57 protein-coding genes, 1 tRNA gene and 1 pseudogene (2 of these 59 only partly in view) are annotated in these 55279 nt (G+C 62.7%); 26 read left to right on the top strand and 33 right to left on the bottom strand.

What is annotated here, in order from left to right; genetic code table 11:
* The 3 genes from IAE34_RS00785 to IAE34_RS00775 form a co-directional block, all read left to right on the top strand.
* Positions 1-175, top strand: partial view of a YebC/PmpR family DNA-binding transcriptional regulator gene (locus tag IAE34_RS00785; RefSeq protein ID WP_200136957.1) — the final stretch only. It extends 536 nt beyond the left edge of the window; the window shows 175 of its 711 coding nt (coding positions 537-711); the start codon falls outside the window, past its left edge; the stop codon is at positions 173-175.
* A gap of 71 nt (positions 176-246) precedes the next feature.
* Positions 247-1191 (top strand): LysR family transcriptional regulator, encoded by a 945-nt coding sequence (locus IAE34_RS00780; protein ID WP_200136956.1) that lies wholly within the window; start codon positions 247-249, stop codon positions 1189-1191.
* Positions 1192-1300: 109 nt separating this feature from the next.
* On the top strand, positions 1301-2713 hold the full coding sequence (locus IAE34_RS00775; protein WP_200136955.1) for a DOPA decarboxylase: 1413 nt from the start codon (positions 1301-1303) through the stop codon (positions 2711-2713).
* Between the two features lie 45 nt (positions 2714-2758).
* Here the strand turns inward: IAE34_RS00775 and IAE34_RS00770 are convergent, their stop codons facing one another.
* Positions 2759-4129, bottom strand: coding sequence for an MFS transporter (locus tag IAE34_RS00770; RefSeq protein WP_200136954.1), 1371 nt, complete (start codon positions 4127-4129; stop codon positions 2759-2761).
* A gap of 277 nt (positions 4130-4406) precedes the next feature.
* On the opposite strand from IAE34_RS00770, the gene quiC reads away from it, so the two are divergent.
* Positions 4407-6302 carry a 3-dehydroshikimate dehydratase QuiC gene (gene quiC / locus IAE34_RS00765; protein WP_200136953.1) on the top strand — a complete coding sequence of 632 codons (1896 nt, stop codon included), beginning with the start codon at positions 4407-4409 and terminating at the stop codon, positions 6300-6302.
* A gap of 53 nt (positions 6303-6355) precedes the next feature.
* Here the strand turns inward: quiC and IAE34_RS00760 are convergent, their stop codons facing one another.
* The 6 genes from IAE34_RS00760 to IAE34_RS00735 all read right to left on the bottom strand — a co-directional run bounded on the left by IAE34_RS00760 (position 6356) and on the right by IAE34_RS00735 (position 11986).
* The gene (locus IAE34_RS00760; protein ID WP_200136952.1) at positions 6356-6994 is read right to left on the bottom strand and encodes a TIGR04211 family SH3 domain-containing protein; all 639 of its coding nucleotides are present in this window, start codon (positions 6992-6994) and stop codon (positions 6356-6358) included.
* 227 nt (positions 6995-7221) lie between these two features.
* The gene (gene ppnN / locus IAE34_RS00755; RefSeq protein WP_200136951.1) at positions 7222-8595 is read right to left on the bottom strand and encodes a nucleotide 5'-monophosphate nucleosidase PpnN; all 1374 of its coding nucleotides are present in this window, start codon (positions 8593-8595) and stop codon (positions 7222-7224) included.
* 113 nt (positions 8596-8708) lie between these two features.
* Positions 8709-9278, bottom strand: a complete 570-nt coding sequence (locus IAE34_RS00750) for a 6-pyruvoyl trahydropterin synthase family protein (RefSeq protein WP_200136950.1) — start codon at positions 9276-9278, stop codon at positions 8709-8711.
* Between the two features lie 12 nt (positions 9279-9290).
* The gene (locus IAE34_RS00745) at positions 9291-9728 is read right to left on the bottom strand and encodes a DUF4440 domain-containing protein (RefSeq protein WP_200136949.1); all 438 of its coding nucleotides are present in this window, start codon (positions 9726-9728) and stop codon (positions 9291-9293) included.
* A 411-nt stretch (positions 9729-10139) separates the two neighbouring features.
* Positions 10140-11339: a nicotinate phosphoribosyltransferase gene (pncB, locus tag IAE34_RS00740; protein WP_200136948.1), complete on the bottom strand. Its 1200-nt coding sequence runs from the start codon at positions 11337-11339 to the stop codon at positions 10140-10142.
* Complete coding sequence (locus tag IAE34_RS00735; protein WP_200136947.1) at positions 11336-11986, bottom strand: nicotinamidase; 651 nt, start codon at positions 11984-11986, stop codon at positions 11336-11338. Before IAE34_RS00735 ends, pncB begins: the two co-directional genes overlap by 4 nt.
* 134 nt (positions 11987-12120) lie before the next feature.
* On the opposite strand from IAE34_RS00735, the gene IAE34_RS00730 reads away from it, so the two are divergent.
* Entirely contained in the window at positions 12121-12822 is a 702-nt protein-coding gene (locus IAE34_RS00730) for an NUDIX hydrolase (protein ID WP_200136946.1), read from the top strand.
* 82 nt (positions 12823-12904) lie between these two features.
* Here IAE34_RS00730 and pbpG read toward each other — a convergent pair whose 3' ends face one another.
* Positions 12905-13825 (bottom strand): D-alanyl-D-alanine endopeptidase, encoded by a 921-nt coding sequence (pbpG, locus tag IAE34_RS00725; RefSeq protein WP_200136945.1) that lies wholly within the window; start codon positions 13823-13825, stop codon positions 12905-12907.
* 385 nt (positions 13826-14210) lie between these two features.
* Between pbpG and IAE34_RS00720 the strand changes: the two genes are divergently transcribed.
* Complete coding sequence (locus IAE34_RS00720; RefSeq protein ID WP_200136944.1) at positions 14211-14837, top strand: glycoside hydrolase family 19 protein; 627 nt, start codon at positions 14211-14213, stop codon at positions 14835-14837.
* Between the two features lie 86 nt (positions 14838-14923).
* Here IAE34_RS00720 and IAE34_RS00715 read toward each other — a convergent pair whose 3' ends face one another.
* Together IAE34_RS00715 and IAE34_RS00710 are read right to left on the bottom strand one after the other, a co-directional pair.
* Positions 14924-15106, bottom strand: a complete 183-nt coding sequence (locus IAE34_RS00715) for a hypothetical protein (RefSeq protein ID WP_200136943.1) — start codon at positions 15104-15106, stop codon at positions 14924-14926.
* A gap of 102 nt (positions 15107-15208) precedes the next feature.
* Positions 15209-15547, bottom strand: coding sequence for a hypothetical protein (locus tag IAE34_RS00710; RefSeq protein WP_200136942.1), 339 nt, complete (start codon positions 15545-15547; stop codon positions 15209-15211).
* Positions 15548-15706: 159 nt separating this feature from the next.
* Between IAE34_RS00710 and IAE34_RS00705 the strand changes: the two genes are divergently transcribed.
* Positions 15707-16528: a shikimate 5-dehydrogenase gene (locus IAE34_RS00705; RefSeq protein WP_200137323.1), complete on the top strand. Its 822-nt coding sequence runs from the start codon at positions 15707-15709 to the stop codon at positions 16526-16528.
* Positions 16529-16569: 41 nt separating this feature from the next.
* Here the strand turns inward: IAE34_RS00705 and IAE34_RS00700 are convergent, their stop codons facing one another.
* The 3 genes from IAE34_RS00700 to IAE34_RS00690 form a co-directional block, all read right to left on the bottom strand.
* A complete protein-coding gene (locus IAE34_RS00700; protein ID WP_200136941.1) occupies positions 16570-16812 on the bottom strand; it encodes a hypothetical protein in 243 nt (80 codons plus the stop codon).
* A gap of 97 nt (positions 16813-16909) precedes the next feature.
* Entirely contained in the window at positions 16910-17437 is a 528-nt protein-coding gene (gloA, locus tag IAE34_RS00695) for a lactoylglutathione lyase (protein WP_200136940.1), read from the bottom strand.
* Positions 17438-17663: 226 nt separating this feature from the next.
* Positions 17664-18032 (bottom strand): histone-like nucleoid-structuring protein, MvaT/MvaU family, encoded by a 369-nt coding sequence (locus tag IAE34_RS00690; RefSeq protein ID WP_200136939.1) that lies wholly within the window; start codon positions 18030-18032, stop codon positions 17664-17666.
* A 475-nt stretch (positions 18033-18507) separates the two neighbouring features.
* Here IAE34_RS00690 and IAE34_RS00685 point away from each other — a divergent pair, with 475 nt between their 5' ends.
* From IAE34_RS00685 to ureG, 8 genes are read left to right on the top strand one after another with little or no spacing between them, the layout of a single operon-like run.
* Positions 18508-19341 (top strand): urease accessory protein UreD, encoded by an 834-nt coding sequence (locus tag IAE34_RS00685; RefSeq protein ID WP_200136938.1) that lies wholly within the window; start codon positions 18508-18510, stop codon positions 19339-19341.
* A gap of 11 nt (positions 19342-19352) precedes the next feature.
* Positions 19353-19655, top strand: coding sequence for an urease subunit gamma (locus tag IAE34_RS00680; RefSeq protein WP_200136937.1), 303 nt, complete (start codon positions 19353-19355; stop codon positions 19653-19655).
* A 19-nt stretch (positions 19656-19674) separates the two neighbouring features.
* The gene (locus IAE34_RS00675) at positions 19675-19992 is read left to right on the top strand and encodes an urease subunit beta (RefSeq protein ID WP_200137322.1); all 318 of its coding nucleotides are present in this window, start codon (positions 19675-19677) and stop codon (positions 19990-19992) included.
* On the top strand, positions 19989-21692 hold the full coding sequence (ureC, locus tag IAE34_RS00670) for an urease subunit alpha (RefSeq protein ID WP_200136936.1): 1704 nt from the start codon (positions 19989-19991) through the stop codon (positions 21690-21692). The genes IAE34_RS00675 and ureC overlap by 4 nt, the downstream gene beginning before the upstream one ends.
* 10 nt (positions 21693-21702) lie before the next feature.
* Entirely contained in the window at positions 21703-22170 is a 468-nt protein-coding gene (gene ureE / locus IAE34_RS00665; protein ID WP_200136935.1) for an urease accessory protein UreE, read from the top strand.
* A gap of 32 nt (positions 22171-22202) precedes the next feature.
* Positions 22203-22748, top strand: a complete 546-nt coding sequence (locus IAE34_RS00660) for a HupE/UreJ family protein (RefSeq protein ID WP_200136934.1) — start codon at positions 22203-22205, stop codon at positions 22746-22748.
* Positions 22748-23422, top strand: a complete 675-nt coding sequence (locus IAE34_RS00655) for an urease accessory protein UreF (protein ID WP_200136933.1) — start codon at positions 22748-22750, stop codon at positions 23420-23422. Before IAE34_RS00660 ends, IAE34_RS00655 begins: the two co-directional genes overlap by 1 nt.
* An 11-nt stretch (positions 23423-23433) precedes the next feature.
* Positions 23434-24057: an urease accessory protein UreG gene (ureG, locus tag IAE34_RS00650; protein WP_200136932.1), complete on the top strand. Its 624-nt coding sequence runs from the start codon at positions 23434-23436 to the stop codon at positions 24055-24057.
* A 25-nt stretch (positions 24058-24082) separates the two neighbouring features.
* On the opposite strand, the gene IAE34_RS00645 is transcribed toward ureG, so the two are convergent.
* From IAE34_RS00645 to IAE34_RS00635, 3 genes are all read right to left on the bottom strand, one after another.
* The gene (locus tag IAE34_RS00645; RefSeq protein ID WP_200136931.1) at positions 24083-25651 is read right to left on the bottom strand and encodes a hypothetical protein; all 1569 of its coding nucleotides are present in this window, start codon (positions 25649-25651) and stop codon (positions 24083-24085) included.
* Positions 25652-25847: 196 nt separating this feature from the next.
* A complete protein-coding gene (locus IAE34_RS00640; RefSeq protein ID WP_200136930.1) occupies positions 25848-26342 on the bottom strand; it encodes a DUF934 domain-containing protein in 495 nt (164 codons plus the stop codon).
* Positions 26326-27978: a nitrite/sulfite reductase gene (locus IAE34_RS00635; protein ID WP_200136929.1), complete on the bottom strand. Its 1653-nt coding sequence runs from the start codon at positions 27976-27978 to the stop codon at positions 26326-26328. The genes IAE34_RS00640 and IAE34_RS00635 overlap by 17 nt, the downstream gene beginning before the upstream one ends.
* 216 nt (positions 27979-28194) lie before the next feature.
* Between IAE34_RS00635 and IAE34_RS00630 the strand changes: the two genes are divergently transcribed.
* Positions 28195-29274, top strand: coding sequence for an ABC transporter substrate-binding protein (locus IAE34_RS00630; protein ID WP_200136928.1), 1080 nt, complete (start codon positions 28195-28197; stop codon positions 29272-29274).
* 358 nt (positions 29275-29632) lie between these two features.
* On the opposite strand, the gene IAE34_RS00625 is transcribed toward IAE34_RS00630, so the two are convergent.
* The 4 genes from IAE34_RS00625 to IAE34_RS00610 form a co-directional block, all read right to left on the bottom strand.
* A complete protein-coding gene (locus IAE34_RS00625) occupies positions 29633-30469 on the bottom strand; it encodes a TIGR03915 family putative DNA repair protein (protein ID WP_200136927.1) in 837 nt (278 codons plus the stop codon).
* Positions 30466-31686, bottom strand: coding sequence for a putative DNA modification/repair radical SAM protein (locus tag IAE34_RS00620; protein WP_200136926.1), 1221 nt, complete (start codon positions 31684-31686; stop codon positions 30466-30468). The genes IAE34_RS00625 and IAE34_RS00620 overlap by 4 nt, the downstream gene beginning before the upstream one ends.
* A 173-nt stretch (positions 31687-31859) precedes the next feature.
* Positions 31860-33104: a saccharopine dehydrogenase family protein gene (locus IAE34_RS00615; RefSeq protein ID WP_200136925.1), complete on the bottom strand. Its 1245-nt coding sequence runs from the start codon at positions 33102-33104 to the stop codon at positions 31860-31862.
* A 34-nt stretch (positions 33105-33138) separates the two neighbouring features.
* Positions 33139-34236, bottom strand: a complete 1098-nt coding sequence (locus IAE34_RS00610) for a carboxynorspermidine decarboxylase (RefSeq protein WP_200136924.1) — start codon at positions 34234-34236, stop codon at positions 33139-33141.
* A gap of 216 nt (positions 34237-34452) precedes the next feature.
* On the opposite strand from IAE34_RS00610, the gene IAE34_RS00605 reads away from it, so the two are divergent.
* The gene (locus tag IAE34_RS00605) at positions 34453-34662 is read left to right on the top strand and encodes a DUF2945 domain-containing protein (RefSeq protein WP_200136923.1); all 210 of its coding nucleotides are present in this window, start codon (positions 34453-34455) and stop codon (positions 34660-34662) included.
* 56 nt (positions 34663-34718) lie between these two features.
* A complete protein-coding gene (locus tag IAE34_RS00600; protein WP_200136922.1) occupies positions 34719-34991 on the top strand; it encodes a PepSY domain-containing protein in 273 nt (90 codons plus the stop codon).
* Between the two features lie 81 nt (positions 34992-35072).
* On the opposite strand, the gene IAE34_RS00595 is transcribed toward IAE34_RS00600, so the two are convergent.
* The 3 genes from IAE34_RS00595 to IAE34_RS00585 form a co-directional block, all read right to left on the bottom strand.
* On the bottom strand, positions 35073-35993 hold the full coding sequence (locus tag IAE34_RS00595; RefSeq protein ID WP_200136921.1) for a pyridoxal-phosphate dependent enzyme: 921 nt from the start codon (positions 35991-35993) through the stop codon (positions 35073-35075).
* A gap of 14 nt (positions 35994-36007) precedes the next feature.
* Complete coding sequence (locus IAE34_RS00590; protein ID WP_200136920.1) at positions 36008-36712, bottom strand: helix-turn-helix transcriptional regulator; 705 nt, start codon at positions 36710-36712, stop codon at positions 36008-36010.
* A 70-nt stretch (positions 36713-36782) separates the two neighbouring features.
* On the bottom strand, positions 36783-38501 hold the full coding sequence (locus IAE34_RS00585; RefSeq protein ID WP_200136919.1) for an amidase: 1719 nt from the start codon (positions 38499-38501) through the stop codon (positions 36783-36785).
* Between the two features lie 285 nt (positions 38502-38786).
* Between IAE34_RS00585 and IAE34_RS00580 the strand changes: the two genes are divergently transcribed.
* Positions 38787-40751, top strand: coding sequence for a BCCT family transporter (locus IAE34_RS00580; RefSeq protein WP_200136918.1), 1965 nt, complete (start codon positions 38787-38789; stop codon positions 40749-40751).
* A 48-nt stretch (positions 40752-40799) separates the two neighbouring features.
* On the opposite strand, the gene IAE34_RS00575 is transcribed toward IAE34_RS00580, so the two are convergent.
* Positions 40800-41108, bottom strand: a complete 309-nt coding sequence (locus IAE34_RS00575) for an RcnB family protein (protein WP_200136917.1) — start codon at positions 41106-41108, stop codon at positions 40800-40802.
* 110 nt (positions 41109-41218) lie between these two features.
* On the opposite strand from IAE34_RS00575, the gene IAE34_RS00570 reads away from it, so the two are divergent.
* Positions 41219-41569: a hypothetical protein gene (locus IAE34_RS00570; RefSeq protein ID WP_200136916.1), complete on the top strand. Its 351-nt coding sequence runs from the start codon at positions 41219-41221 to the stop codon at positions 41567-41569.
* 1 nt (position 41570) lies between these two features.
* On the opposite strand, the gene IAE34_RS00565 is transcribed toward IAE34_RS00570, so the two are convergent.
* The 5 genes from IAE34_RS00565 to IAE34_RS00545 form a co-directional block, all read right to left on the bottom strand.
* Positions 41571-42269, bottom strand: coding sequence for a YoaK family protein (locus IAE34_RS00565; RefSeq protein ID WP_200136915.1), 699 nt, complete (start codon positions 42267-42269; stop codon positions 41571-41573).
* Between the two features lie 194 nt (positions 42270-42463).
* Entirely contained in the window at positions 42464-43231 is a 768-nt protein-coding gene (locus IAE34_RS00560; protein ID WP_200136914.1) for an SDR family oxidoreductase, read from the bottom strand.
* A 37-nt stretch (positions 43232-43268) separates the two neighbouring features.
* Positions 43269-44336, bottom strand: a complete 1068-nt coding sequence (locus IAE34_RS00555; protein WP_200136913.1) for a phosphotransferase family protein — start codon at positions 44334-44336, stop codon at positions 43269-43271.
* A 198-nt stretch (positions 44337-44534) separates the two neighbouring features.
* Positions 44535-44852: an SCP2 sterol-binding domain-containing protein gene (locus tag IAE34_RS00550; protein ID WP_200136912.1), complete on the bottom strand. Its 318-nt coding sequence runs from the start codon at positions 44850-44852 to the stop codon at positions 44535-44537.
* A gap of 57 nt (positions 44853-44909) precedes the next feature.
* Entirely contained in the window at positions 44910-45623 is a 714-nt protein-coding gene (locus IAE34_RS00545; protein WP_200136911.1) for a histidine phosphatase family protein, read from the bottom strand.
* Between the two features lie 199 nt (positions 45624-45822).
* Here IAE34_RS00545 and sohB point away from each other — a divergent pair, with 199 nt between their 5' ends.
* From sohB to IAE34_RS00530, 3 genes and pseudogenes are all read left to right on the top strand, one after another.
* Complete coding sequence (gene sohB / locus IAE34_RS00540) at positions 45823-46848, top strand: protease SohB (RefSeq protein WP_200136910.1); 1026 nt, start codon at positions 45823-45825, stop codon at positions 46846-46848.
* A 144-nt stretch (positions 46849-46992) separates the two neighbouring features.
* A tRNA-Cys gene (locus IAE34_RS00535) sits at positions 46993-47066 on the top strand.
* Positions 47067-47163: 97 nt separating this feature from the next.
* Positions 47164-47250: pseudogene (locus IAE34_RS00530) on the top strand (site-specific integrase); the annotation flags it as partial.
* A 628-nt stretch (positions 47251-47878) separates the two neighbouring features.
* On the opposite strand, the gene IAE34_RS00525 reads toward IAE34_RS00530, so the two are convergent.
* Both IAE34_RS00525 and IAE34_RS00520 read right to left on the bottom strand, forming a co-directional pair.
* The gene (locus IAE34_RS00525; protein ID WP_200136909.1) at positions 47879-48088 is read right to left on the bottom strand and encodes a hypothetical protein; all 210 of its coding nucleotides are present in this window, start codon (positions 48086-48088) and stop codon (positions 47879-47881) included.
* Between the two features lie 59 nt (positions 48089-48147).
* A complete protein-coding gene (locus IAE34_RS00520) occupies positions 48148-49278 on the bottom strand; it encodes an acyltransferase family protein (protein ID WP_200136908.1) in 1131 nt (376 codons plus the stop codon).
* A 232-nt stretch (positions 49279-49510) separates the two neighbouring features.
* Between IAE34_RS00520 and IAE34_RS00515 the strand changes: the two genes are divergently transcribed.
* A complete protein-coding gene (locus IAE34_RS00515) occupies positions 49511-49855 on the top strand; it encodes a hypothetical protein (RefSeq protein ID WP_200136907.1) in 345 nt (114 codons plus the stop codon).
* Between the two features lie 396 nt (positions 49856-50251).
* On the opposite strand, the gene IAE34_RS00510 is transcribed toward IAE34_RS00515, so the two are convergent.
* Positions 50252-50926, bottom strand: coding sequence for a polysaccharide lyase family 7 protein (locus IAE34_RS00510; RefSeq protein ID WP_200136906.1), 675 nt, complete (start codon positions 50924-50926; stop codon positions 50252-50254).
* Between the two features lie 715 nt (positions 50927-51641).
* The gene (locus IAE34_RS24245) at positions 51642-51878 is read right to left on the bottom strand and encodes a hypothetical protein (protein WP_233630857.1); all 237 of its coding nucleotides are present in this window, start codon (positions 51876-51878) and stop codon (positions 51642-51644) included.
* 238 nt (positions 51879-52116) lie between these two features.
* On the opposite strand from IAE34_RS24245, the gene IAE34_RS00505 reads away from it, so the two are divergent.
* Both IAE34_RS00505 and IAE34_RS00495 read left to right on the top strand, forming a co-directional pair.
* The gene (locus IAE34_RS00505; protein ID WP_200136905.1) at positions 52117-53715 is read left to right on the top strand and encodes a histidine kinase famiy protein; all 1599 of its coding nucleotides are present in this window, start codon (positions 52117-52119) and stop codon (positions 53713-53715) included.
* A gap of 853 nt (positions 53716-54568) precedes the next feature.
* A protein-coding gene (locus tag IAE34_RS00495) for a site-specific integrase (protein WP_442793181.1) crosses the window boundary here: on the top strand, positions 54569-55279 show its 5' portion. It continues 135 nt past the right edge of the window; only the first 711 of its 846 coding nucleotides appear in the window; its start codon is at positions 54569-54571; its stop codon lies off the right edge, out of view.

Here is a 55279-nt window from a genome sequence, read left to right as displayed (position 1 = left end):
GGCGCTGCCCGAGCAGGGCTTCACCGTGACCTCGGCCAAGCTTGGCTACAAACCGAAGAACCCGGTGAGTGCCGCCAGCCTGAGTGCCGAAGCACTGGCCGAAGTCGAGGCATTCCTCGATGCCATCGACGAGAACGATGACGTGCAGAACGTCTACGTCGGCCTGACCGACTGAGCGACGGCCATCGTCCTGCTCGCCCCTCGATGCGGTTCTGGCCGAGGGGCTCACCCTAGGCAAGCTCTGTGATGACACCTGATTTCGCTGCGCTGAGCCTGGCCCACCTGCGCACCCTCGAGTGCCTCCTGCAACTGCGCAACCTCAGTCGCGCCGCCGAACGCCTGGGGTGCAGCCAGTCCACGCTGAGTCGCCAGCTCGCCCATCTGCGCGAAGCGTTCGACGACCCGCTGCTGGTCCGGGTGGGGCGTGGGTACGTGCTCAGCGAGCACGCCCAGACCCTGGTCGAGCCCTTGCGCCAGGTGCTGGCGTCATTGAGCGACCTGCGCCAGCCGCCGGTGTTCGACCCCGCCCGCTGCCAGCGGCGCTTCTGCCTCGCCGCCTCGGACTATGTCGCGCAGTTCATGCTGCCCGAGCTGGTCAGCGTGCTGGCGCGTGAAGCGCCAAATGTCTCGCTGGAGTACCGCACCTGGCAGGCAGGGCAATACCCGCTGCTGGCCAACGGCGAGATCGACCTGGCCACCACGCTGTTCGATGACTCGCCGCCCAACCTTCACGGCCGTTTGCTCGGCGAGGACCAGGCGGTCTGCCTCATGGCCGCCGACCACCCGTTGACCGCCCGCGATGCGCTCGACCAGGCCGACTACCTGGCCTGGCGCCATGTGCAGGTGTCCGGCGGCGGCGACAAGGACAGTTTCATCGACCAGCACCTGCGCTCCCAAGCACTGCAGCGCAACGTGCAATTGCAAGTGCCGTTCTTCAGCGCCATGGTCCGGGTGGTGGGACAGGGTCAGGCGCTGGCCACGGTGCCCGAGCACATTGCCCGGCAACTGAGCCGCCTGCATGGCCTGACCTGGCGACCGCTGGCGTTCATCGCCCACAGCCAGCGCTACTGGGTGGTCTGGCACCAGCGCCAGCACGCCTCGGCCGAACACCGCTGGCTGCGTAACCGAGTGTTCGAGATATGGCGGCAGTCGTCATTCGGCGTCGAAGCGGGTCATGCGCATTCGCCATAACTGCTATGCGCCAGGCAGGGTTATCGCGCCGCGAGGGCTGGCCTAGACTGGGCGAACAATGGCGCATCGGGCGTGTCCCGTCGCCGCCCTTCGCCTTCAGGAGCCTTCCGTGACCCCCGAACAATTTCGCCAGTATGGCCGTCAGCTCATCGACCTGATCGCCGATTATCGCCAGGACGTCGCCCAGCGTCCGGTCATGGCCCAGGTCGAACCAGGCTATCTCAAGGCCCTGTTGCCCGAGCAGGCACCCCTGCAAGGCGAGCCGTTCGAGGCGATTCTAGACGACGTCACCCGTCACGTGATGCCGGGGCTGTCCCATTGGCAGCACCCGGACTTCTATGGCTATTTCCCCTCCAACGGCACACTGTCCTCGGTACTCGGCGACATGCTCAGCACTGGCCTGGGGGTGCTGGGCCTGTCCTGGCAATCCAGCCCGGCGCTGAGCGAACTGGAGGAGGTGACGCTGGACTGGCTGCGCCAGTCGCTGGGGCTGTCGAGTCAGTGGAGCGGGGTGATCCAGGACACCGCATCGACCAGTACCCTGGTGGCGCTGATCAGCGCCCGCGAGCGCAGCAGCGACTACGCGCTGGCCCGCGGCGGCCTGCAAGGCCAGTCCAGGCCGCTGGTGGTGTATGTCAGCGCCCAGGCTCACAGCTCGGTGGACAAGGCAGCCCTGCTGGCCGGCTTCGGTCGTGACAATATCCGGCAGATTCCCACCGACGAGGATTTCGCCCTGCGCCCCGAAGCGCTGCGGGCAGCCATCGAACAGGACCTGGCCGAGGGCCGGCAGCCCTGCGCCGTGGTCGCCACCACCGGCACCACCGCCACCACGGCGCTGGACCCCCTGCGCGCGATCGGCGAGATCACCCAGGCCGCCGGGCTCTGGCTGCATGTGGATTCGGCCATGGCCGGCTCGGCGATGATCCTGCCCGAATGCCGCTGGATGTGGGAGGGGATCGAGCTGGCCGACTCCTTGGTAGTCAACGCCCACAAGTGGCTGGGCGTGGCCTTCGACTGCTCGCTGTACTACGTGCGCGACACTCAGCACCTGATCCGGGTGATGAGCACCAACCCCAGCTACTTGCAGTCGTCGGTCGATGGTGAGGTCAAGAACCTGCGCGATTGGGGCATCCCATTGGGGCGGCGGTTCCGCGCTCTGAAGCTGTGGTTCATGTTGCGCAGCGAAGGGCTCGAAGCGCTCCAGCAGCGTTTGCGACGCGACCTGGACAACGCCCGCTGGCTGGCCGCGCAGGTGCAGGCGACCCCCGACTGGGAGGTCCTGGCGCCCGTGCAGTTGCAGACCCTGTGCCTGCGCCATCGACCGTCCGCACTGGACGCCGACGCCCTGGACGCCCACACCCGTGCCTGGGCCGAGCGTCTCAACGCCTCAGGCAAAGCCTATGTCACGCCCGCCACCCTCCAGGGGCGCTGGATGGTACGGGTGTCGATCGGGGCATTGCCGACCCAGCGCGCCGATGTCGAACGCCTGTGGGCGAACCTGCAAGCGGCGGTCCGTGGCTGACCCGACGGAGGCTCGGTAGCCTCCGTCGTCGCCTCCCCGTGGCGGTCAGGAGCGCACCACCTCGAAGCTGGTGCGGCGGCTGGCCTCGTAGGCCTCTTTCTCCAGCGGCGCGGCGTGCGGGTTGCCCAGGTCGTCCATCGCCAGGCGATAGGTTTCCGGGGCCAGATACGCCGCCAGTGCGCAGACGCAGGTGATGACGAACGCCAGTGCCCCGACCACCAGCCAGATGTGCGTCGAGCCCGGTGGGGCGACGGCGGCGAACAGCGCTGGCAGCATGGCGGTGAGCATGGTGCCGATGTTCTGCGCGATGGCCATGGCCGACACCCGGTAGCGGGTCTGGAACAGCTCCGGGTAGAAGCTTGGGAACACGGCGTTGTAGCCCTGGTAGACCAACCCCCACATCAGGATCGAGCCGGCGAACGCCAGCGGTACGTTCTGGATACTGATGGCGTAGAGGTAGACGAAGGCCAGCAGACCGGAACCCAGGCAGCCGGCGATCATGGTCGGGCGCCGCCCGATGCGGTCGGAGAGGTTGCCCACGAACGGAATCACCAGTACCGCCACCACGTTGCCGACCACCGGAATCCACAGGTACACGCTCTTGTCGAAGCCAATACCGTAGGCTGGCTGCACGGCGTAGGCGGCGCCGAAGATGGTCGCCACCACCGGGATCACGTTCATCAGCGCCATGAACATCACCAGCACCATGTGTTTCCAGCTATGGCGGAAGGCTTCGCCAATGGGCGATTTGGCGACCTTGGCCTGGCGCTCTTCCTGGACGAACGCCGGCGTCTCGTGCACTTCCCGGCGAATGATGAAGCCGGCGATCAGCACCACCGCGCTCATCAGGAACGGAATGCGCCAGCCCCACTCGTTGAACGCTTCGCTGGGCATGAAGTAGGCCAGGGGCAGGAACACGGCCGCGGCCATCACTTGCCCGGCCTGCACGCCCTGCAAGGTGTAGCTGGCGTAGTAGCCACGGCGACCGAACGGCGCGTGCTCCATGATCATCGAGCTGGCCCCGGAGATCTCCCCGGCTACGGCAAAGCCTTGCACGAGGCGCAACACCACAAGCAAGGCCGGCGCCAGGAAGCCGATGTCGTGATAGGTCGGGAGCAGGCCTACCGCCATGGTCGACAGCCCCATCAGGAACATGCACAGCAACAGTACGTTCTTGCGCCCACGGGTATCACCCCAATGGCCGAGCACGAAGGCGCCCACAGGGCGCGCGAGGTAGCCGACGCCATAGGTGGCCAGGGACGCGATGATGGCCATTTTCGGGTCGGTGGAGGGGAAGAAGATCTGCGGGAAGATCAACGCCGCCGCCTGGGCGTAGATGAAGAAATCATAGTATTCGAGTGCAGAACCGATCCAGCCACTGGCAGTGGCTTTCTTGGCCTGGGAAGAGTGGGCCATGGTGTCTCCGTTGTTCTTGTCTGTTGTCGGAAGGCAGTCGCCCTCGGGCAGGCATGGGCCCGGATGGCAGCGACGAGGGCATGGTTGTCCAGAGTTTCGCAGCGAATCAATTGACGGCAGCGTGTTCCGTTCGATTACCGAACGCAAACTAACCATTTCGTACAAACAGCGTTGCCGAGGCGACTTTACCTGCCAATAATCGAGTGCGCCATCGTCCATAACAAGCAGGCTTTCGAGATAGACGAACGCGTGCCTGTACAAACAAGAAGGACTTACCATGCAGCGCTCCATTGCCACCGTGTCGCTGAGCGGCACCCTTGCCGAGAAGCTCGAGGCCATCGCTGCCGCAGGCTTCGACGGTGTCGAGATCTTCGAGAACGACCTGCTTCACTATCCCGGCTCGCCTCGGGAGATCCGCCAGATGTGCGCCGACCTGGGGATCGCCATCACGCTGTTTCAGCCTTTTCGCGATTTCGAAGGGTGTCGACGGGATCGCCTGGGTCGCAACCTGGACCGGGCATCACGCAAGTTCGACCTGATGCAGGAGCTGGGCACGGATCTGGTGCTGGTGTGCAGCAACGTCCAGCCCGATGCGCTGGGTGACGAGCAGGGGCTGGTGGACGACCTGCGCCTGCTGGCCGAGCAGGCGGGCGCACGCGGTTTGCGCATCGGCTACGAGGCGTTGGCCTGGGGCAGGCATGTCAGCACCTGGCAGCAGGTCTGGAACCTGGTGCGTCAGGCCGATCATCCCGCCCTCGGCATGATCCTGGACAGCTTCCACACCCTCTCGCTCAAGGGTGATCCGCAAGGCATCCGTGACGTTCCGGCAGACAAGATCTTCTTCGTCCAGATGGCCGACGCGCCTATCCTGGCCATGGACGTGCTGGAGTGGAGCCGGCATTTCCGCTGCTTCCCGGGCCAGGGCGAGTTGGACCTGGCAGGCTTTCTCGAGCCGATCATCGCCACGGGCTACAGGGGCCCACTGTCGCTGGAGATCTTCAACGACGGCTTCCGTGCCGCGCCGCCTCGGCAGAATGCTGCCGACGGCTTGCGCTCGCTGCTGTACCTGGAGGAGAAGACCCGCCTTCTGCTGGCCGAGCAAGGGCAGTCCGTCGAGCCAGGTGCGTTGTTCGCGCCACCGCCAGCCAGCCGCTACGACGGCATCGAGTTTCTCGAATTCGCTGTGGACGAGGCGGTGGGCGCGCGCCTTGGCCAGTGGCTCAAGCGGCTGGGTTTCGTCGAGGCAGGCCAGCACCGCAGCAAGGCGGTGAAGCTGATGCGTCAGGGCGATATCAACCTGGTGCTCAATGCCGAACCCTACTCGTTCGCGCACAATTTCTACGAGGCTCACGGGCCGTCGCTGTGCGCAGCAGCGCTGCGCGTGGACGACGCCAAGGCGGCGCTGCAGCGGGCAGTCGCCTACGGCGGCCAACCGTTTCGCGGTCTGATCGGTCCCAACGAGCGCGAGCTGGCGGCGGTGCGCGCCCCGGATGGCAGCTTGATCTATCTGGTCGAGTCGGCCGTGGCCGGGCAGCGCATCTATGACAGCGACTTCAGCCTGGCCGACCCAGCTCACGTCGCTGACGGCCTGCAGCGCATCGATCACATGGCGCTGGCGTTGCCCGCCGATGCCCTGGACAACTGGGTACTGTTCTACAAGAGCCTGTTCGATTTCACCGCCGATGACGAAGTGGTGCTGCCCGACCCCTACGGCCTGGTCAAGAGCCGTGCCTTGCGCAGCGCCTGTGGCACCTTGAGGCTGCCGCTGAACATCTCGGAGAACCGCAACACCGCCATCGCTCACGCCCTGTCCAGTTATCGGGGTTCCGGGGTGCACCACATCGCCTTCGAGTGCGCGGACATCTTCGCCCAGGTCGCTCTGGCCAAGAACGCCGGCGTGCCGCTGCTCGAGATTCCGCTGAACTACTACGACGACCTGGCGGCGCGGTTCGACTTCGACGATGAGTTTCTCAGCGAACTGGCTTACTACAACGTGCTGTACGACCGTGACGCTCAGGGCGGTGAGCTGTTCCACGTGTACACCGAGCCGTTCGAGGGACGCTTCTTCTTCGAGATCATCCAGCGCAAGGGAGGATACGCCGGGTACGGTGCAGCGAACGTGGCAGTGCGCCTGGCGGCGCTGGCCAAGGTCCGTGGTAAATCAGGGAACTAGCCGACGGCCTCGACGGGTGCTCATGGCGCCCGCCGGGCCCTGGGTCCGACGGGTCAGAACCAGCGGTCGTTGCGCTTGCGGCCGCGGGTCAAGGCCGGCAGGATCAGGCCTACCAGCAGGCCGGCGCCGGCGATGCTGCCCCCGTACACCATGTAGCGCATCATCACCTGTTTGTTCTCGTCGCCCAGGCGCGCCTGGGTGTCGCGCAGGGTGGACTGCGACTGCTCCAGTTGCTCGCTGAGGTCCTTGGTGCGCCCCTCCAGCTCGTCGATCAGCTTCTTTCGTGAGTCCAGGGTTTCCTGCATGCCCTGCACGCGAGTCTTCCAGCTGTCGTCGATGGTCTTGAGCTGACCGGAGAGTTCCGCCACCTGGGCGTCGAGCTGCGGCAGCCGTTCGTTCTGGCCGGGCACCGATTGCAGGTCGCTGGTGAGTATCCACACCAGATCGCCACTCTGTCCACGGACCTGGCTGTAGTTACCCTGGCTGCTGACCAGTGTCACCTTCTGGCCGGACTTGAGCGTGCCGACGATCCGATGGCCGTCGGTAGGGCCGCTGCGCACATAGGTGCTGAGGCTGTCGCTTACCCACCGCGCCTCGCTGCCGGCTTCCTCGGCATCGGCGATGGGGGACGCGGCCAGCAACGAGGCGAACAGCACGGGGAGGGCGAGGGTGGCGCGGCGGAATTCGGGCATGATGATCTTCGCTGAAGCAGTAACGAATGAAAGCCCGGTGACTGGGCCATGAAGCGGTCGGCGAATTGACCGTCAGCCAAAGACCTTTTTTTTGTGGGCTGGTTCACTGCTGGGGGCGGGAAAATTCGGCTGAATGTTGCAGTCGGCAGCCGTGCCGGACTAGGCCCATTGGCAGTGAACCGCAACGGCGGGCGCCGCTGCGGTCATGCAGGCAAGCAGCTTCGACGTCAGCTCACGACCTGATAGCAGGGCACGTAGGCGGCGCCGCCAGGCAGTTTCATCCGGTGCTGGTCGACGAATGCCTGCAGCAGCTTGCCCAGCGGGTCGAGAATCGCCCGATCGCCGCGGATCTGATAAGGCCCGTGTTCCTCGATCAGGCGGATGCCCTTGTCCTTGACGTTGCCGGCGACGATGCCCGAGAACGCCCGACGCAGGTTGGCGGCCAGCTCATGGGGTGGCAGGTCGTGACGCAGCGCCAGGTTGGCCATGTTCTCGTGAGTCGGGTCGAACGGGTGCTGGAAGCCGCCGTCGATCTTCAGCAGCCAGTTGAAATGGAACGCGTCGTTGCGCTCGCGGCGGAACTGCTTGACCGCCTTGAGCCCTTCGACCATATGGCGTGCCACTTCTGCCGGGTCGTCGATGATGATCTGGTAGTGCGCCTGCGCGGCCTCGCCCAGCGTGGCGCCGACGAAGGCATGCAGCTGCTGGAGGAAGGGTTCGGCGCTGCGCGGACCGGTGAGGATGACCGGGAAGGGCAGCTCGCGGTTGTCCGGGTGCATGAGGATGCCCAGCAGATAGAGGAACTCCTCTGCCGTACCGGCGCCCCCAGGGAAGATGATGATGCCGTGACCCACCCGAACGAAGGCTTCCAGGCGCTTCTCGATGTCCGGAAGAATCACCAGCTCGTTGACGATGGGATTCGGCGCTTCGGCGGCGATGATGCCGGGCTCGGTCAGCCCCAGGTAGCGGCTGCCCGCCATGCGTTGCTTGGCGTGGGCGATGGTGGCGCCCTTCATGGGGCCTTTCATCACACCCGGCCCGCAGCCGGTGCAGATATCCAGCTTGCGCAACCCCAGCTCGTGGCCGACCTTCTTGGTGTACTGGTACTCCTCGGTACTGATCGAGTGACCGCCCCAGCACACCACCATCTTCGGCTCGACACCCGGACGCAGGGTGCGCGCGTTACGCAGCAGGTGGAACACATAGTCGGTGATGCCCTGTGAGCTCTCCAGATCGATGCGCTGGCTGGCCAGTTCGCTCTCGGTGTAGACGATGTCGCGCAAGGCGCTGAACAGCATCTCCCGGGTGCTGGCGATCATTTCGCCGTCGACGAAGGCGTCGGCCGGGGCATTCAACAGTTCCAGGCGCACGCCACGGTCCTGCTGGTGGATGCGTACCTCGAAGTCCTGATAGGCCTCGAGGATGGTCTTGGCGTTGTCGACATGCGCGCCGGTATTGAGGATGGCCAGGGCGCACTGGCGGAAGAGGGTGTAGAGGCTGCCGGTACCGGCCTGGCTCAATTGCTGGACTTCACGTTGCGAAAGCGTCTCCAGGCTGCCCTTGGGGCTGACGGAGGCGTCGATGACATTGCGGTGGGGCATCAAAGTCTTTCCTGTGCGGGTCTAACATCCTTCTTTGACACCACCATACCGACAATTGCGGCGTGCAACGAGGGGGGCAGCGAAGATTGGCTGGCCGGGGGATGTGTGCGTTCTCAGTGAACCGGTCGAGCACGGCCCTTGAGGCGCTCGAAACAATCGGGGTCCGACCACTGCGCGACGATCGCTGGTGCGAATTCCACCAGGCTCAGATCGATCAGGCCCATGCGCGGGTTGTCCACGTCCTCGCGAAAGCACTGGGCATAGCCAGTGTCGGTTTCGTGCACGATGACCGAGTACAGGCGCACGTCGGCCTCGCCATTGTGCATCGGGGTCGATTCGAGCACAGCGTCCACCAGTGCGAAGATCAATCGGCAGAACTGCTCGGCACTGGGTGAGACCGGAATCATGACCCAGCGCTCGGAATGGCGGCGCATCGATGCCAGGTAGTCGGCATCGTCTTCACGCCACAGGGCCACGCTATGGTCGAACGCATCGATCATGTCGCGGACTTCGGCCTTGAGCAATCCGAAGTCGTAGATCATCTGGCCGTTGTCCAGGGCGTCGGCATGCAATAGCAGCTCGACCTTGTAGGAATGCCCGTGCAGCGAGTGGGAGCAGCGGCGGGTACTGCACCCGCGGACAATATGGGCGTTCTCGAACTTGAACAGCTTACGGATCAACATGCCCGCCTCGACTCAGGCTTCGATGGACGAATGATGACCCGTGATCAGCCACTGCCCGTCGATCCGCTCGAAGGTGAACAGAAAACGCGCCGGCACTACCCGTGGCTCGCCCCCTTCGCGATACACGAAGGTGTACAGCCCGCCGACCACCACGGTGCCGAGCTTGCGGCTGACACGTTTCTTGAAGACCTGGATGTCGCAGACCAATCCGTCGTTGGCCAGGAAGTTCTGGAAGTAACTGCGTCGGCTATCCTGGCAGTCGCGGACCTGATTGGAAAGGGTCGGTACCAGGATGGCATCCTCGGCGTACAGGGCAAGGACTTGATCCACATCGTGCGTGGCCACGGTAGCGGCCCAACGATACAGGGCAGCCTTGGCGCCCGCCAGGCAACCCAGTTCGGTATCGGCGTAGTCTTGGGCGGTGATCGGAGCGAGAGCGGTTGAAGTCATGATCGGATCTCTTCATGCGAAAGTGCTTCAGGGCATGCAGCGGAAAACACCACATATAGAATGTTATAACATAACATATATGATCAGGGGTTCTCGGTCCGCACAGCGCCCATCGGCTTGAACCCTCGGCGCCACCGTCAAGGGCCGGCCGGCGGTGACGCTCGCGCTCGACCGCCACCCCGAGCGTTGCCCGCACCCAGGCCTCTCGGCTCGCAGACCACGGGACACCGGGACCGGGCGGTGGCCTGGCCCCGCCGGTTTCGGCCCCTGGTCCTCATCGAATTCGTCTGTAGGTTTCTCGGTCGATGCACATGGCGTGCGATCAGCCTCGGCGGGTGTCTGGCGTGCTTGCGGTAGCGCCGCCAGGGCGGACTTGGCATCAACCGTTGCCTTCAGTGACCCGCTTGGCCATCAGGCCACCTTGAATACATGCCGCAGATAAGCGACGAAGTTCTCGTCCCGGCACTGGGTCTTGCCCGGACTATCGGAAATCTTCGCCACCGGCGCGCCATTGCACGCGGTCATCTTGATCACCATGTTCATCGGCGTGACGCCCGGAATGTCGCACGTGAGCTGAGTACCGATGCCGAAGCTGACGTTGATTCGCTGGTGCAGCGCGCGGTACAGCTGCAGCATCTTGGCGAAGTCCAGTCCGTCGGAGAAGATCAGGGTCTTGCTCGCCGGGTCGATGCCCAGTCGCTGATAAAGGGCGATGGCTTTCTCGGCCCAGGCCAGCGGGTCGCCCGAGTCGTGCCGCAGGCCGTCGAAGAGCTTGCCGAAGTACAGGTCGAAGTCCTTGACGAAGGCGTCCATGCCGATGCAGTCGGTCAAGGCGATCCCTAGCAATCCGCGGTATTCCCGGACCCAGCACTCCAGCGCTGCCACCTGGCTGTCGACCAGGCGCGGGCCGAGCTGCTGGTGCGCCATGAACCACTCGTGGGCCATGGTGCCGATGGGCCTGAGTTCGAACTCCCGGGCCAGGTGCACGTTGCTGGTGCCGACGAAACGGCCTGGGAAGTCGTGCTTGAGTATTCGTACCACCTGTTCCTGCACGGGATAGGAGAAACGTCTGCGGGTGCCGAAGTCGGCCAGTTGCAGGCCGGCCAACTCCTGGGCAGTGGCCTGGGCCTTGAGCCAGTCGATCTTCTCGTAAAGCCGTTCACCCACCTGCTCGATGGTGACGTCGCGATAGCGGTAGCGGTTGCGCACCTCCGAAACGATGGCCAGCAGCGGAATCTCGTAGAGGATCACGTGCAACCAGGGGCCGCGGATGCGAATCGCCAGCTGGCCCGCATCGTCCAGGCCTACCTGAACGTAACGCAGGTTGAAGCGGAACAGGCTGAGGAAGCGGATGAAGTCCGGCTTCACGAAGGGAATCTTCTCCAGGTAGGCGAGCTGATCGTGGGTCACCGAGACCTCGGCCAGCTGTTCGATCTGATAGCGGATTTCCGCCAGGTAGGGCGCCAGGTCTTCGCTGTTGCGAAAGCGAAACTCCCACTCGACTTCGGCGTTGGGGTAGTTGTGCAGCACCGCCTGCATCATGGTGATCTTGTAGAAATCGGTGTCCAGCAGGTTCTGGACGATGCGCGGGGCGAAAATGTCTTCGTTCATGGGCGGGCCTCCTTGAGCAGGGCGATCTGGCGGTCGAGTTCGGCTTCGTCGGCGCAAGGCACGACGCCTGCGCGGGTCATCTCGCGGCACGCGGATTCGCCGCCCTGCGCACTCAGCGCGCGGCAGGCGGGCAGGTACAGCAGTACCTCGAACCCTGCACGGCGCAATTGCATGACGGTGGTGCGGACACAGTAGTCCAGGGCCAGGCCACCGACGATCACTGCGTCCACCCCCTGTACCTGGAGGTACTCGATCACGCCGGTGGAGCGACGCTCTGCCAGGTCGTGATAACAGGCGCCGTAGGGGTGCAGGTCTGGCTCGACACCTTTCCAGACGAAGTAGTCATAGTCGATCGGTTCGGGCAGGCCGGGCAGCAGCTCGAAACCCGGCGTGCCCGGCACGCAGTGGCTCACCCAGGTGAGGTCGGCATTGGCCAGCGCCAGGGGTTGCAGCATCTGGCTTGCCTCGTCTACGACCCAGGCGGCATTCACCGGGTGGGCATCCTTGCTGCCCAGACGCAGCTCGGCACGATGGGCCATGGCATTGAGTGCCGGTACGATCGAGTGCCCGTCGGGCACCGGCAGTTCATGGGCTGCATGTTGGGTGAAGCCGTTCTGGGCATCGACGTCGAAGCTGGCGATTTTCATGAGGATACTCCTCGGCTGGACTGGCCATATAATCCACCTAGTGAATTAAATGTGTCAAGTGCCTTTTGGTCTTGATCTGGGCTTGCTTAATAAAAAATACCTGGTGGAATATAAGGCGAGCATAAGGAGTCGATATGAGTTCGATAGCAGTCATGGCCAGTGTCGATATCGTCGCGTTGCGCCTGGAACCTGAAGCCCAGCGACTGGAGGTGCTGCTTCACCGCCGCGAACGCGAGCCGCACCTGAGTCAATGGGCTTTGCCGGGGGTGATAGTCAATGGCCGCACGCCCGACAACAGCCTGGACGCTGCCGCCGAGCGAGCGTTGCAGGAAAAGGCCCAGGTGGTGCCTCGGCACATGGAGCAGGTGGGGACCGAGGGCAATGCGTTTCGTGACCCGCGCGGCTGGTCGTTGAGCACCTACTACATGGCGCTGCTGGACCCGGCACAGAGCGTCGATGGCGAGCGCCTGGCATTCGTCGACGTGGCCAGCATCCTGGCACGCAAGGTGGTGTTGCCGTTCGACCATGCCGTGCTGATCCAGCGGGCCTGCGAGCGGCTGGCTGCCAAGAGCTCCTACAGCAGCCTGCCGTTATACCTGCTGCCCGAGCGGTTCACCGTGCTGGATGCGGTAGGCGCCACACAGGCGTGCCTGGGGCGCGCGGTGAACGGCACCTCGCTGCGCAAGCGCCTCGATCGGCTCAAGGAAGTCGGCTGGGTGCTGGATACAGGCGAACGTCAGCAGCCGCGTCTGGGTCGACCGCAGCAGATCTACCGCCACCTGCCGGCGGACACCGGCCCCTTCCTGTTCGAGCGCAGTCTGCTCCCGGAGGGTTAGCGTTCAGCACACACGACTGGCCAGCATCAGGGGCGTTTCTGGAGCGAGACGGCCCGGCAGTGACCGCCTCGCCAGGTGCGGATCATTCCACCCGAGCGCGGTTCTGACGATCGGACTTGTACTGCATCGCCACCGCGGGCGCCGCCTTTGCCGATCCGGTTTCCAGCCACTGCCGCAGGCGACCGGCATCGGCGAAGTGGGTGAATTTGCCGTAGGCGTCGAGGATCACCATGGCCACCGGACGATTATCCATGCGGGTCAACAGCACCAGGCAGTGGCCGGCCTCGTTGGTGAAGCCGGTCTTGGTCAGCTTGATGTCCCAGTTGCTCTTGTTGACCAGATGGTCGGTGTTGCGAAAGCCCAGGGTGTAGTTGGGCTTGCGGAACGCGACGGTCTTCTCGCGAGTGGTGGAGAGCTCGCTGAGCATCGGGTACTTGCGCGAGGCGATCAGCAGCTTGGCCAGATCATGGGCGGTGGAGACGTTCTGGGTGGACAGCCCGGTGGGCTCGACATAGCGCGTCTTGCTCATGCCCAGGCTTCGAGCCTTGGCATTCATCGCTTTGATGAAGGCTGGATAACCGCCGGGATAGTGGTTGGCAAGGCTGTTGGCCGCGCGGTTTTCGGAGGACATCAGGGTGATCAGCAGGGTCTCCCTACGATTGAGCTCGCTACCAGGCTTCACCCGGGAGAACACGCCTTTGAGGTCCGGGTTGTTGGCGATGGTCATGGTGAGCATCTCGTCCATCGGCAGCTTGGCGTCGAGCACTACCATCGCGGTCATCAGCTTGGTCACCGAGGCGATCGGCACCACACGATCGGCGTGACTGGCGTAAAGCTCCTTGTTGGTATTCAGGTCGATCAACAGTGCGCTGCCGGAGGCCAGGTGCAGCGTCGCGGGGTCGCGTTGGTCCTGAACCGGGGATTTCGCCTGGGCGACGCCGGGCAAGATGGTCGAGCCAGTGAGCGCCAGCAGCAGGGTCAACAGGGGCAGGGGTGTTTTCACGTCAAGGCTCACTAATGGTTGGTATGTCGTTGGCTGTGCAAGGTTTTCCCTTGGCTGACCAGCGCATTCTGGAGTATGGCCCGATTGCTGTCGAATGCGTTATTCCCAAAGGAAGCAAGGTGAACGAAATTTAATTCTTTCGGCTTTGCGTGGTCACTGTTTCATGGCCCGTTGCGTTGTGTACGTCCACCGCTGGGCACGGCGCTTGAGCTCGCTCATCAAGGCGGGCGATGGCACAGGCGTAATGCGGCAGCTCAGGAAAAGCTGCCGTGTTGAGTAGGGAAGATCGGGTGCTCAAGCTGGGCATCCGGACGTGAACAGGTCGCCCGAGCGGGGCCATCACGTTACATCGGAAGATCTTCCGTCATGTTCAAGGAGACATCTCATGCCCATCACCGAGCAGCAATTGTTGCAGATACTCCCTCGATCCGCAGCGGTAGCCGAAGCTTTCCTGCCAGCACTCAACGCAGCCATGATGCGCTGGGACATCGACAGCCCTGCGCGTATGGCGGCGTTTCTGGCCCAGGTCGGCCATGAATCGGGTCAGTTGCTCGAGCGAGTGGAGAACCTGAACTATAGCGCCGAGGCCTTGCTTCGTACCTGGCCCAGCCGCTTCGACGCCCAGACCGCGCGGGCCTACGAACGCCAGCCGCAACGTATCGCCAACCGTGTCTACGGGGGGCGCATGGGCAACGGTCCCGAGGACTCGGGGGATGGCTGGCGCTACCGTGGCCGCGGGCTGATCCAGCTGACCGGACACGACAACTATCAGGCCGCTGCACAGGCTCTGGACTTGCCTTTGCTGGAGCGTCCCGAGCTGCTCGAAACGCCTGAGGCCGCCGCCCAGTCGGCGGCCTGGTGGTGGGCCGCCCACGGTCTGAATGCCCTGGCCGATGCGGGGCGGATCGCTGATATCGGTAGCATCATCAACACCGGGCAGCCTGGCAAGGTGCCTCATGGTGCAGCCGAACGCTTGGCGCTCTATCAGAAAGGGTTGAAAGTGCTGGGGTGAGCCAATGCAACAGGGGTGGAAAAAACGCAAAAAAAACCCGCCAGCGGCGGGTCAAGAGAGCGTAAGGAGCAACGCAGAAAGGGGTTTCAAGCCGTCAGCACGGCCGACTCGAGCTGATCGGCCATGGTCTGGGCCATCAGACGCGAAGGCATCGGACCACTGAGAGGTTCACCATTGCGTACCAGATACCAGCATACGAGCAGGCCTTGTTCGCGCAGCTTGGCGGGAACGGCGCTGCCGATCACGGAGACGACGTTGATGGTGGACATGGTGAACCTCCTGCTGAAACATGCTTCTACCTTACCCAGTGCCAGTGGCCGACTGAAATCAACTTCATCGATAGTGGTCATTGGTTTTATCAACTATGGCCATCACCAGCGCGGCGGGCCGTAGTAACCCGGTGGCGGGCCGTAATAGCGGCGGTACACCGGGGGCGGCGCGGGTACATAGCGCTCCACCACGTAAGGTTGGTAATAGACGGGCGGCGGCGGCGCCTGCACATAGACCGGCGGCGGCGGGTAATAGGCCGGGGCGCGGTCGACATACACCGTCCTGTCGTGTCCGCCATAAACGGCAGCGCCGACGACCGCACCAACCACCGCTGCACCCAGTACCGGGCCGGGACCCCAGCCGTGCCCGTGAGCTGCTGCCGGGCCGCTGACGGCCAGGGCGCCGATCAGCAGGGCGATTCCGGGGATGAAACGCTTCATGAGTGAATCCTCGCGATGACCCCATCGATGGGGCTTGCACATGAGACCTGAAAAACGGTCAAGACGACGCACAGGCTGAGTAAATGTTGTGTAAGGACGGGGGCAGGCCCAGTCTGCTAGGCTCCGCGAAACGATTCAGCCCAGGAGGCAGCGATGACCATGGCGATAGCACCCGGCAGGGATACCACACTGTGCATTTCCCTGGCAGGACGGCCCGGAACCTTCGGCGTGCGCTTTCATAACCACCTCTATCGGCAGCTGGGACTGGACTATTACTACAAGGCCATGACCACCGACGACCTGCCCGCAGCAGTGGCCGGAATCCGTGCGCTGGGCATCCGCGGCTGCGGGGTCTCGATGCCGTTCAAGGAGGCGTGTCTGGCGCTGGTCGACGAAGTCGACGCTTCGGCTGCCGCCATCCAATCGGTCAATACCCTGGTCAACACCCGCGGACATCTCAAGGCCTACAACACCGATTATATGGCAGTGCGCCAGTTGCTCGAGGCCCATTCGCTCGACCCCGACACCGCGTTCGCGTTGCGAGGCAGCGGTGGCATGGCCAAGGCGGTGGCCAGCGCGCTGCGCGACGCTGGTTTCGCACAGGGGCTGATCATCGCTCGCAACGAACAGGCCGGGCGTCAGTTGGCCGACGTGTGCGGCTACCGCTGGCAAGCTGAGCTAGGCGACCTGTGCCCGCCCATGCTGATCAACGTCACCCCGATCGGCATGGCAGGCGGACCGCAGGCGCAGGCACTGGCATTTCCGCGCGAAGCGGTCGCTGTCGCGCAGCAGGTCTTCGACGTGGTGGCATTGCCAGTTCGCACACCGCTGGTGTGCCTGGCCGAGGAATTGGGGAAGCCGGTCATCACCGGCCTGGACGTCATTGCGCTGCAGGCTCTGGAGCAGTTCGTACTTTATACAGGCGTGCGGCCCACCGCCGCGCAGATCGAGGCCGCCGTGACCTATGCCAGGGAGGCATGAGCCGCCACCACAGACTACGAGGGGGGGGCACGCTCGATCGCTCAGAACGGTTTCTGCCCCTTGTCCAGCCGGTCGTCAACGAGCGCGCGCCCGTGGGCCAACGACACATGCTGGGCGTTTTCCAGATCGGCGAAGAACTTCAAAGGGATCGACAATCGTCGGCTGGTATGCCCCTGCGGATCGGTGATCAGGCAGCCGGCGGCATAGGGCAGGGGAGAATCGGGATGGGGCATCACGCTGGCGGTGATGATATGGTCGCGGTACTGGCAATGAAGGGATTGCATGGCGCTTACCTCGCTGTACGGTTGTACAAGGGCTCCCTTGAGCGTAGCACGACGAGGGGCCGGGAGGCCCCGGCCCCGACCAGCGCGAGCGCGCCAGTCAGCCCTGAAGTTCGGCGGGCTGGATCACTTCGACCCAGTAGCCATCCGGATCCTTGATGAATGCCAGATGATTCATGCGCCCGTCCTGAAGACGCTTCTGGAAGGGGACGCCCAAGGCTTCGAAGCGCGCGCAGGCAACCCGCACATCAGGCACCGAAACGCAGATATGGCCGAAGCCACGGGGGTCGCTGTTGCCGTCGTGATAGGCGAAGTCGGCTTGCTGCTCGGTGCCATGATTGTGGGTCAACTCAAGTACGCCAGGAATCGACTTCATCCACTGATGGCGCGCTGCGTCATTTTCGGGAATAGCGGCCTTGTCCACCAGGGCCAGAAAGTACAGGCTGAAACCGGCGTCGGGGAAGTCGCGCTTGTCGACCAGACTGAAGCCCAGTACGCGCGTGTAAAAGTCCAGCGAATGCTCGATGTTCTTGACCCGCAACATGGTGTGGTTGAACACGTAGTGGGCAGTCGCCGTGTCAGGCTGCGCAGTGACGCCGGGCAGGGCGTTAAGATCGTTCAGGCTCATGGATACTCCACAGACTAAGTCGACGGCTACAACGTCGACGAGGAAACAGGGTTCACATGATACGGTACTGAATCGATTGCGCAAATGAAAGCGCCCTGCTCAAGAGCAGGGCGCTGGAATTAGAGGCCCGCGTGTGCGGGCGCTTGATGGGGTCGCTAATCCTTTAGCTGGTTCGAGTATCACCCAATGCTTGTGAAAAAACTGTGAACCTGGCGTAGACGTTTCATCAGCGGACCCAGGAGTCCACGGTCGCAGCGCCGTACTCTTCTTTCCAGGCTTTGAGGCCTCGGTGATTGCCACCCTTGGTTTCGATGCGTTCACCCGTGTGGGGGTTCTCGTACACTTTAACGACGCGCGGCCTGCGATGTTGCTTGGGCGCTGCGCCGGTGGCCTTGGCCGGGGCTCTGGTGGCCTTGGGGTCAAGAATGGCGACGATTTCGCGCAAGCCCTTGTCGTAGGTCTTCATCAACCCGAGAAGTTTCTGCTCGAATTCGATTTCGCGTTTGAGGCTGGCATCCTTCTTCATCGTCTCCAATTGCGCGATTTGCTCTTGGAGTGCTTTTTCAGCGGCACGGAATTCTGCGAGTCTGGACACTATGAATACTCCCGTCGGTCAAGGGTAGCAGGCTGCTAAGAGCATGCATGATCAATAAGGATTTACGGTAAGGATTAACGGCACCGCTCATTAATTGGGAGTGTAGTCGCGCCTCAGAGTTCGGTAAACCTCAACTTTTATATCTGAATGTTTGAACTTTCCAGGGGCCGACAGCTGCTCTGCCAGCATCTAACGCTCTTCTGCAACTACAGCCGGTGTTCTGGTGAACGCAGGGACACCCTGATTTCACAGGTCTTCGATCGCCGAGCGAGCGCTACCGAACGGCCTGGCTGATCGCCCAGACTGCAAGCCGACAACACTTGAGGCGTGTTTCATCAACATTCATGGAGTGAGTTGGCCCGCAACCTGCACTATCGCCTAGGTGATTCTCACGAACGGACGCTCTATCTCACCCCCACTGTTTGAACCGGGTGGGGACAACGCGGGTTCGAGCCATGGATTTCAGAGGCGGCAGATGGCGTCAGCGCAAGTATCCGAGGATGTGACTCCGGCACCAGGCTGGAGCGCGTACTTGCACCTGCGCTTCGTAGCAGGGCATTCGATGACCCGTCTTGGTGCGCGAAAGCATTTCGGACCTCTTTTGGTGCAGCGCCCGTTCTATCCGGAAGGCGCACCGTGCCACGTCTACGTACTTCATCCCCCCGGTGGCGTGGTCGCCGGCGATCGGCTGGAGCTGGACATGGTGCTGGAGCCTGGTGCGCATGCCCTGCTCACCATGCCCGGCGCAACCAAGTTCTACCGCAGCATCGGTCCAACGGCGCAACTTACCCAGCGCTTTCATCTTCAAGCCGGAAGCACGCTGGAGTGGCTGCCGCAGGACAGTATCCTGTTCGATGGTGCTCGCGTGCAACTGGACAGCCGCTTCACCCTGGAGCCTGGCGCGCGGCTGCTGGCCTGGGAAACCTTGTGTCTGGGGCGGCCTGTGATGGGTGAGCGTTTCGACCACGGCGCCCTGGACAGCCTTCTGCGCGTCGACTTGCCTAACGAACCAGGTCTGCACGAGCGTCTGCGCATCGAGGGTGGGCGGCTGGAGAAAGTCGCCGGCCATCCGCTGATCGCCACATTCTGCGCGGCGCCTGCCGACCACACCCTGCTCGAGCAGGTACGCCAGGTGCTGGACACGTTGTCCGTCCCGGCGGGGGCGACCCTGCTGGGTCCGCTGATGGTGATACGCCTGCTCGACCACGATAACCAACACCTGCAACGCACCCTGCTGCGCCTCTGGCATGTGCTGCGCCCGGCCATTCTGGGCCTGCCGCCGTGCCCGCCACGCATCTGGGCCACTTGAGAGAGCCTGCCATGGAGCTGACCCCCCGAGAGAAAGACAAACTGCTGCTGTTCACCGCCGCACTGCTCGCCGAGCGGCGCCTGGCCCGTGGACTGAAGCTCAATTACCCGGAGGCCGTGGCGCTGATCAGCGCCGCCGTGATGGAAGGCGCTCGCGACGGGCGAACCGTGGCCGAACTCATGAGCCTGGGCCGCGAGGTCCTCGGGCGCGATCAGGTGATGGACGGCGTCCCGGAAATGATCCCCGACATACAGGTCGAAGCCACCTTTCCCGACGGCACCAAGCTGGTCACGGTGCATGACCCGATCATCTGAACCCACCCAGGAGGCACGCATGATTCTCGGACACATCCAGGTTGCCGCCGGCGACATCGAACTCAATGTCGGACGCGAGCGGGTCAGCGTCAGTGTGGCCAACCATGGCGACCGACCCGTGCAGGTTGGCTCGCATTACCACTTCTTCGAGGTCAATCAGGCGCTGGTGTTCGAGCGCGGGCCGACTCGCGGTTTTCGCCTGGATATTCCCGCAGGCACCGCCGTGCGCTTCGAACCCGGTCAGTCGCGCACCGTGCAGCTGGTGGCCTATGCAGGCAAGCGCGAAGTCTACGGCTTCCAGGGGCAGGTGATGGGTCCGCTGGAGGGCAGCGCATGAGCCGGCTTTCCCGTCAGGCCTACGCCGACATGTTCGGCCCCACCGTCGGCGACCGCGTGCGCCTGGCCGATACCGCGCTGTGGGTCGAGGTGGAAAAGGATTTCACCGTGTACGGCGAAGAGGTGAAGTTCGGCGGCGGCAAGGTCATCCGCGATGGCATGGGTCAGGGTCAGATGTGCGCGGCCGAATCGGTCGACCTGGTGCTGACCAACGCCCTGATCATCGACCACTGGGGCATCGTCAAGGCCGACATCGGCGTCAAGGGAGGGCGTATCGTGGCCATCGGCAAGGCGGGCAACCCGGACGTGCAGCCTGGCGTGACCATCCCCATCGGCGCCTGCACCGAGGTGATCGCCGCCGAAGGCAAGATCGTCACCGCGGGCGGCGTCGACAGCCACATCCATTTCATCTGCCCGCAACAGGTCGACGAAGCGCTGACCAGTGGCGTCACCACCTTCATCGGAGGCGGCACCGGCCCGGCCACCGGCACCAACGCCACCACCTGTACCCCCGGCCCCTGGTACCTGGCGAGAATGCTCCAGGCCGCCGATGCCCTGCCGATCAACATCGGTCTGCTGGGCAAGGGCAACGTATCCCGACCCGAGCCGTTGCGCGAGCAGATCGCCGCCGGTGCCATGGGCTTGAAGTTGCACGAGGACTGGGGCTCGACTCCGGCGGCCATCGATTGCTGCATGGGTGTGGCCGAGGAGATGGATATCCAGGTGGCGATCCACAGCGACACGCTCAACGAATCGGGCTGCATCGAAGACACCCTGGCTGCCATCGGCGATCGCACCATCCACACGTTCCATACCGAAGGGGCAGGTGGTGGGCATGCACCGGACATCATCCGGGCTGCGGGACAGGCCAACGTCCTGCCATCCTCGACCAACCCGACGTTGCCCTACACCCGCAACACGGTCGACGAGCACCTGGACATGCTGATGGTCTGCCATCACCTGGACCCGAGCATCGCCGAGGACGTGGCCTTCGCCGAATCGCGCATCCGTCGCGAGACCATCGCCGCCGAGGACATCCTGCACGACATGGGCGCGTTCTCCATGACCTCGTCGGACTCCCAGGCCATGGGCCGGGTCGGTGAGGTGGTGCTGCGAACCTGGCAGGTCGCGCACCAGATGAAACTGCGCCGCGGACCGCTCGCTGCGGACAGCGATTACAGCGACAACACCCGGGTCAAGCGCTACATTGCCAAGTACACCATCAATCCAGCGCTCAGCCACGGTATCGCCCATGAGGTAGGCTCGGTGGAAGTGGGCAAGCTGGCCGACCTGGTGCTGTGGTCGCCGGCGTTCTTCGCCGTCAAGCCGGCGCTGGTGATCAAGGGCGGCATGATCGTCACCGCGCCCATGGGTGACGTCAACGGGTCGATTCCCACGCCACAGCCGGTTCACTTCCGGCCGATGTTCGCCGCTTTCGGCGATGCCCGTCATGCCACCCGCATGACTTTCCTGCCCCAGGCGGCTCTGGATACGGGCCTGGTCGAGCGCCTCGGGCTGCGCAGCCTGATCGGCGTGACGCGCGGCTGTCGCCGGGTGCGCAAGGCCGACATGGTGCACAACGGTCTGCAGCCGGTGATCGAAGTCGATGCCCAGACCTACCAGGTGCGCGCCGACGGCGAGTTGCTGGTGTGCGAGCCGGCCAGTGAGCTGCCGCTGGCGCAGCGTTATTTTCTGTTCTGAAGGAGTGAGCATGATTGTCCTGACTCGCCGAATCACCGAGGCCTGCTCGGTCACCGGCACCGTCACCCTGGATGTGGACAGCCGGATCAAGAGCCGCCTGCGGGTGACGCTCGACGATGGCCGCGAGGCCGGCCTGATGCTGCCCCGCGGGCATCTGCTGCGCGGCGGCGAACTGCTGGCCGACGATCACGGTGTGCATGCCGTGCGCATCCTGGCAGCGCCAGAGCGTGTCTCGACCGTGCGCTGCGCCGATCCACTGCTGCTGACCCGCGCCGCCTATCACCTGGGCAACCGCCATGTGCCGTTGCAGATCGAGGCGGACCTGCTGCGCTATCAGCACGACCATGTGCTGGACGAGATGGTCCGTGGGCTGGGCCTGGAGGTGCTGGTGGAGCAGGCACCGTTCGAGCCCGAAGCGGGGGCCTATCAGAGCGCGCCCCACGGCCACGTCCATGACCATCCCTTCGTTCGCCTGTGAACGCTCACCTACAGCCTGCCTCGGAGCCCCTGATGAAAAAGATCCTCGTTCTCGCCCTGTTGATGGTCGCCCTGCCGGCCTTCGCCCACCCCGGCCACGACAGCAACCCTTTGCAAGACGGATTGCTGCATCCCTTGACCGGTCTGGATCACCTGCTGATGCTGCTGGGCACCGGCGTGCTGGCGGCCCTGACCGGCCGCACCCTCTCGTTGCCACTGGCCACGCTGTCGGCGATGTTCGGCGGTGCGGTGCTGGGTCACTTGTTCGGTGACCTGGTGGGCGTCGAAACCCTGATCACCCTGTCGCTGGTGGTGGCGGCCTGCGCGATGTTGCTGCCCAGCCGTCAGGCGCTGCTGGCCTTGATCATGCCGGTGTTCGCCCTGTTCCATGGCTGGGCCCATGGTGTCGAAGCCACGCCCAGCGCCTTCTGGATGTTCAGTGCCGGTTTCGTCACCGTCAGTGCGCTGCTGCTGGTCGCAGGCTTTGGCGCGGGTTGCCTGATGCGCCGCCACAGCAAGGTGCAGCGACTGTTCGGCGGTGGCCTGTTGGCGGGCGCCGCCGTGGTGCTGGTCGGCTGATGAGCAGCGACCTGGCGCTGCTGCGCGTGCTGCAACTGGCCAGCCCAGGCCTGCCGGTGGGTGGATTCACCTACTCCCAAGGGTTGGAGTGGGCCGTCGAGGCTGGCTGGGTAAGCGATCTGGCCGGCTTCGCCGCCTGGCAGCGTGAACAGCTGCACGACACCCTCGGCTGCCTGGACTGGCCCGTGTTGGCCCGGCTCTATCAGGCATGCGTGGACCAGGACGCCGAGGCGTTCGCCGACTGGAGCCGTTTTCTCCTGGCCAATCGAGAGACGGCCGAGTTGCGCCTGGAAGAGCGTCAGCGCGGTAGTGCCCTGACTCGAATCCTCGATGGCTGGCAGTTGGCCCAGGCGCCGGCGTGGCGCGACAGCCTCGAGCTGTCGCAACTGGGCGGTATGGCTTGGCTGGGCGCCCATTGGGCCATCCCCCTGCGCGACCTTGCCCTGGGCCATGGCTTTGCCTGGTTGGAAGGTGCGGTGATGGCCGGCGTCAAGCTGGTGCCCTTCGGTCAACAGGCTGCCCAGACGCTGCTGCGCGATCTGAGCGCCGAGCTGCCCGGCGTGCTCGACCAGGCGCTGGCCCTCGAAGACGACCAGCTCGGTGGTGGTCTGCCGCTGCTGGCCATCGCTTCTTCGCGCCACGAAACCCAATACACCCGTCTATTTCGATCCTGAGGAGCATTTCCATGCACGATTATCAGCAACCCCTGCGCGTGGGTGTCGGTGGCCCGGTGGGCTCTGGCAAGACCGCGCTGCTGGAGGCCCTGTGCAAGGCCATGCGCGATCACTACCACATCGCCGTGGTCACCAACGACATCTACACCAAGGAGGATCAGCGCATCCTCACCGAGGCCGGCGCACTGGAGCCCGAGCGCATCGTCGGCGTGGAGACCGGCGGTTGCCCGCATACCGCGATTCGTGAAGACGCCTCGATGAACCTGGCCGCCGTCGAAGCGCTGGCGCGCAAGTTCGGGAACCTGGAAGTGATTTTCGTCGAAAGTGGTGGCGACAATCTCAGTGCGACTTTCAGCCCGGAACTGGCCGACCTGACCATCTACGTGATCGACGTCGCCGAGGGCGAGAAGATCCCGCGCAAAGGCGGGCCCGGGATCACCAAGTCGGATTTCCTGGTGATCAACAAGACCGACCTCGCGCCGTATGTCGGCGCTTCGCTGGAAGTGATGGAGCGCGACACTAACCGTATGCGTCCCCAGCGGCCCTGGACTTTCAGTAACCTGAAAAAAGGTGAAGGGCTGCAGGCGATCATCGACTTCATCGTCGACCGGGGCATGCTGGGGGTCCGGGGCTGACTCGCAGACGCCCGCTCGCCGGGCGTCACTCGGCGATCTGCGCTGGATCGCTCTGTAGCCACCACCGGCTGCGCTGGGCCTGCAGCAGGCCCTCCAGCACCGAGGTGCGGCGGTCGCGCTGGGCGACGCGCTCCTGGGCGAAGGCTTCGTCGAGCAGAGTGCGCAGTTCACGTGATCGAACCACCGCCTTGGGTGTGGTGACATCGCTGGTGAGCACGCCATCGGCGTAGGTGAGGACGCGCTCCTTCTGGCTCGCCTGCTGGGTCGCGCTGGCTTCGATCAGCTTGCCTTTGTCAAAGCCCAGGCGCGTGATGCTGCTGGCCTGGTCCGTAATGACGTGGTAGCTGTAGTTTTGCGACTGTCGGTCGCTGCTCAGGGGCACATGTGCATTGGCCAGTTGATGGAACGAGGCATTGAGTCGACTCTGCTGCCGCTGCTCGACGCTGAAGTCCTGCAGGCCGGTGCGTTCGATCTGCGTGGACTGCGACGCCTGGTAGCTGAAGCCATCGATTTCGTCCTGGCGGATCGGATTGCCGCGCTGCGGCGTCTGGCTGATCGAAGCGGTGAAGTCGGCCAGGCCGCTAAGCAGCACCCGGTCACGATCGGTGATGGAAAATGGCTTGGCCACGGCAGGTTTGCGTCCATCGTCGACGCTGTTCAACTGAGTGAAGGCATCCTTGAGCAGCCCCGTCATCGCTTCGTCGCCATGCCCTCGCTTCTGAGCGGCGTCGAATTGCGCAAGGTAGCTGGCGATCGCACTCTGGCGCTGGTCGGCGGTGCCCAGCAACTGGCCTTCCTGGGTATTCATGTTCAGGCGAACCACGCCAGAGGCGCTTTCCAGACTCAGCTGTCGAGTACTGTCGTCGAGCGTCAGCGCGAAACGCTGCTCACCGTCGGCAGTGTCCAGGTGCGCATCCATTTTCAGCGAGGTGAACAGGGTAGGGTCGAGTTTGCTCAATGCCCCCAGGCGTAGCTGGGGAGGGACCGCATTGAGGCCGTCGATGGCACCTTCGAACGCCTCGCCCAGCTTGCCCAGGCCATTGAGTTCCTCAGCCGTCAGGGTGCCGCCTTCCACTTGCGCGCTTACCGCCAGGCCTTTTTCGCCATTGGCCAACGACAGCCGAATAGTGGCGCCCGAAGCCGTGGTGAGGCTCAAGCTTACCCCGCTGTCGGGATTTTCCCGCAACCGCTGTTGTTGCAACTTGAGCACGGCCGGGTTGATCGGTGAGTCGTCGGTCACGGCGAATACCGACTGTGAAATAGCCTGGCCGCCATTGCGGGTCAGTTGGTCGATCAAGGCCGCACCCAGGCCTTTAAAGCGCCCGGCGGTGGTGGAGGTCTGGAAGGCGGTGAGCAGCGCGCTGGACAACCGGTCCTGGCTATCGCTCTCCCAGAGATGGCGCACCTGACCGGCCATGAGACCTTGACGGGTGTAGGTGTGTGGCGACTCGGAATCGCGCGGCTGACCCAGCGAAACCACGCTGCGCGTCTCGGCGACTTCAGGAGAGGGGGTGGTCAGGTTGCTGGCCACCGCCGAGGCCGGGGCGACCGTGACTGGCGAGGCCAGGGGTGGCGAAGCGTTGATCGAGGTCATGAGCATCCTGCCGATTCGTGTGGGTATCGGGGTTATCGGCGGCTCGTGCGATGACATGAGGGTGAAACGACGGACATGGCGTTGCGCGAGGCTGCGGGCATTGCCTCAGGCGAGAAGAGCAAGCCCAGAAGTGGAGGCCAGGGTAGAGCGCGTGAGCCGCCCCGTGGACCACGGGACTGCTCACGGCACGTGTCACTCAGCGGCGACGGAACAACGGCAGAGGCTCGTCGGTGGCCCCTTGGTAGGTGACCGAGAAATCCTTCAGGCTCTGCAGGGCATCCTGGGGGTCCTTGTCGGCGCGCAGGGCGAAGGCATCGAAGCCACAGCGTGCCATGTAGAACAGCTGGTCGCGCAGCACGTCGCCAATGGCACGCAGCTCGCCCTTGTACTGGTAGCGGTCACGCAGCAGGCGGGCATTGGAGTAGCTGCGCCCATCGGTGAAGGCCGGGAAGTTCAGCGCGATGACGCGAAAGTGCTGAACCTGATCACCGATTTCCTCGGCTTCCTCGTCGCTGTCCAGCCACACGCCAAGGCCACCGTCGCGCGCCTGCAGGGCATGGGCATGGTCGCGCCACATCTGCAGCGGGACGATGTAGTCGTCGCAGTTGCTCAGATCGTCGAACGAGGCATCCTTGGGCAGCAGGTGCCAGGTCTCGTCGACGATTTCGTTGTGCTTAATGATTCGCTGCATAGACGCGTTCCTTGAATGGGTCGATGCCGATACGCTGGTAGGTGTCGATGAAGCGCTCGTCTTCGTTGCGCCGCTCGACATACACATCGATCAGTTTCTCGATCACGTCGGCCATGTCGTCCTGGGCGAAGGAAGGGCCGAGGATCTTGCCCAGGCTCGCATCACGGGCGGCGTTGCCGCCCAGCGACACCTGGTAGAACTCTTCGCCCTTCTTGTCCACGCCGAGGATGCCGATGTGGCCCACGTGGTGGTGGCCGCAGGCGTTCATGCAGCCGGAGATGTTCAGGTCCAGCTCGCCGATGTCGAACAGGTAGTCCAGGTCGTCGAAGCGACGCTGGATGGATTCGGCGATGGGGATCGACTTGGCGTTGGCCAGGGAGCAGAAATCGCCGCCCGGGCAGCAGATGATGTCGGTCAGCAAGCCGATGTTCGGCGTGGCGAAGCCGCCTTCGCGCAGTTCCAGCCACAGGGCATGCAACTGACGTTGCTCGACATCGGCGAGGATGATGTTCTGCTCGTGGGAGGTGCGCAGGTGACCGAAGCTGTAGCGCTCGGCCAGGTCGGCGACGGCATCGAGCTGCTTGTCGGTCAGGTCGCCCGGGGCAACGCCCGTGGGTTTGAGCGACAGGGTCACCGCCACGTAGCCCGGCCGCTTGTGGGCACGGGTATTGCGCGCACGCCAGCGGGCGAAGCCGGGATGTTCCTGCTCGAGGCCAGTGAAGTCGACGTTTTCCAGCGCCAGATACTGTGGGTCGACGAAATGCCGCGCCACGCGCTGCAACTCGGCTTCGGTCAGCGTGGTGCTGCCGCCACGCAAGTGGGCCATTTCGGCCTCGACTTTCTCGGCGAACACTTCGGGCGTGAGCGCCTTGACCAGGATCTTGATGCGCGCCTTGTACTTGTTGTCACGACGGCCGTAGCGGTTGTACACGCGCAAGATGGCATCGAGGTAGCTGAGCAGGTCCTGCCAGGGCAGGAACTCGTTGATGAAGGCACCGATGACCGGGGTGCGACCCAGGCCGCCGCCGACCAGCACCCGGAAGCCCAGCTCGCCGGCGTCGTTGTGGACCGGCTCCAGGCCGATGTCGTGCACCTCGATGGCGGCGCGGTCGTCCTTCGATCCATTGACAGCGATCTTGAACTTGCGCGGCAGGTAGGCGAATTCAGGATGGAAGGTGGTCCACTGACGGACGATCTCGCACCATGGGCGTGGGTCGATCAGCTCGTCGGCGGCGACGCCGGCGAACTGGTCCGTGGTCACGTTGCGCAGGCAGTTGCCGCTGGTCTGGATGGCGTGCATCTGCACCGTGGCCAGTTCGGCAAGGATGTCCGGGATGTCTTCCAGCGCGGGCCAGTTGTACTGGACGTTCTGCCGGGTACTGATGTGCGCGTAGCCCTTGTCGTAGTCGCGGGCGATCTTGGCCAGCATGCGAACCTGGCGTGCATTGAGCTGGCCGTAGGGCACGGCGACGCGCAGCATGGGGGCGAAACGCTGGATGTAAAGGCCATTCTGCAGGCGCAGAGGGCGGAATTCTTCTTCGCTCAGCTCACCGGTCAGGTAGCGGCGGGTCTGATCACGGAACTGCTTGACGCGGTCCTCGATGATCCGCTGATCGTACTCGTCGTATACGTACATAAAAGTCCTGTCTCAGGCTGCATGCAGCTAATCGCGCGCACGGCCGCGCACTCCGGATCGGAGCCGGGGAACGATAGCAGACAGGGTTTAGACGCAAAAGTGATGTTTTTGCATATGAAAAGAACCATATGGACTAAGTGAGACTGGCTGCTATTCACCTGCTTGTCGCCCCAGGACCCGTATACTACTTCCCTTTAATGTGTAGGGATTTTCCGAATGCTCTCAAGAGCGCTGTGTTTCGGCCTGATCCTCGGGCTGTCGTGGTTCAGTTCCGCCCGTGCCGCCTCCGTCGTGTTCCTCAACCCTGGCCTGTCGGACGAAACATTCTGGGTCAGCTACACACGCTTCATGCAGGCTGCTGCCGACGATCTGGGCATGCAACTGCACGTTCTCTATGGCGAACGCCAGGCCCAGCGGCAGCTGGCGCAGTTGCGCACCGTGCTCCAGGACGCCCACAAGCCGGATTACCTGGTGCTGGTCAACGAACAATACGCCGCGCCGGAGATGATGCGCCTGGCGCGTGACAGTGGCATCAAGCTGCTCCTGGTCAACAATGGCCTGACGCGAAGCCAGGCCGACGCGGTGCGGGCGCACCCCGAGGCTTACGCGCCACTGCTCGGAACGCTCATGACCAACGACGAGCAAGCCGGCTACCAGATGCTCCATGACCTGGTCGCCAGCCTCCCGGCGTCCAACGAGCCGGTGGAGTTGCTGGCGTTCGCTGGCATCAATACCACGCCGGCTTCACAGTTGCGCGAACGCGGGATGCGTCGTGCACTGGTGCAATTTCCCCGAGTACGACTGCGTCAGGTGGTGTCCGGCGGCTGGAGCCGCCAGCGAGCCTTCGAACAGGCGCAGATCCTGGTCCAGCGCTATCCGAACATTCGCCTGGTGTGGTCGGCCAACGACGAAATGGCGTTTGGCGCCATGCAGGCATTCGAGGCTGCAGGCCGCGTCCCGGGAAAGGACGTGCTGTTCAGCGCCGTCAACAGCTCCCCGCAGGCCCTCCAGGCACGGGTCGATGGACGCCTCAGCGTGCTGATGGGCGGGCATTTCAGCCTGGGAGGCTGGGCCATGGTGATGCTGCACGATGACGCCTCTGGGCTGCCCCTGGGCCGTGACGGTCAACGCGTACGGCGCCTGCCCGTACTACAGACGATCGACGCGGCCAGGGCCAAGCGCTGGCTGGCGTTGGGGGCACGGCCCAATTATGGCATCGACTTTCAACACTATAGTGCGCAGGGCAAGAGTGCCGATTACCGCTATCCCTTCCTGGCCTCGCCGGTGGAGTACTAGGCGCTGCCTGAAAAACCTCGCGACCGGGAGATGCCACGGTGAGAACAGCCGAGGTGAAAGGCCTCGATCGCCAGCCCCGGCTGCGTACCCCAGGGGTTTTCGCTCTGCCTGAATGGCGCTTCGAGCGGGTTCCGACAGACCGCAAAGGCCACACTTGAGCAAAGGCCATTTCTGAACTTAACTGCTTTGGGTGACGTGCATTCCCATAATCAACACAAGAGGCAATGCAATGGCGACCCCTGGCAAGTTGCGCAAACCGGCAGTCAGTGTAGACACCTGGGCTATCCTCAGTCTGGTGCTGCTCGTGGTGATCACGGCGGTCTACTGGCTCGGCCACCACTGATCGATGCGGTCCGCTTCAGGCGGACCCGCGTCCCACCCGCTTGCCGCGCTGCAAACCCACCTCCAGTGCCTGTCCGTCACGCTGCTTGCCCTGCCGGGCAAGGCCTTCGAGCTGCGGAATGAGCATGCCCTCGGGCAAGTGCCGCCAGAATCGCCCTGGCATGTGCTGTCGCAGCACCTCAGGATTCAAACGTGCCGGATTGAAGATCGAGCGATAATACGTGCGCCACATCTCGGCACCGGGGTCATCTGCCTGGCGAGCCCAGGCCATCCACTCGGGCGGGCAAGTTCTTCGATAATCCAGGCGCGCGCCATCGAAACGGATCCCGTCTTCGGAGGTGGCGATCAACCACCGCTGCTTACCCAAACGGTCGGCGAAATGGCTGCTGGCACTTTCCAGAATATCGTGGGCAGGCTCGTGGAAAGCCACCAGGTCCAGTTCCAACCTCCGGGCGATGGGACCTGGAAGCGGTACGAAGCGCAGGAAGGCATGCAGGTGGTGGGCTTCGCGTCGAACCTGTTTGATCCTGCGATGCAGTTCGCTGCCCAGCCTGTCGCCGGCCAGCATTGCCGTACGGTCGCCGTGGGCCACGCGCCAGAGCACCTCATAGAGCAGGCTCCAGCGCTGTTCTCCACGATAGCGGGCGGCCTGTTCGAGCTGAGCCAGCAGTTCAGCGGGCACCCGGGCCTGGAAGGGGCCGGGCCCAGAGGGCAGGGGGGTGGGTACGGCGAGCAGGTCGTCCATCGGGCCTTCGGCCCAGGTCACTTCGCTGGGGTCGATACCGTGGCCCAGCAGTGTTCGAGCCTGCACGCGCCAGGTGCTGAACAGGTTGTCGCACGACAGCGCGATCATGCCCACAAGCCCATCTGCACCGGCGTCTGAGGTTCGCGCAGGCGCTGGCGCAGCAATCCGCTGCGCAGCTCGCCCTGGGAAGGACGATAGTCGCTGGTCACGATGAACGGCCGCGCCTTGTCCAGCACGCAGCGCAACTGGATCAAGTCGTCATAGCGAATGCGCCGTTCGCGGCGCAGCGCTACCAGCCGCTGGACGCTGCGCAAGCCGATGCCGGGAATGCGGGCCAGCAGCGCCGGCTCGGCGCGGTTCACATCCAGCGGGAACACATCGCGATTGGCCAGCGCCCAGGCCAGCTTCGGATCGATGTCCAGTGCCAGGTTGCCGGCCTGGCCGATAAGCTCGCCGGCCTTGTAGCCATACCCACGCATGAGGAAGTCGGCCTGATACAGGCGGTGCTCGCGCAGCAGGGGCGGAGCAGCGAGAGGCACGCTGTTGGGGCTGTCCGGGATCGGGCTGAATGCCGAATAGTAGACGCGCTTCAGCCCATAGCCCTGATAGAGGGATTCGGCGTTGCGCAGCAAAGTGCGATCGTCGGTGGTGTCGGCACCCACGATCACCTGGGTGCTCTGACCGGCCGGGGCGAAGCGGGGAGCGCGCGCCTCACCGGCTACCGCCTGCTGTCCCTGATGGATGATGCCCATGGCCTGGCGAATGGTATGGGCATGCTTCTCCGGCGCCAGACGTTTGAGGCTGGCATCGGTAGGCAGTTCGACATTGACGCTCAGCCGGTCGGCCAGGCGACCGGCTTCTTCGATCAACAAAGGATCGGCATCGGGAATGGTCTTGAGGTGGATGTAGCCGCGAAACCCGTGCTCTTCCCGCAACAGGCGCGCCACCTGGTTCAGCTGCTCCATGGTGTAGTCCGCCGAGCGGATGATGCCCGAGCTCAGGAACAGGCCGCTGATGCAGTTGCGCCGGTAGAAATCCAGGGTCAGCCGCACCACTTCCTCGGGATTGAAACGCGCGCGAGGTACATTGCTGGAGCGGCGATTGACGCAGTACTGGCAGTCGTACAGGCAGAAATTGGTCAGGAGGATCTTCAGCAGCGAAACGCAGCGCCCGTCAGGCGTATAGCTATGGCAGATACCCATGCCATCGGTCGCGCCCAGCCCTTCACGTCCGCGTGAGCTGCGCTTGGGGGCGCCGCTGCTGGCGCAGGAAGCATCGTACTTGGCGGCGTCGGCAAGAATGCCGAGCTTGGCGATGAGTTGCATGCGGAGTTCTCGCAATACTGGTTTTTCATACAGTATTGGTTGAAAGGTCTGCTGGCAAGGGTCTATCGGACAAATGGCGAGGGTGGCAGGTCTGGATGCAAAACGGCCCGCTCGGATCCAGCGATAACTGGATCGGCGAGCGGGCCGTTGTCACTCAGGGCGATAAGGGGCGATCAGACGTCGGCATCCCACGGGCGATCGCCATGCTCGTCCTTGACGCGCGTCGGCAGCCCCATGACGTCCAGCGCCTTGAGGAAAGGCTCGGCCGGCAGTTCCTCGACGTTGACCATGCGCTGGGCATCCCACTCGCCACGAGCGACCAGCAAGGCTGCCGCTACCGGCGGCACACCTGCCGTGTAGGAGATCCCCTGGCTGTCGGTCTCGGCATACGCCTCTTCGTGGTCGGCGACGTTGTAGATGAACACCTCGCGGGGTTGACCATCCTTGGTGCCTTTGACCAGGTCGCCGATGCAGGTCTTGCCGGTATAGCCCGGTGCCAGTGAGGCAGGATCGGGGAGCACGGCCTTGACCACCTTGAGCGGCACCACGTCCAGGCCTTCGGCGGTCCTGACCGGCTGCTCGGAGAGCAGCCCGAGGTTCTTCAGTACGGTGAACACGTTGATGTAATGCTCGCCGAAGCTCATCCAGAAGCGCACGTTCGGCACGTCCAGGTTCTTCGAAATCGAGTGCACTTCATCATGACCGGTCAGGTACAGGTTCTGCGAGCCGACCACGGGCAGCTCGTCAGTGCGCTTGACCTCGAACATGGTATTGCTGGTCCACTCGTTGTTCTGCCAGCTCCACACTTGACCTGTGAACTCACGGAAGTTGATTTCCGGATCGAAGTTGGTGGCGAAGTATTTGCCATGGGAGCCGGCGTTGACATCGAGGATGTCGATCGACTCGATGCGGTCGAAGTACTGCTGCTGCGCGAGCTTGGCGTAGCTGTTCACCACACCCGGGTCGAAGCCGACGCCGAGAATGGCGGTAATGTTCTTCTGCTGGCATTCTTCGAGGTGTTTCCACTCGTAGTTGCCATACCAGGGCGGGGTTTCGCAGATCTTGCCCGGTTCTTCGTGAATCGCGGTGTCCAGATAGGCGACACCGGTGTCGATGCAGGCACGCAGCACCGACATGTTGAGGAAGGCGGAGCCGACGTTGATCACGATCTGCGATTCGGTTTCGCGAATCAGCGCCTTGGTCGCCTCGACATCGAGGGCATTGAGCGAGAAGGCCTGGATGTCGGCGGGTACCTTCAGGCTACCCTTGGCCTTGACGCTGTCGATGATGGCCTGGCATTTGGAGATGTTCCGTGACGCAATGGCGATACGACCGAGTTCGTCGTTATGCTGTGCGCACTTGTGGGCCACCACCTTGGCGACACCTCCTGCACCAATGATAAGAACGTTCTTCTTCAATTTACCCGTTGCTCCTTACTGAAAACGCCTGTCTTCACGACAGGCTGGAAACGTAGTCTTCGAACCCGAACTCGCGCTGGACCTCGACGCTGCCGTCGAGTTGCCTGACGACGATGGCCGGCATCTTCAGGCCGTTGAACCAGTTCTTCTTGACCATGGTGTAGCCCGCGGCGTCGACGAACGACAGGCGATCACCGATGGCCAGTGGGCGGTCGAAGCGGTACTCGCCGAAGATGTCACCGGCCAGGCACGATTTGCCACAGACCATGTAGGTGTGCTCGCCCTGGCTGGGTGCCATCTTGGCATCGAGGCGATAGATCAGCAGGTCGAGCATGTGCGCCTCGATCGAGCTGTCGACCACCGCCAGGTGCTTGCCGTTGTAAAGGGTGTCGAGCACGGTGACTTCCAGCGACGCGCTGTTGGTGATCGCCGCCTCGCCTGGTTCCAGGTACACCTGCACGCCATAGCGCTCGGAAAACGCTTTCAGGCGTGCGCAGAAGGCGTCCAGTGCATAGCCTTCACCGGTGAAGTGAATGCCACCGCCCAGGCTCACCCATTGCACCTTGTGCAGCAGATGGCCGAAGCGCTCCTCGATGTGCGACAGCATCTGGTCGAACAGGCTGAAATCACCGTTCTCGCAGTTGTTGTGGAACATGAAGCCGGAGATCGAGCCGATCACCTGTTCGATCTTCTGCGGATCCCACTCGCCCAGGCGGCTGAACGGACGCGCCGGGTCGGCCAGCAGGTAGTCGGAACTGCTCACCTGAGGGTTGACCCGCAGCCCGCGGGTCTTGCCATCGGAGCGCTTGGCGAATCGCTCGAGCTGGCCGATGGAGTTGAAGATGATCTTGTCGCAGTTCTCCAGCATCTCCTCGATTTCATCGTCGGCCCAGGCCACGCTGTAGGCATGGGTCTCGCCGGCGAACTTCTGCCGGCCGAGCTTGAGTTCGTAGAGCGAGGAGGACGTGGTGCCGTCCATGTACTGTTCCATCAGGTCGAACACCGACCAGGTGGCGAAGCACTTGAGGGCGAGCAATGCCTTGGCGCCAGAGTGCTCGCGCACATAGGCGATCTTCTCCAGGTTGCTCAGCAGCTTGGTTTTGTCGATGAGGTAGTACGGCGTCTTGATCATTTCAAAGGCCCCCGGCCAGGCCGGCCAAAAAAAGGACACGCATTGTGCCTGCCCGCGCCCTGGATCGAAAGGGCAGGGCATGCATTTCCTTCGCGTCGAGCCATCCGTGGGCGTGCATACAATCTGGATTGAATCATTAGTCGCGGCGTCCACTCAGTTGAACAGAAGATTGTGACTATCTGAATCAAACAGGTGCATGCACCGGTGGAGCGAACGATGAGCAACCGCTACAAGCAAGGCGACAAGGTGCACTGGAATTCCGAGGCCGGCGTCATCCATGGCACGGTGGTCAAGGCGCACACCCGTGACGTCGAATTCATGGGCCGCCAGCGTCACTGCTCCAAGGACGAGCCCCAGTACGAAGTCAAGAGCGACAAGACCGGGCATCTGGCGATGCACAAAGAGGATGCGCTGCACAAAGACTGAACCGCAGCGATGGCCTGTCACTCCAAGTTTCATACCCGATGGAAAGGAAGGCTCTCATGAAAAACATGACTCGACTGTTCGCTGGCCTAGCACTGGTCGGCGCTCTGGGCACCTCGACCGCCTGGGCCGACCAGCCTGGCGCCGACTGGACCGTGACCAAGGAACAGGCTCAGGCCTCGCTCAAGGCTGCGGGTTATACCCAGATCACCAAGATCGAGGCCGATGACGGTCATTGGGAAGGCGAGGGGCTCAAGGCCGATGGCATGAAGTACGAGTTCCACGTCGATCCCCACAGCGGCAAGATCACCAAGGACGAGATGGATCACTGATCCAGCCCGTCAAATCCTATCCCTCCCTTGAACCGCGCCTGGCGCGGTTTTTTTTGCCGGTTGGATGCAGGTTTCGTGAAGTTATCGGGTGGCGTCGCGCAGCCAGGTGCGAATCTGTTCCAGGGTCGCAGTCGCACCACCACAGACGATCACCAGAATATTTCGATAGCCTGCCAGGCGTTGCGGAGCGTATGCCAACGCCAGGGCGGCCCCGCAAGCGGGTTCCACCAGAATGCGCTGGTCACGCAGGAAGTCTTCGCACGCCTGCAGGGCTTGACGGTCGCTGACCCGCTCGGCGATCACCGGATGTGCCTGGGTGCAGGCCAACGCCTGGTCGGCGACGCGCTTGGCGCCCAGCGAAGAAGCCACCGAGGCGATGGCGTCGAGTTCCACCGGCTGGCCCGCCGCCATGGCAGCGTGCAGCGACGCAGCGCCCTCGGTTTCCACTGCCAACACCGGCACGTCTTGCCAGCCGTTGCGCTGCAGACCTTCCACCACGCCACTGAGCAGTCCGCCGCCACCGACCGAGAGCACCACCGCATCGGGCTTCACGCCAGCGCGCGCGACTTCGTCGATCATGCTCGCATGACCGGTCCACAACAATGGGTCGTCGAACGGGTGAATGAACGCGTCGCCCTCGCGCAGCAGGCCTTGGGCGTACTGGTTGGCCTCTTGCCAGGAACTGCCGACCACCACGACCGCAGCGTGCTCCTGCTTCAAGAGTTCGACGGCCCGCGCGCTGGTGGTCTCGGGCACCACCACCGTGACCGGCACGCCGAGTGCGCGTCCGGCGTAGGCCACGGCCAGGCCCGCATTGCCCCCCGAGGACGAGACAAAGCGCTGCGCGCCACGGGCGCGATAGACTTCGCAGGCATGCCCGATGCCGCGCAGCTTGAACGAGCCTGATGGCTGCAGCGCCTCGAGCTTGAGCCATACGGTGCATCCGGCGGCCAGTGACAGGGCGCGCGATTCGAGCAGAGGGGTGTGGATATGCAGGGTCATCGAATGCTCCGCGTTCAGCGTTGACGAGCAGCACCGGGCGTCTCGCCGCGCAGCTGTTCGAGGTAGTTGTAGATGGTATAGCGGGTCACGCCCAGGGCTTGGGCGGCCTTCTCGACGCCCCCTTTGACGATGAACAGCCCGCGCTCCTGCATCAGGCGTACGGCCTCGACCTTGGCGCCCTTGTTCATTCGGGCCTGGCCGCAGCGGCGCAGCGCATCCTCCACGATCTCGCGCATCAGCTGGCCAAGGTCGGCGGTCTCGCCCAGGGGGGCCACGGTGGGCGCGGCACCGAGCGGCCTGAAGTGTTCGAGAAATGCCAGGGCCGCATCCAGGCCCGTGTTGTCGGTATTCACGCACAAGCTGGCGAAGGGATGGCCGCTGCTGTCACGAAAGATCGCCGTGGCGCTGCGCAGCGTTCGCCCGCCCAGGGTCGTCGGGTAGTCCGGCAACACCACCGGATCATTACCCTGGCCGTCGTGGCCAGCCTGCATCAGCGCGCGATAGCCTTGGTCCTGCTCGGGTGCTGCCAGGATGGGGCTGCCCACGCGGCGACCAGAGACATGCCCATTGACGACGGCGACCACCGACCGCTCGGGTTGCCCGAGATCGTGCAACAGCACTTCCACGTTGTTCGGGATGACACTGCCCAAGGCCTGGAGGGCGGCCTTGAGCACGTTGAAGGTCAGCGTGTGTTCGCGCGACAGTTCGCTACTGTCCATTCAAAGGCCCACTAAATTCGACTAATTGTGGAATTCTACACAAAAAGTTGAATTTGGCGAGTCTATCGCTTCATCGCGCGGCAGGGGTGGCGAGTGCCGGGGTCAGAGGGGGCACGCTGCGACGCGACCCGGTGCGCTCGAAGGCCGCCGCATAGCGCAGCAAGGCATTGTCATCGTAGGCGCGCCCGGCGAAGGTGAGCCCGACCGGCATACCGATGTCGGCCATGACGCCCATGGGTACGGTGACGGTCGGCACGCCCAGGTGCCGGATCGCCAGGTTGCCGTTGGCCACCCACACGCCATTGCTCCACGCGATGTCGGCCGACTGCGGATTGACGTCGGCATCGGCCGGCCCGACATCGGCCACCGTGGGGAAGAGCACTGCATCGAGGCCCTGACGGTCCATCCACTCCTCCAGGTCGATCTGCCGGGTGCGCTCCAGCCCGCGCAGGCCATCGGGCAGGCTGGCGATCTCGTCCCAGCGTTTGAGCCCGCGCTTGGCCATGTTCACATACTCGTCCATGCCGGCGGCCAGGTCGTCTTCACGATTGGGCAGGGTGCCAGGGTCATGGGGGAAGATCTTCGCACCGTCGACGTCGGCCAGACGATTGAGTGCTGGATCATCGTTGGCCCGCAGGAAATCGTCGAACGCCCATCCAGAGAGCTCCCACAGCTCGTCATGCAGGAATTCCCGGCTGACGATGCCGCGCGTGTAGACCGTCGGCGCACCCGGCCTGTCGCCCTCGCAGTTCGACACCAGCGGGAAATCCGTCTCCACCACCTCGGCGCCTGCCGCTTGCAGAGCCCGACGTGCCTGCTGCCACAGGTCGATCACGCTGGCGCGGGTCTGGATGCGCTGACCGGTCGGGCCGCCGATGCCCGGCTTCTCCGAGGTGCCGGCCTGTGGGTCGGCGTTGATGTACATGCGCGGCACGGCGAAGCGCTTGCCCTTGAGTGCGCCGGCATCGGCACTCAGGCTCAGATAGCTGGCCGGGCGCACGCTGGACGCCGGAGGGATCGGCACCCAGGGCTGCAGGCGCCACAGGTCGCCGCGCGTGTCGGCGTCGTCGGCGACCACCACATCGAGGATTTCCAGCAGGTCGGCCATGGTGCGGGCATACGGCACCACCACGTCCATGGTCGGCGTCAGCGGCCAGTTGCCGCGCACCGAGATCACCCCGCGCGAGGGCGTGTAGGCGCACAGGCCATTGTTCGAGGCCGGACCGCGGCCGCTGGACCAGGTCTCTTCGGCCAGGCCGAATGCACTGAAGCTCGCAGCCGTGGCGGTGCCTGCGCCATTGGAGGAGCCCGAGGCGAACGGCGCGGTGAGGTAGCGGGCGTTGTACGGGCTTTGTGCACGGCCATAGACGCCACGTTGCATGCCGCCATTGGCCATGGGCGGCATGTTGGTCTTGCCCAGGCAGATCGCCCCGGCGGCGCGCAGGCGCTCGACGGTGAACGCATCACGCTGGGCGACCAGGTCCTTGAAGGCGGGACTGCCGGAGGCGGCAGTCAGGCCCTTGACCAGGTAGCTGTCCTTGGCGGTATAGGGGATGCCGTCCAGCGGCCCGAGGGTCTTGCCGGCGGCGCGGCGCGCATCGGAGGCGGCTGCCTCGTCGAGCGCCAGGGGGTTGCGCACCACGACGGCGTTGAGCGCGGTGGCGGTGTCGGCGCCGTCGTAGGCGTCGATGCGGGCCAGATAGGCGTTCACCAGCTCCACTGCGCTAGTGCGGCCGGATTCGAGCGCAGCGCGCAGCTCGGCAATGGAAACCTCGGTTACCTCGATCATGCTGTCACCAAACTGTACGGGTGGATTTCATGCCGGCGAGTGTACAAGAAGGCCTGCATGGGCGCAGGTGTGCGTCGGGGAAAAACGCCGTTGCAGCGCGGCACGAACATCAGCAGCGGAAGGCGGGTCCAGGTTGACGAATGTCAGGGAAAAGCCTTGGTGAAGATAAGGAAAGGCCGATAGCTGTTGTCCGATAAAACCATCAGCGTCTACCGTTTGTCTCAGGTAACCGTGCGCATGAAGCGCGCCGCTGGCCCCGCAGGCCCCTCTGGAGAGTCCCGTTATATGGCAAGATCCCCTGAACCCCCTCGCGCTTCGTCCATCAACCCGCCGGTCTTCTGGATCTCAGCCATCCTGCTGCTGCTCCTGGTGATCTACGCCAGCGTTTTCCGCGACCATGCCCAATCGCTGTTCGCCCACATCCAGGGGTGGATCATCGTCAATGTCAGCTGGTTCTACATCCTGGCCGTGGCATTGATCCTGGGCACGGTGGTGTTTCTGGGCATCAGCCGCTACGGCGACATCAAACTGGGCCCCGATCACAGCACGCCGGACTACAACAATGCCACGTGGTTCGCCATGCTGTTCTCCGCCGGCATGGGCATCGGTCTGATGTTCTTCGGCGTGGCGGAACCTGTGATGCACTTCCTCAAGCCACCGCTGGGTGAAGGCGGCTCGGTCATGGCGGCCGGTGAGGCGATGCGCATCACCTTCTTCCACTGGGGGCTGCATGCCTGGGCGATCTACGCGGTGGTGGCGCTGATCCTGGCCTACTTCAGCTATCGTCACGGCCTGCCACTGACCTTGCGCTCGGCGCTGTACCCACTGATCGGCGAACGCATCCATGGCCCCCTGGGCCATGCGGTCGACATCTTCGCCATCATCGGCACGGTGTTCGGCGTGGCGACCTCGCTGGGCTTCGGCGTGTCGCAGATCAACACCGGGCTCAATGCACTGTTTGGCGTGCCGGTGTCGATTCCCGTGCAGATCGCGCTGATCATCGGCACCACGTTCCTGGCCACGCTGTCGGTGATGTCCGGCCTGGACAAAGGCATTCGGCGCCTGTCCGAACTCAACCTGGGCCTGGCCGTGCTGCTGCTGCTGGGCGTCATGCTGCTCGGCCCGACAGTGCTGATCCTGCAGACCTTCGTGCAGAACACCGGCGGCTACCTCAGCGAAATCGTCAGCCGGACCTTGAACCTCTACGCCTATCAGCCCACCGACTGGATTGGCGGCTGGACATTGTTCTACTGGGGCTGGTGGCTGGCCTGGTCGCCCTTCGTCGGCCTGTTCATCGCCCGGATTTCCCGCGGTCGCACCATCCGGGAGTTCGTCACCGGCGTGCTGCTGGTACCCACCGCCTTCACCTGGATGACGGTGTTCGGCAATACCGCGATCCACATGATCCTCGACCAAGGCCTGACCGACCTGGCGGCCGCTGTGGAGAAGGATACGTCCCTGGCGCTGTTCGCTTTTCTGGAGCATTTCCCGTTCGCCAGCGTCATCAGCACCCTGGCCGTGGTGATGGTGGTGGTGTTCTTCGTCACCTCCGCCGACACCGGGGCGATGGTGGTGGACATGCTCGCCTCCGGCGGTCAGGAAGGCACGCCCCTGCGCCAGCGCATCTTCTGGGCAGCGAGCATGGGCCTGGTGGCCATCGCCCTGTTGCTGGCCGACGGCCTCAAGGCCTTGCAGACCGCGACCATCGCCAGCGCATTGCCCTTCACCATCGCCTTGTTGCTGAGCATGCGTGGGTTGCTAAAGGCGCTCAAGCTCGATGCCACAAAGCGTGACCTGCGCTATCAGGCCTTGGCCATTTCGCCCACCGCTTCACGCGCGGCGGGCAACTGGCAGCGGCGCTTGCGCACCCTGGCGATGTTTCCGCGTCGCTCGCACGTGCAGCGCTTCATCGCCGAAGTGGGATTGCCGGCGTGTCAATCGGTGAGTGAAGAGTGGCGGCGGCAGGGCTACGAGTGCAGTGTGGAGGAGGGCGAAGGGGGGCGCGTGACGCTCAAGGTCGGTCCGAGCGACGACGTCTTCATCTACGAGATCCGCCCGCGGGCCTATGCGATGCCCAGCTTCGTACTGAGCGACGTGTCCGGTGAGGAGCGCAAGTACTTCCGTGCCGAAGTGCATCTGCGCGAGGGTGGGCAGGATCACGATGTGATGGGCTGGTCCAAGGACGAAGTGATCGGCGACATTCTCGACCACTACGAGCGCCACCTGCACTACCTGCATCTGGTGGGGTGAGCAAAAAAACGGGCCGCATCAGCGGCCCGTTTCACCAGCGGCCACGTCTCAGCGTTTGGCAGCCTGGATGGCGAGCACCACGCCATTGGTGGTCTGTACCAGCACGTAATTGCTGCCCATCTTGACCCAGTGGCTTTCCTTTTCCGGAGCCTGCAGGCCGAGGGCCTTCCAGTTCTTGATGGCGGCGTCCTCGCGCTTGTACTGATCGGGCGCCTTGTCGCCTTCCTTGAGTTCCCGGTTATGAGATTCAGGCGCCTTGACGCTTTCGACGTTGGACTCGGCAGCCTGCGCCACGAGCGGCAACTGAGTCAGGGGCAGGGTAAACAGCAGGGCGCACATCAGAGATCGGGTTTTCATGCAGGCATTCCTCATGGACATTCTGCGGGTTCGACAACTTCTGGCGTGCAAGAATTCACTCGGCGGCGAGGGCAGTGCTACAGTCGCCTCTTTTATTCCGAGGATGGAACATGCGAGCACTTTTGCCGATGGCCGCGGCCCTGATGATGGTCGGTTGCGCATCGTCGACCATGGACGCCGCACGCACCGGGCAGCCAGGGGCGCGCCTGGATTCGCAGAAGGCGCCGGAGCTGGTGGCGCAATGCATCCAGTTCAGCTGGCAGGAGGAAGCCCGCTTCGGCGTGGATGCCAGCGGTTACCTGGAACCGCGCAAGACTGGTGGGTTCACGGTCTACACCCGCGAGGCGGAGTCCTTCGTCGATGTCTACCCACAGGCCGGTGGCACGCGGGTCGACTACTACGCGCAGAAGAACGACATGACGGCCTTGCAGCGCAAAGCCGCCGCCGCCACCTGCCTGTGAGTCACCGCGGCATATAGCGCAGTTGCCAGCGTCGCGGGATTTTCCACGACGCCAGCGCCAACAGCAGCGCCACCAGCCCACTGGCCAGCAGCGCCGTGCGCTCGAAGCGCTGCTCCAGCAATACGCCAAGCACCGCGCCGATGAACATGCCGGCCCACGGCACCAGTTGCACGCGCCAACCCAGGCGCTGCTGGCCCAGCAGTGTGCGCCCCAGGCCTCGACCGAAGCGTGACAGCGCCCCGGTGACGTAGGTCAGCCCGATGGGCAGGCCATTCACTTCCTCGACCACCGCATTGATCATGCCCATCGCCGTCACTGCGGCCAGCAGCGCAACCAGTTGCAGCGAGTCGGGCAACACTGCGGCGACCGTCAGCAGTGCGGCAATCACGCCGAGCAGCGGCCAGTGGCGTCTGCCGCTGCCCGTCGCGACGATGACCCCTAGGGCATTGCCCAGGATGAACGCCAGGATCACCAGCCCCAGGCGCAGGATCGGTCCCCCCTCGGCGTTGCCCAGGGAGACTGCCAGGCGGGTGGTATTGCCACTCATGAAAGACACGAAATCGCCGGTGGCCAGAAAGCCGATCGCATCGGTCATCCCGGCCAGAACGGACAGGGCGGCGACGAAATACAGGCCTACCGTACCGCGGCGTTGAACCTGGCGCTGGCGGCGGCTGTTGGATGACGCAGGGCGAGGCAGCATCGTGGACCTTCTCCAGTCTGGCCGGAGACTGCGTGCCCGGCGCCGCGCAGTATAGCCGAGACGCAGCCCGCACCGTTCACGCGTTGCCTGTGGTCTGTCAGGCTATTGCACCGCGGGCCAGTTCTGGTCGGGGCGGGCGTCGCCGGGCGGAGCTCATGGCTGTCGGTGTCGTGCCCCCGCGGCCCCGTTACCGGTCAGGACAGGAACCCGCCGTCGACATTCAGCGCCGTCCCCGTGGTGTAGCTGGAGGCGTCGCTGGCCAGGTACAGCACGGCGCCGGCCATCTCGCCGGGCGCCGCGACGCGCTTGAGTGGAATCTGCTGCAGGGCGGTCTTGAGGATGGCGTCGTTGTGGACCAGCGCCGAGGCGAACTTGGTATCGGTCAGGCCCGGCAGCAGTGCGTTGCAGCGAATGCCGAACTGGGCGCATTCCTTGGCGAAGACCTTGGTCATGTTGATCACGGCGGCCTTGGTCACCGAATAGATGCCCTGGAACACCCCGGGCGTCACGCCGTTGATGGACGCCACGTTGATGATGCTGCCGCCGCCGTGCTCGCGCATCAGCTTGCCGGCTTCCACCGACATGAAGAAATAGCCGCGGATGTTCACGTCGACGGTCTTCTGGAACGCGCCGGCATCGGTGTCCAGCACGTTGCAGAACTGCGGGTTGGTGGCGGCATTGTTGACCAGGATATCGAGGCGGCCGAAGCGTTCGCGGATGTCGACGAACACCTGGCGGATCTGCTCCAGCTCGCCGATGTGACAAGCCATGGCGGTTGCCTGGCCACCCGCCGCGACGATAGCGTCGGCCACCTGCTGGCAACCTTCGAGCTTGCGGCTGGAGACGATCACATGGGCCCCTTGCTGGGCCAGCAACAAGGCGATGGCTTCGCCGATACCGCGGCTGGCGCCGGAAACGAAGGCGATCTTGCCATCGAGGTTGAACAGGGAGGTCTTGGACATGCCGGGTTTCCTTGTGATGAGGGGCAGGCCTTGCGGGTCAGAGGTCTGAGGCGTCGATCACCTGCAGGGCCATGTGCTCGAGTAGACGGTTCATCTGGATGAACTGGGCGAAACGTCGGTCCTGGGTCTGACCGTGGTGGAAGCGGTAGTAGATCTGCTGGACGATGCCGGCCAGACGGAACAGGCCGTAGCAGTAGTAGAAATCGAAATTGTCGATGCGAATACCGGAACGCTCGGCGTAGTACTCCACGAACTGCCGTCGGTTCAACATGCCTGGGGCATTGCTGGGCTGGCGGCGCATCAACTGCACCGGCGGGGGGTCGTCGGCCTCGATCCAGTAGGCCAGGCTGTTGCCCAGGTCCATGAGCGGATCGCCCAGGGTCGCCATCTCCCAGTCCAGCACGCCAATGATGCGCATCGGGTTGTCGGGATCGAGGATGACGTTGTCGAAGCGGTAGTCGTTGTGCACGATGCTGGGTCGAACATGGTCGGCGGGCTGTTTTTCCCGCAGCCATTCGACGACCCGCGTCCAGCGTGGCGCATCAGGGGTCAAGGCCTTCTCGTAACGACTGGACCAGCCTTCGACCTGGCGCTGTACATAGCCCTCCGGCCGGCCAAGATCGGCAAGGCCGCAGGCGTGGTAATCGACCTGATGCAGTTCGACCAGCCGGTCGATGAAACTCTTGCACAGCGCTTCTGTACGATCTGCATCCAGGTTCAGTTGCGGTGGCAGATCCGAGCGCAGGATGATGCCCTTGACCCGCTCCATCACGTAGAACTCGCTGCCGATCAGCGAGGTATCGGTGCAGTGGGCATAGGCTTTGGGGCAATAGGGAAAGCCGACGTTGAGCTGGTTGAGAATGCGAAATTCGCGGCCCATGTCGTGGGCCGATTTGGCTTTCTGTCCGAACGGGGGGCGGCGCAAGACCAGCTCGTGCTCGGGATAGGCCACCAGGTAGGTAAGATTGGACGCTCCTCCGGGGAACTGGCTGATGGTTGCCGAACCCGACAGGCCTGGCACATGCGCCTTGAGATAGCGATCGATGCGTGCGACGTCGATTTCTTCGCCTGGGCGTACCTGAGTGGACTGATCGGTGAGCGTCATACCTGTACCTTATTCCCGATGGCAGCGATCATTGGCTAATCTAATGGCGTGGCGAAGACGGAACAAGCGTGCCAGGAGGTCAATCGACGCGGGTGTTGCTGTTCGATCAGCACCCTTGATGACGTTCGGCGGAGCCTGCGCAGGCGAAAAAAAACCGAAGCCATGGCTTCGGTCTTTTCCGAGATACCTGACCCTGTCTCAGGACGGGAACAGTTCGCTCAATTTCATCGACAGCATCATGTCGCCTTCGACGCGCAGCTTGCCGCTCATGAAGGCCTGCATACCATCGGTTTCGCCGCTGACGATGCCTTTGAGCGTTTCACTGTCCATGACCAGGGTGCAGTTGGCATCCGGGTTTTCCCCTTCCTGCAACTCGCAGGTGCCATCCTTGACGATCAGCGCGTAGTGCTTGTCTTCGTCGGTGATGTTGAAGCCGAACACCAGGTCCAGGCCGGCGGCAGCGGATGGGTTGAACTTCTCTTGCATCTTTTTCACGGCATCAGCTACGGAGGTCATGGTGCATTCCTTGTTGAGTGATCTACAGGTCCCCGAAGGGACGGGACGTACCGGGTTCTAGCGATAGGTCAGAAGCTCCGGTGCCTTCAGCAGCCGCACATGGGCCTGGCTGTTGAAGGAAGCCAGCGTGACGTCGCGGCCGCGAAACTTCAGCAGGCTGAGCGACGTATTGATGATCTGCCAGTTCAGGGTGAACGCCTGCGCTGGGGTAATGCCGGTGATTCGGTGCAGCAGCGCGGCGATGCTGCCGCCGGAGGTGAAGATGGCGATGGAGTCGCCAGTGGACGCGCCCGCGAGCACACGGTCCAATCCGGCATTGACGCGGTCGGTGAAGCTCGACCAGCTTTCCAGGCCCTCGATGGGGTGGTAGCGGCCCTCGTGCCAATGCTGCACCAGTTGCGCGAACAGGCGCTGGAACTCGCCCGGACGCTGGCACGCATCGCGCAATACGTTGAGCGCGTTAGGCTCGTCCGGTAGCAGGGCAGGGAGCAGGCCGCGGATGACCCCCTCGGCATCGAACTCGTCGAACGCCGGGTCGGTTTCCAGATCAGGCACGGCACAGCCTGCCATTGCCATGGCATCCAGCGCCAGGCGCGCAGTGTCCTGCTGGCGGCGCAAGCCACCGGCCAGGCAGCGATCCAGGCGCAGCCCCAGCTGGGCGAGATGAGCGCCGAGCGCTTCGCTCTGCCGCCGGCCGACAGGCGACAGCACGTCGTAGTCGTCGGCACCGAAGGAGGCTTGGCCATGTCGGATCAGGTAGATATCGCCCACTGCTATGTCCGGCCACGAGGGAGGTTGATGCGAGGTTAGGGTGGGCTGCGGAGGCTGTCAATGAAAAAACATACAAGCGTTTGAAAAGGTTGTTTGAACTGTGTTGCTGGCGTTTTCCCATGCTGGTAGCCGTCTTGGCGCACCGGTATGCTTGCAGCAATTTCGCGCTTTCGAGCGCCGTTTCTTCTAAGGAGTCATCGTGGAGTTTCTTGCCGAATACGCAAGCTTTCTCGCCAAGACCGCGACACTGGTCATCGCCATCCTGATCGTTCTTTCCGGTATCGCCAACCTGCGTGGCAAAGGCCGGCGAAAGCCGGGAGGGCAGTTGCAGGTCACGCGCCTGAACGAATTCTACAAGGACCTGCGTGAGCGCTTGGAAGCCGGGCTGTTCGAGAAGGCCGAGCTCAAGGCGCTGCGCAAGCAGCAGGCCAAGACCGAGAAGCAGGCGAAAAAAGCCAAGACGCCGGCCAAGGAGCAGGGTCGCGTCTACGTGCTGGACTTCGACGGCGACATCAAGGCTTCGGCCACCGAGAGCCTGCGCAACGAAATCACCGCGCTGCTCACCCTGGCCACCCCGCGCGATGAAGTGGTGCTGCGTCTGGAAAGCGGCGGAGGCCTGGTCCACAGCTACGGCCTGGCCGCGTCGCAACTGGCGCGCATTCGCCAGGCCGGTGTGCCATTGACGGTGTGCATCGACAAGGTCGCCGCCAGCGGCGGCTACATGATGGCTTGCATTGGCGACAAGATCGTCAGTGCACCGTTCGCAGTGCTGGGATCCATCGGCGTGGTCGCCCAGTTGCCCAATGTCAATCGCCTGCTCAAGAAGCATGATATCGACGTGGAGGTGCTTACGGCGGGTGAGTACAAGCGCACCCTCACGGTGTTCGGCGAAAATACCGAGAAGGGCCGGGAGAAGTTCCAGGAGGATCTGGACGTCACCCACCAGCTGTTCAAGGATTTCGTCGCCCGCTATCGGCCGCAATTGCACATCGACGAAGTGGCCACCGGTGAGGTCTGGCTGGGGGTGGCGGCGCTGAATCGCAAGCTGGTGGACGAGCTGGGCACCAGTGATGAGTACCTCAGCCTCCGCGCCCGCGAAAGCAAGGTCTTCCATGTGCGCTTCGCCGAGCGCAAGTCGTTGCAGGAACGCTTTGGCATGGCTGCCAGCACTGCGGCGGAGAACGCCTTGGTCAGCCTGTGGAGCAAGCTCGGACGTCTGCGCTAAGACCTTGACCCCCTTGAAGATTTTTTTGTGGGAGGGGGTTGCAAGGTGTGAGGAATGTGGACATAATGGCGTCCATCGAAACGCAGCTTGCTTGAAAAAGTTAAGCGGTTTCAAGGAGATAGCGAAAGCTGGCTCCGACTTTGAGGCCGAGTAGCAAAGTGGTTATGCTCCGGATTGCAAATCCGTCTACGCCGGTTCGATTCCGACCTCGGCCTCCACCATTCGAAAGCCCCGCAGATTAACGTCTGCGGGGTTTTTCTTTGTGCACTGGAAATCCGTATCGTTTCCGCATAATTGGGTATCGCTGATGGAGTGGCGAGCATCACCGGGCACCGCACGCTGTCGATGCTCCGACGCTATACCCACCTCTGCCCCGACTTATTGGCCGACAAGCTGGGCTAGCGAACACTGCGAGCGTCGGCGGGGTCTGGCGCTTGCGCCCTGGCTTGGCCGGCGCGTGCAGCCCCTGTTCGAACTCTTTCAAGAACTTCCGCACTGTATTTTGAATAATTTCAAATTTGCCTGCCTGTTTGTAGTTAGCTTGGTCGTATCGTCTGTTCTGCATGCTGAGGCGGAAGAAAATCGCCTGAGTACCAGATAAAAATTTGGCGACATTCACATTTTGCACTTGATCAGGCTGGGAACCTGATTCCAGAGCAGCGTAAAGGCGAGGCCTTCTTCAAAGTGAAAGAAGGAAAATATGTCTTCACCCGAACGCTGACGAAAGATAAGACGGCTGTGGTGGTGATGGATCCTTGGGAGGACACCGGTTCGCCCGTGATGAACCTACACTTCAAGAGCGTGTATTCCAAAAGGTTGGTGCCTTTGGTAAAGCATGCTGTCACCTTGGGCTGAAGGTAGTTATCGTGACAAACGATCCAGCCACGATTAACTTGGGATATGCCGCCAGGATAGATCCAGCATTACAGGCTATTGTTGATTCAGGTGGTGAAGACGTCGTCTATCATTCGAATATGGACGATTGAAAATTTGAGGGATACTTAAAAAGTGCCGGTATCAATAATTTGATTTATGCGGGATTTCCTTCGAATGTTTGTGTGGTAGGCATGCCGACCGGAATGATTCCCATGTTCCACAGAGGGTCCAAGTTGTACTTTGTTCCGCAAGCATCGGCGGCAACAGAGTTTGGCAACACCTGGGGGAGTTGCGCTGCACACAGGGCGACCACTACCATGATTTCTAACTGGATAGGCGAGATCATCGCTTTCAAGGATTTCATGAGAATTAAACAGTCCTCTACGATGGGCCGATGATCCCGCAGCTGGCCGAGCGTTCACATCATGCGCAGCGAAGCCCTGCATGATGAGTGGCCAAGCGCCGGCCGATCCTCATGAATGGCTTCTCGATAAACTGGAAGGCGGCAACACCTATTGCAATGGCTATAAGCCCAATCAGCCACCATGGCACACCGCAAATAACCAACACATAGACGACTGGCGCGTGGAAGGCATAGATGCTGTAGCCAGCAGATCCAACCACCCCAAGGGGATTGCCCGAAGTGCTTCGAGCTTTGTCGATGAACGAGATCAGGCAACCGAAGCACAGGGCGAACATGACCTGGCGAATGCCGGCGAACAGCTGGGTGTAAGCCCCGAAATCTTTCTGAAAGACAGTGATAATCAGCCAGGCAGCTGCCGGCAGCATCACGATGCGGCCCATGACGCGGGCGAAATTAGGGTCGGTGAACTTAAGTCCTATCCACCAGAAAGGGACGAATGCGATCAAGCTGGCGTTGAAGGACCAGTACCGCCATTCAGGTATGAACGTGTTGATGCCAACGCTTGCAATCCAGCAGGCCGCCACAACTGCCCACCAAGCCCGATCGGAAAGCCGACCGATAATCAGCAGTGCGAGAGGATAGACCGCGTAGAGCCACATCTCGACGGCCACGGTTTGCAGCGGCCCATTGCCCTGGATCGAGGGGAAGTAGTCGCCAGGGCTTACGGCCTCGGTGGTCAGCAGCTTCCTTAGCATGCTCTCAATGGTCAACTCATGCGTGCCCGAAACCATTGGGGCGGCGTCCGGGTTGATCCGAGAGGCGATATAGAACATCCCGAATCCGAATAACGATGCCAGGAAGAAAACCGGGTAGATGCGGAAGAACCGGCGGATCGCATAAGCGGCGACACCGTCGCGGTGCGATCTCAAGCCGTTGCGGTGTATGCAGTATCCACTCAGGACGATGAAGCCGAGAACCGCCGGATGCGTTTCGCTATTCCCCTGGAATACACCTTCCAGCCATTGGGTGAGCAAGAGAATGCTCTCGGGTATTGCGGACGGCCCCTGTACGGCAAAAGCCCACGGCGCCAAGTGCGTGACCACCACCCAGACGGCGAGCAGTAATCGAAGGGTATCAATATTCTGTGAACGGCTGCTGTTTGCAGAAATGCTCAGTACGGAGGTATCCATGTTGTTAGGGTCTTGTCTTGGGTCTGCAAAACTACCATAGATTCCCTCGTTTTATTGGCGAGGCTCCTGTGTTGGATTTCGATAGCCAGATGATGGAAGGAGAGGGCAGTCAGCTGCGCTCGAGCGCAGCCGAATAGCTGGGCTGGCCTGCGAGTCAATCTATAATGGCCTCTCTCTAGGGGAGAAGGATCCAGTGAGCAATCGTTACGGTAACGCATAGGCCGGTGAGTTCATGCCGGGCATCGTCATGCCGCAGGAGATCCACGGCCTGCTGCGCAAGCGCCTGACAGACATCGACCCGTGCGACAGCGCGGTGAACTGCCTGGTCGCCCAAGCACGGGCCGAGGGCTTGGTGGAGTCGCTGGAAATCTTGAAGGCCATCTCGGCCCAGACAATCGAGCGGCTATACCTGATGATCGAGGAAGCAGCCCTGGCGCGTTTGGCTAATTCGGAGGCTAGGCATATAAAGGAAGAAAAGCGCGGGACAATCCTGAGACACTGGATGTCCCAAATGGTCATGAACTACCAGCACCAGCAATTAAGGCATAAGCCAGTGATTCCGTGGCATGCAGGCTGACCCCCAAAAAACCTGAGTCTCTTAGGGGATTGCAAATCCGTTTACGCCGGTTCGATTCCGCTCTTGGCTTCCACCGTTCGGAAGGAACACCCGCCCGGATACAGTTGAGTGATACAGACTTGAACGGTGTGATGCCTTAGGAACAGCCAAGTGGCGAGCAGTTTTAGTATGTGTTCGGAATTGCGCATTTTCTGGCTTCAAGAGGGCGCCTTTGACCTTTTTCGAAGTTGATCTACTGACCGCATGCCATGTTGGCACGATTCTGTACGCGCTCTCGAACAGCGAGCTCCTCCTCCAACCACTGGAGCCTTCGCGCATTGCTCTGGGTCGCGCTCGGGAATTTCACGTATCACTGGTTCATTGCGCTGTCGATCAATCTAGCAACGCTGCTCTATATTACTCATGCCTCAACCCGAGCTCCCTGATCACACAGACCGATCCATCACTGGCCGGCGTCGCATCGTTGTAGTCGATCTGGTTGTAGATCCCGCCATGAAACTCGAAGAGATGAGAATTCCAGCTGTCATCGAGCTGAAGCGGGGTGGACGACCCTGAGGCGCCATTGCAGGTCGCCGAGACTGTAACCAGACCCTTGGAGCTGACATGAATCTCCAAGCTGAACACGGTACCCAGAGGCACACCTTCGAGGATGGTCGAATTCGAAGGTGTCGTCTGGTCGTAGCGGGGGCGAAAACCGAGGGTGATGCTGCCTTTGTTCCAGAACACTTTCACAGGCGGGCCGTCATCTCCCCTCACGTGCATCTGGGCAATGACGACCTTGCGCGCCGAGTTGACCTTGTCGAGCCGCAGGGTCTGCCGGTTGACGTGATTCGCCGCACTCGACAGTTTCCAGTCGACGGATTCGGACCATTCGCAGCGAGTGCGTCGAGTGCTTTTACTGGATGCGCCTCGTGTGGGGGCGGTGAATTGAACCGAGCCGTCATCCAGCATTCGGACAACGTCCGGGAAGCGGGAAAGCGCTTGCGCGCCGCTGAGTTCAAGCGCAACAGGGTTGGTTGACGAGCGGGCCACAGGTGTAGTGATCGTCAGGTCGTCTATATCGACGCTCATTCGGTCCTCCTTGGAATTTGATAACAAATTGAATCAGCGCGGCGAAAATCTTGCATCAACACTCGCTTGATTCCAAGTGCTGGTCAGTACGAGGCTCCATCATGGAGCGCCCTTGCATGACGGCTCCGCTGCGTGGGTCAAGATGGCGCTGAAAAAGTTTCTCGCGAAGTTCGAATCATGAAAGAAGATTAATTTTGCATGACATACGTTGCGTGTGCTGAAACGATTCTCTAGCCTGAAATCGAGGGTTTTATCAGTGGGCAGAGGCCGTGAACCTTCTCCGGGGTACCTGGGCAGAGTCATGATCGCTGATACCGCCCATCGGTCGAGGAAAAACTATTCGATCAGACGGACGCCCGTTTGACGTAGGGCGCATGTTCATCTCGGTTCATTGGTCCGTATTCAAATGACAAGAATGAACCGAGGTGGCTGTTCAAATGGATTGGGCATATAAGCCAAGGAGTGTCATATGTTTGCACATATGGAATTGGGATTGCTGTTTCTATTCTTCATCGCTTCAGTGTGCGTACTGGCGGTAGTCATCCACCCTGTTCATTTCTGCTGGTCAACGCTCAAACGTAGAAAAGCCCGTCGGCGTGATCAAGGTTGATCCAAAGCCCGTCCGGCTCCAACCCTGGGGAACGCCAACGCGCCCACCTATTTCGGTATGGGTCACGCCTGCGGACGATGAGCGGCGACCTTGGCGCCGATATCCTCACCCTTCAGGCAGATTCACCCCGCAAATGAACTCGTCGGTGCCGAGCCGGTGCGACCCATGCTCTACTACGTAATCACCACCGCGCCGCGATGCTTCTGCCTGCGCGGCGTATCGATCCGCAAACACATCGACCAGGTGCCAGGGATGACGGCGTCTGAGTACACCCCATCCCAGTACCCATCCTTGTCTGTGCGGATCGGCAGGGAGGTGTCTTGCCAGACTGCGAATACTCATGCGCGATACCTTGATAGCCATAGGACCTAGAAGCGTGAACCCGGCAGACGAAGGCCGCGGAGGGTGCATTCGCTTCAGAATAGAGTAGATAACTGCGCAGATTGGCAAAAAACTCCGAACATAGACGTCGTCCAGGCATCAAAGGCAACATACGCCGTATTCTCGGTATTCCTCGACGTTTGCAGCCGCCGCGCAGCATCGGCTTGCGCTCCGAGGCAGCCCTGGTGAGGAGCTCGTAGTGCCCAACAGTGATCTCAGAGTCGACAACCGCTTCACTGCCGACGTGCTTGGCCATCCCAAGGACATTTTCTTCGCGGCGGTCGAAAGTACCCGCATGCCGATGATCGTCACCGATCCCAACCAGCCAGACAACCCGATCATTTTCGCCAATCATGCGTTTCAGGAAATGACGGGCTATGACGTCGATGAGCTGCTGGGTCACAATTGCCGGTTCCTGCAAGGCAAGGATACCGATCCTGAAGTGGTCGCAGCGATTCGCCAGGCGGTCGAGCAGCGCTACGACTTTTCCACCGAAGTGCTCAACTACCGCAAGGATGGCAGCTCGTTCTGGAATGCGTTGTTCATTTCGCCGATCTACAACGATGCGGGCAAGCTGACCTATTTCTTCGCTTCTCAGCTGGATGTGAGCCGCCGCCGCGACGTGGAGGAGGCGCTGCGTCAGTCGCAGAAGATGGAGGCCCTGGGCCAGTTGACCGGGGGCATCGCGCATGACTTCAACAACCTGCTCCAGGTGATCGGTGGCTACGTTTCATTATCCAAGGCCGCAGCCGAGAAAGAGCAGCCGGACTTCGCCAAGATCGTGCGCAACCTGACCTACGCCAACAATGCGGTGGAAAAGGCCAATACCCTGACCAAGCAACTGCTGGCGTTCTCGCGCAAACAATCGCTGCAGGGGCGGGTGATCAACATCAACCAGATCGTCACCGATGCCAAGGTGCTGATCAACCAGACCCTCGGCGACGGCATCACGGTGACCCTGGACCTGGATCCTGGGTTGCACAATTGCCGGATCGATCCTGCCCAGGCACAGATCGCCCTGCTCAATGTCATCATCAATGCCCGCGACGCGATGGCAGGCGACGAAGGTTCAGCGTTGAACATCGAGACGCGCAACGTGATCGTCACCCCGGATGCACGTGCTTCCTACGAGGGGCTGCTGGCGGGCAGCTATGTGTGCATGGCCATTACCGACAATGGAGGCGGCATGTCCGAGTTGGTGCGCGACAGGGCCATGGACCCATTCTTCACCACCAAGGACGAGGGCAAGGGTACGGGTCTCGGGCTGTCGATGGTCTACGGCTTCGCCAAGCAGTCCGGCGGCGCTGTGAAGATCTATTCAGAGGAGCAGGTCGGTACCACTCTGCGCTTCTATTTTCCCGCCGATGCCAGCGAACTGCAGCCCCTGGAGCAGCGTCCGTCCACTCAGGCCAAGGTAGGGCACGAGCGGGTGCTCATCGTCGAGGACCGCCTGGATGTGGCCGAACTGGCCCAGGTGATTCTGCAAGAGCATGGCTACCAGACGGTGGTCGCCAAGGACGCGCACCAGGCCCTGCAGATGTTCGAGGACGATCACGATTTCGATCTGTTGTTCACTGACCTGATCATGCCGGGTGGCATCAATGGTGTGACCCTGGCACGCAGGGTCCAGTCGCAGCGCCCTGCGATCAAAGTGCTGCTCACCACGGGCTATGCCAAGAGCTCGATCGAGCGTACGGACATCGGCGGGGCCGAATTCGAGGTGATTTCCAAGCCTTATCTCCCGCAGGAACTGGCCCGCAAGGTCCGCCAGGTGCTGGATTCGCCCGGCGGAGTATGACGACGGGCTGTACGTTTTTCCGACAGCCGTGCCCAACCTTGACTCACCCAGGAGACGTCCATGACCGACCAGAAGAAAGAGGCGCCGCAGGATCAGGTTCCTGCCCATTCCACCGATGCTGAAAAAGCCAGGCTCAGGGACAAGAACAAGGATGGCATTCCCCCCGGAGCAGAGTGACGCAGACGCTCACCCCCGGCCGTTCGTCTCTCGCAAGGCACTTATGGCACGCGGGTGCCCTCACAACTTCGTAAGGGCACACCTACGGTGCCTACAGACGGGAGAATCAGCATGACCAGAGACGACAACGGCCCAGCAGCCGCTTACCCCGGACCTGCAGGTGCTCAAGACGATACAGGGCGTGGGTCTGACCTCGAACATACCGCCTCCGAGCCCCGGCAGGCTGCGGGTGGCAAGCCTGAGGACTGGACGCCACCGCCGGGTAACCCAGGATCCGATCAGGACTCCCAGGTGCCACGCGACAACGGGACCGCCCGTACCTCGCAGGACGAACCTGTCGCGCGCCAGGGCATCAGCGATGTGGACGCCAACAATGCGGTGTCCAGCGAACATCCCAAGCCGTAAGCGTCGTTGTGCCTAACATGACAGAGGCCCGACAAGGGCCTTTGCCATTTTCACCAGCCACAGGCTCGTAGCTCGAGTTCGAACCTTGACGTTTCATCGGTTAACATTGCATCCCCGCCGCTCGATAAACGCCTTTGATTTCAATCTGATGGCATTGCTGCCGACATTTCGAGCGCATCGTTTTTCGCACCAGGATTCACCCTTGACCGACTCACTGCCCAACCCCGTCCTGCAGTACCTGGCCCGTCTGGCACCTTCCAGCCAACTGACCATGCGCTACGTCCTCCAGGATGCCGCCGACCGCCTGGGGTTCGCGGACTGCGACATCGCAGCGGTGCCCTGGCACGGGCTCGAGCCTGCAGACATCATCGGGCTGGTGGCGGTGCTGCGGGCCGATGGCTATGCCCCGAATTCCTCCTCGCTGTACGTCAATGCCGTGCGCGGGGTGATGAACGAAGCCTGGCGCCAGGGCCTGATCACCCATGAACGGTTGCTGCGTATTCGCGAGGTCAAGCCCGCCTCCGGCACGCGCCTGCCTCCGGGGCGCAACCTCAGGCGCAGCCTGATTCGGGAACTGATGGAGGTGTGCGCGGCAGACCCTCGTCCACAGGGCGTGCGCGATGCGGCCATCATCGCCTTGCTGTATGGCACCGGGATGCGCAAGTCCGAGTCGGTGGACATCGACCTGGCCGATGTCGATTTCACCGAGCGCAGCTTGCAGGTGCTCGGCAAAGGCAACCGTCAGTTGATCAAGTACGCCCCGGCCTGGGCGTTCGAGAAACTCCAAGCCTGGCTGGCGCTTCGTCGTGAACATCTGCCAGCTGGCAGCGAAGACGACGCGTTTCTGTTCAACAGGATTCGGCGGGGCAACCACATCACCCGGGCGCGAATCACCAAGCACGCCATCTACTACATCGCTCGCCAGCGCGGAGCCCAGGTCGGCGCGAAGATCATGCCTCACGATTTTCGCCGAGCGTTCATC

The sequence above is a fragment of the Pseudomonas sp. S30 genome (assembly GCF_016518545.1).
GTDB lineage: Bacteria > Pseudomonadota > Gammaproteobacteria > Pseudomonadales > Pseudomonadaceae > Aquipseudomonas.
The sequence above is the reverse complement of the archived record's forward strand: the minus strand, read 5'-3'. Positions and strand labels throughout refer to the sequence as shown.

Coding starts and splice junctions, on each gene's coding strand:
- IAE34_RS00780 (WP_200136956.1), top strand. CDS start 247: ATGACACCTGATTTCGCTGCGCTGAGCCTGGCCCACCTGCGCACCCTC.
- IAE34_RS00770 (WP_200136954.1), bottom strand. CDS start 4,129: ATGGCCCACTCTTCCCAGGCCAAGAAAGCCACTGCCAGTGGCTGGATC.
- quiC (WP_200136953.1), top strand. CDS start 4,407: ATGCAGCGCTCCATTGCCACCGTGTCGCTGAGCGGCACCCTTGCCGAG.
- IAE34_RS00760 (WP_200136952.1), bottom strand. CDS start 6,994: ATGCCCGAATTCCGCCGCGCCACCCTCGCCCTCCCCGTGCTGTTCGCC.
- ppnN (WP_200136951.1), bottom strand. CDS start 8,595: ATGCCCCACCGCAATGTCATCGACGCCTCCGTCAGCCCCAAGGGCAGC.
- IAE34_RS00750 (WP_200136950.1), bottom strand. CDS start 9,278: ATGTTGATCCGTAAGCTGTTCAAGTTCGAGAACGCCCATATTGTCCGC.
- IAE34_RS00745 (WP_200136949.1), bottom strand. CDS start 9,728: ATGACTTCAACCGCTCTCGCTCCGATCACCGCCCAAGACTACGCCGAT.
- pncB (WP_200136948.1), bottom strand. CDS start 11,339: ATGAACGAAGACATTTTCGCCCCGCGCATCGTCCAGAACCTGCTGGAC.
- IAE34_RS00735 (WP_200136947.1), bottom strand. CDS start 11,986: ATGAAAATCGCCAGCTTCGACGTCGATGCCCAGAACGGCTTCACCCAA.
- IAE34_RS00730 (WP_200136946.1), top strand. CDS start 12,121: ATGAGTTCGATAGCAGTCATGGCCAGTGTCGATATCGTCGCGTTGCGC.
- IAE34_RS00720 (WP_200136944.1), top strand. CDS start 14,211: ATGCCCATCACCGAGCAGCAATTGTTGCAGATACTCCCTCGATCCGCA.
- IAE34_RS00715 (WP_200136943.1), bottom strand. CDS start 15,106: ATGTCCACCATCAACGTCGTCTCCGTGATCGGCAGCGCCGTTCCCGCC.
- IAE34_RS00710 (WP_200136942.1), bottom strand. CDS start 15,547: ATGAAGCGTTTCATCCCCGGAATCGCCCTGCTGATCGGCGCCCTGGCC.
- IAE34_RS00705 (WP_200137323.1), top strand. CDS start 15,707: ATGGCGATAGCACCCGGCAGGGATACCACACTGTGCATTTCCCTGGCA.
- IAE34_RS00700 (WP_200136941.1), bottom strand. CDS start 16,812: ATGCAATCCCTTCATTGCCAGTACCGCGACCATATCATCACCGCCAGC.
- gloA (WP_200136940.1), bottom strand. CDS start 17,437: ATGAGCCTGAACGATCTTAACGCCCTGCCCGGCGTCACTGCGCAGCCT.
- IAE34_RS00685 (WP_200136938.1), top strand. CDS start 18,508: ATGGCGTCAGCGCAAGTATCCGAGGATGTGACTCCGGCACCAGGCTGG.
- IAE34_RS00680 (WP_200136937.1), top strand. CDS start 19,353: ATGGAGCTGACCCCCCGAGAGAAAGACAAACTGCTGCTGTTCACCGCC.
- IAE34_RS00675 (WP_200137322.1), top strand. CDS start 19,675: ATGATTCTCGGACACATCCAGGTTGCCGCCGGCGACATCGAACTCAAT.
- ureC (WP_200136936.1), top strand. CDS start 19,989: ATGAGCCGGCTTTCCCGTCAGGCCTACGCCGACATGTTCGGCCCCACC.
- ureE (WP_200136935.1), top strand. CDS start 21,703: ATGATTGTCCTGACTCGCCGAATCACCGAGGCCTGCTCGGTCACCGGC.
- IAE34_RS00660 (WP_200136934.1), top strand. CDS start 22,203: ATGAAAAAGATCCTCGTTCTCGCCCTGTTGATGGTCGCCCTGCCGGCC.
- IAE34_RS00655 (WP_200136933.1), top strand. CDS start 22,748: ATGAGCAGCGACCTGGCGCTGCTGCGCGTGCTGCAACTGGCCAGCCCA.
- ureG (WP_200136932.1), top strand. CDS start 23,434: ATGCACGATTATCAGCAACCCCTGCGCGTGGGTGTCGGTGGCCCGGTG.
- IAE34_RS00645 (WP_200136931.1), bottom strand. CDS start 25,651: ATGACCTCGATCAACGCTTCGCCACCCCTGGCCTCGCCAGTCACGGTC.
- IAE34_RS00640 (WP_200136930.1), bottom strand. CDS start 26,342: ATGCAGCGAATCATTAAGCACAACGAAATCGTCGACGAGACCTGGCAC.
- IAE34_RS00635 (WP_200136929.1), bottom strand. CDS start 27,978: ATGTACGTATACGACGAGTACGATCAGCGGATCATCGAGGACCGCGTC.
- IAE34_RS00630 (WP_200136928.1), top strand. CDS start 28,195: ATGCTCTCAAGAGCGCTGTGTTTCGGCCTGATCCTCGGGCTGTCGTGG.
- IAE34_RS00625 (WP_200136927.1), bottom strand. CDS start 30,469: ATGATCGCGCTGTCGTGCGACAACCTGTTCAGCACCTGGCGCGTGCAG.
- IAE34_RS00620 (WP_200136926.1), bottom strand. CDS start 31,686: ATGCAACTCATCGCCAAGCTCGGCATTCTTGCCGACGCCGCCAAGTAC.
- IAE34_RS00610 (WP_200136924.1), bottom strand. CDS start 34,236: ATGATCAAGACGCCGTACTACCTCATCGACAAAACCAAGCTGCTGAGC.
- IAE34_RS00605 (WP_200136923.1), top strand. CDS start 34,453: ATGAGCAACCGCTACAAGCAAGGCGACAAGGTGCACTGGAATTCCGAG.
- IAE34_RS00600 (WP_200136922.1), top strand. CDS start 34,719: ATGAAAAACATGACTCGACTGTTCGCTGGCCTAGCACTGGTCGGCGCT.
- IAE34_RS00595 (WP_200136921.1), bottom strand. CDS start 35,993: ATGACCCTGCATATCCACACCCCTCTGCTCGAATCGCGCGCCCTGTCA.
- IAE34_RS00590 (WP_200136920.1), bottom strand. CDS start 36,712: ATGGACAGTAGCGAACTGTCGCGCGAACACACGCTGACCTTCAACGTG.
- IAE34_RS00585 (WP_200136919.1), bottom strand. CDS start 38,501: ATGATCGAGGTAACCGAGGTTTCCATTGCCGAGCTGCGCGCTGCGCTC.
- IAE34_RS00580 (WP_200136918.1), top strand. CDS start 38,787: ATGGCAAGATCCCCTGAACCCCCTCGCGCTTCGTCCATCAACCCGCCG.
- IAE34_RS00575 (WP_200136917.1), bottom strand. CDS start 41,108: ATGAAAACCCGATCTCTGATGTGCGCCCTGCTGTTTACCCTGCCCCTG.
- IAE34_RS00570 (WP_200136916.1), top strand. CDS start 41,219: ATGCGAGCACTTTTGCCGATGGCCGCGGCCCTGATGATGGTCGGTTGC.
- IAE34_RS00565 (WP_200136915.1), bottom strand. CDS start 42,269: ATGCTGCCTCGCCCTGCGTCATCCAACAGCCGCCGCCAGCGCCAGGTT.
- IAE34_RS00560 (WP_200136914.1), bottom strand. CDS start 43,231: ATGTCCAAGACCTCCCTGTTCAACCTCGATGGCAAGATCGCCTTCGTT.
- IAE34_RS00555 (WP_200136913.1), bottom strand. CDS start 44,336: ATGACGCTCACCGATCAGTCCACTCAGGTACGCCCAGGCGAAGAAATC.
- IAE34_RS00550 (WP_200136912.1), bottom strand. CDS start 44,852: ATGACCTCCGTAGCTGATGCCGTGAAAAAGATGCAAGAGAAGTTCAAC.
- IAE34_RS00525 (WP_200136909.1), bottom strand. CDS start 48,088: ATGAAATCCTTGAAAGCGATGATCTCGCCTATCCAGTTAGAAATCATG.
- IAE34_RS00520 (WP_200136908.1), bottom strand. CDS start 49,278: ATGGATACCTCCGTACTGAGCATTTCTGCAAACAGCAGCCGTTCACAG.
- IAE34_RS00515 (WP_200136907.1), top strand. CDS start 49,511: ATGCCGGGCATCGTCATGCCGCAGGAGATCCACGGCCTGCTGCGCAAG.
- IAE34_RS00510 (WP_200136906.1), bottom strand. CDS start 50,926: ATGAGCGTCGATATAGACGACCTGACGATCACTACACCTGTGGCCCGC.
- IAE34_RS24245 (WP_233630857.1), bottom strand. CDS start 51,878: ATGAGTATTCGCAGTCTGGCAAGACACCTCCCTGCCGATCCGCACAGA.